The 57,671-nt window shown below is 42.5% G+C and carries 51 protein-coding genes and 1 tRNA gene (1 of these 52 running past the window's edge); 24 read left to right on the plus strand and 28 right to left on the minus strand.

Going from position 1 to position 57,671, the window contains the following annotated elements:
* The coding region (locus PI95_RS07225; RefSeq protein ID WP_163518689.1) for a CHAT domain-containing protein at positions 1-481 on the plus strand (481 nt) is incomplete at its 5' end.
* A gap of 86 nt (positions 482-567) precedes the next feature.
* Here the strand turns inward: PI95_RS07225 and PI95_RS07230 are convergent.
* On the minus strand, positions 568-1,467 hold the full coding sequence (locus PI95_RS07230; protein WP_039739208.1) for a tetratricopeptide repeat protein: 900 nt from the start codon (positions 1,465-1,467) through the stop codon (positions 568-570).
* A 247-nt stretch (positions 1,468-1,714) separates the two neighbouring features.
* Positions 1,715-2,050 carry a cytochrome c6 PetJ gene (petJ, locus tag PI95_RS07235; RefSeq protein WP_039739209.1) on the minus strand — a complete coding sequence of 112 codons (336 nt, stop codon included), beginning with the start codon at positions 2,048-2,050 and terminating at the stop codon, positions 1,715-1,717.
* A gap of 3 nt (positions 2,051-2,053) precedes the next feature.
* On the opposite strand from petJ, the gene PI95_RS07240 reads away from it, so the two are divergent.
* On the plus strand, positions 2,054-2,419 hold the full coding sequence (locus tag PI95_RS07240) for a hypothetical protein (protein ID WP_163518687.1): 366 nt from the start codon (positions 2,054-2,056) through the stop codon (positions 2,417-2,419).
* Here PI95_RS07240 and PI95_RS07245 read toward each other — a convergent pair.
* A complete protein-coding gene (locus PI95_RS07245; RefSeq protein ID WP_039739212.1) occupies positions 2,363-2,848 on the minus strand; it encodes a GNAT family N-acetyltransferase in 486 nt (161 codons plus the stop codon). The two genes, PI95_RS07240 and PI95_RS07245, sit on opposite strands and share 57 nt — an antisense overlap.
* Positions 2,849-2,954: 106 nt before the next feature.
* Complete coding sequence (locus PI95_RS07250; RefSeq protein WP_039739214.1) at positions 2,955-4,124, minus strand: RpoD/SigA family RNA polymerase sigma factor; 1,170 nt, start codon at positions 4,122-4,124, stop codon at positions 2,955-2,957.
* 797 nt (positions 4,125-4,921) lie between these two features.
* On the opposite strand from PI95_RS07250, the gene priA reads away from it, so the two are divergent.
* Together priA and kdpA are read left to right on the plus strand one after the other, a co-directional pair.
* Positions 4,922-7,627 (plus strand): primosomal protein N', encoded by a 2,706-nt coding sequence (gene priA / locus PI95_RS07255; protein ID WP_039739218.1) that lies wholly within the window; start codon positions 4,922-4,924, stop codon positions 7,625-7,627.
* Between the two features lie 546 nt (positions 7,628-8,173).
* Positions 8,174-9,871 carry a potassium-transporting ATPase subunit KdpA gene (kdpA, locus tag PI95_RS07260; protein ID WP_039739220.1) on the plus strand — a complete coding sequence of 566 codons (1,698 nt, stop codon included), beginning with the start codon at positions 8,174-8,176 and terminating at the stop codon, positions 9,869-9,871.
* Here kdpA and PI95_RS07265 read toward each other — a convergent pair.
* On the minus strand, positions 9,852-10,031 hold the full coding sequence (locus tag PI95_RS07265) for a hypothetical protein (protein WP_163518690.1): 180 nt from the start codon (positions 10,029-10,031) through the stop codon (positions 9,852-9,854). The two genes, kdpA and PI95_RS07265, sit on opposite strands and share 20 nt — an antisense overlap.
* An 18-nt stretch (positions 10,032-10,049) precedes the next feature.
* Here PI95_RS07265 and kdpB point away from each other — a divergent pair, with 18 nt between their 5' ends.
* The 6 genes from kdpB (at position 10,050) to PI95_RS07295 (ending at position 16,483) form a co-directional block, all read left to right on the plus strand.
* Positions 10,050-12,155 carry a potassium-transporting ATPase subunit KdpB gene (gene kdpB / locus PI95_RS07270; RefSeq protein ID WP_039739222.1) on the plus strand — a complete coding sequence of 702 codons (2,106 nt, stop codon included), beginning with the start codon at positions 10,050-10,052 and terminating at the stop codon, positions 12,153-12,155.
* A gap of 93 nt (positions 12,156-12,248) precedes the next feature.
* Positions 12,249-12,515, plus strand: a complete 267-nt coding sequence (locus PI95_RS07275) for a potassium-transporting ATPase subunit F (RefSeq protein ID WP_039739225.1) — start codon at positions 12,249-12,251, stop codon at positions 12,513-12,515.
* Positions 12,516-12,566: 51 nt separating this feature from the next.
* Positions 12,567-13,172: a K(+)-transporting ATPase subunit C gene (kdpC, locus tag PI95_RS07280; RefSeq protein WP_039739227.1), complete on the plus strand. Its 606-nt coding sequence runs from the start codon at positions 12,567-12,569 to the stop codon at positions 13,170-13,172.
* A 240-nt stretch (positions 13,173-13,412) separates the two neighbouring features.
* The gene (locus PI95_RS07285; RefSeq protein ID WP_039739229.1) at positions 13,413-14,546 is read left to right on the plus strand and encodes a histidine kinase; all 1,134 of its coding nucleotides are present in this window, start codon (positions 13,413-13,415) and stop codon (positions 14,544-14,546) included.
* 84 nt (positions 14,547-14,630) lie between these two features.
* Positions 14,631-15,881 carry an anhydro-N-acetylmuramic acid kinase gene (locus PI95_RS07290; protein ID WP_039739231.1) on the plus strand — a complete coding sequence of 417 codons (1,251 nt, stop codon included), beginning with the start codon at positions 14,631-14,633 and terminating at the stop codon, positions 15,879-15,881.
* A gap of 155 nt (positions 15,882-16,036) precedes the next feature.
* Positions 16,037-16,483 (plus strand): hypothetical protein, encoded by a 447-nt coding sequence (locus tag PI95_RS07295; RefSeq protein WP_039739233.1) that lies wholly within the window; start codon positions 16,037-16,039, stop codon positions 16,481-16,483.
* Positions 16,484-16,639: 156 nt separating this feature from the next.
* On the opposite strand, the gene PI95_RS07300 is transcribed toward PI95_RS07295, so the two are convergent.
* The 5 genes from PI95_RS07300 to PI95_RS07320 form a co-directional block, all read right to left on the minus strand.
* Positions 16,640-20,347 carry a tetratricopeptide repeat protein gene (locus tag PI95_RS07300; protein ID WP_039739234.1) on the minus strand — a complete coding sequence of 1,236 codons (3,708 nt, stop codon included), beginning with the start codon at positions 20,345-20,347 and terminating at the stop codon, positions 16,640-16,642.
* A gap of 9 nt (positions 20,348-20,356) precedes the next feature.
* Entirely contained in the window at positions 20,357-21,316 is a 960-nt protein-coding gene (locus PI95_RS07305; RefSeq protein ID WP_039739236.1) for a tetratricopeptide repeat protein, read from the minus strand.
* A gap of 149 nt (positions 21,317-21,465) precedes the next feature.
* On the minus strand, positions 21,466-21,747 hold the full coding sequence (locus tag PI95_RS07310; protein ID WP_163518691.1) for a hypothetical protein: 282 nt from the start codon (positions 21,745-21,747) through the stop codon (positions 21,466-21,468).
* Positions 21,725-22,147 carry a type II toxin-antitoxin system VapC family toxin gene (locus tag PI95_RS07315; RefSeq protein WP_039739238.1) on the minus strand — a complete coding sequence of 141 codons (423 nt, stop codon included), beginning with the start codon at positions 22,145-22,147 and terminating at the stop codon, positions 21,725-21,727. Before PI95_RS07315 ends, PI95_RS07310 begins: the two co-directional genes overlap by 23 nt.
* Positions 22,144-22,506 carry a type II toxin-antitoxin system HicB family antitoxin gene (locus tag PI95_RS07320; RefSeq protein ID WP_236116965.1) on the minus strand — a complete coding sequence of 121 codons (363 nt, stop codon included), beginning with the start codon at positions 22,504-22,506 and terminating at the stop codon, positions 22,144-22,146. Before PI95_RS07320 ends, PI95_RS07315 begins: the two co-directional genes overlap by 4 nt.
* A gap of 509 nt (positions 22,507-23,015) precedes the next feature.
* On the opposite strand from PI95_RS07320, the gene PI95_RS07325 reads away from it, so the two are divergent.
* Positions 23,016-24,578 (plus strand): serine/threonine-protein kinase, encoded by a 1,563-nt coding sequence (locus PI95_RS07325; protein WP_039740516.1) that lies wholly within the window; start codon positions 23,016-23,018, stop codon positions 24,576-24,578.
* 412 nt (positions 24,579-24,990) lie between these two features.
* Here PI95_RS07325 and PI95_RS07330 read toward each other — a convergent pair whose 3' ends face one another.
* From PI95_RS07330 to PI95_RS07350, 5 genes are all read right to left on the minus strand, one after another.
* Positions 24,991-25,188, minus strand: coding sequence for an NblA/ycf18 family protein (locus PI95_RS07330; RefSeq protein ID WP_039740518.1), 198 nt, complete (start codon positions 25,186-25,188; stop codon positions 24,991-24,993).
* 609 nt (positions 25,189-25,797) lie between these two features.
* Complete coding sequence (locus PI95_RS07335; protein WP_039739243.1) at positions 25,798-26,523, minus strand: Stp1/IreP family PP2C-type Ser/Thr phosphatase; 726 nt, start codon at positions 26,521-26,523, stop codon at positions 25,798-25,800.
* Positions 26,524-26,542: 19 nt separating this feature from the next.
* Positions 26,543-28,228 (minus strand): ABC1 kinase family protein, encoded by a 1,686-nt coding sequence (locus tag PI95_RS07340; protein WP_039739245.1) that lies wholly within the window; start codon positions 28,226-28,228, stop codon positions 26,543-26,545.
* A gap of 218 nt (positions 28,229-28,446) precedes the next feature.
* On the minus strand, positions 28,447-28,776 hold the full coding sequence (locus tag PI95_RS07345) for a DUF6825 family protein (RefSeq protein WP_039739247.1): 330 nt from the start codon (positions 28,774-28,776) through the stop codon (positions 28,447-28,449).
* A gap of 65 nt (positions 28,777-28,841) precedes the next feature.
* Complete coding sequence (locus PI95_RS07350) at positions 28,842-29,030, minus strand: hypothetical protein (RefSeq protein ID WP_163518692.1); 189 nt, start codon at positions 29,028-29,030, stop codon at positions 28,842-28,844.
* A gap of 203 nt (positions 29,031-29,233) precedes the next feature.
* On the opposite strand from PI95_RS07350, the gene PI95_RS07355 reads away from it, so the two are divergent.
* Positions 29,234-30,547: a site-specific DNA-methyltransferase gene (locus tag PI95_RS07355; RefSeq protein WP_039739249.1), complete on the plus strand. Its 1,314-nt coding sequence runs from the start codon at positions 29,234-29,236 to the stop codon at positions 30,545-30,547.
* On the opposite strand, the gene PI95_RS35660 is transcribed toward PI95_RS07355, so the two are convergent.
* The 3 genes from PI95_RS35660 to PI95_RS07365 form a co-directional block, all read right to left on the minus strand.
* Positions 30,522-30,779 (minus strand): hypothetical protein, encoded by a 258-nt coding sequence (locus PI95_RS35660; protein ID WP_236116966.1) that lies wholly within the window; start codon positions 30,777-30,779, stop codon positions 30,522-30,524. The two genes, PI95_RS07355 and PI95_RS35660, sit on opposite strands and share 26 nt — an antisense overlap.
* Positions 30,751-31,383 carry a hypothetical protein gene (locus PI95_RS07360; RefSeq protein ID WP_236116967.1) on the minus strand — a complete coding sequence of 211 codons (633 nt, stop codon included), beginning with the start codon at positions 31,381-31,383 and terminating at the stop codon, positions 30,751-30,753. The genes PI95_RS35660 and PI95_RS07360 overlap by 29 nt, the downstream gene beginning before the upstream one ends.
* A gap of 331 nt (positions 31,384-31,714) precedes the next feature.
* Positions 31,715-34,426, minus strand: coding sequence for a CBS domain-containing protein (locus PI95_RS07365; protein WP_039739251.1), 2,712 nt, complete (start codon positions 34,424-34,426; stop codon positions 31,715-31,717).
* 602 nt (positions 34,427-35,028) lie between these two features.
* On the opposite strand from PI95_RS07365, the gene psbZ reads away from it, so the two are divergent.
* From psbZ to PI95_RS07420, 10 genes are all read left to right on the plus strand, one after another.
* Complete coding sequence (gene psbZ, locus PI95_RS07375) at positions 35,029-35,217, plus strand: photosystem II reaction center protein PsbZ (protein ID WP_039739253.1); 189 nt, start codon at positions 35,029-35,031, stop codon at positions 35,215-35,217.
* Between the two features lie 275 nt (positions 35,218-35,492).
* On the plus strand, positions 35,493-36,068 hold the full coding sequence (ribH, locus tag PI95_RS07380; RefSeq protein WP_039739255.1) for a 6,7-dimethyl-8-ribityllumazine synthase: 576 nt from the start codon (positions 35,493-35,495) through the stop codon (positions 36,066-36,068).
* A gap of 142 nt (positions 36,069-36,210) precedes the next feature.
* Positions 36,211-36,282: transfer RNA gene (locus PI95_RS07385), tRNA-Gly, on the plus strand.
* Between the two features lie 326 nt (positions 36,283-36,608).
* Positions 36,609-37,103 carry a DUF2231 domain-containing protein gene (locus tag PI95_RS07390; protein ID WP_039739256.1) on the plus strand — a complete coding sequence of 165 codons (495 nt, stop codon included), beginning with the start codon at positions 36,609-36,611 and terminating at the stop codon, positions 37,101-37,103.
* Positions 37,100-37,705, plus strand: a complete 606-nt coding sequence (locus PI95_RS07395; RefSeq protein WP_039739257.1) for a DUF2231 domain-containing protein — start codon at positions 37,100-37,102, stop codon at positions 37,703-37,705. The genes PI95_RS07390 and PI95_RS07395 overlap by 4 nt, the downstream gene beginning before the upstream one ends.
* Before the next feature lie 188 nt (positions 37,706-37,893).
* Positions 37,894-38,679, plus strand: a complete 786-nt coding sequence (locus PI95_RS07400; protein WP_039739258.1) for a cytochrome c oxidase subunit II — start codon at positions 37,894-37,896, stop codon at positions 38,677-38,679.
* A gap of 12 nt (positions 38,680-38,691) precedes the next feature.
* The gene (ctaD, locus tag PI95_RS07405; RefSeq protein ID WP_039739259.1) at positions 38,692-40,350 is read left to right on the plus strand and encodes a cytochrome c oxidase subunit I; all 1,659 of its coding nucleotides are present in this window, start codon (positions 38,692-38,694) and stop codon (positions 40,348-40,350) included.
* A gap of 137 nt (positions 40,351-40,487) precedes the next feature.
* Positions 40,488-41,150, plus strand: a complete 663-nt coding sequence (locus tag PI95_RS07410; protein ID WP_039739260.1) for a cytochrome c oxidase subunit 3 — start codon at positions 40,488-40,490, stop codon at positions 41,148-41,150.
* A 77-nt stretch (positions 41,151-41,227) separates the two neighbouring features.
* Complete coding sequence (locus PI95_RS07415; RefSeq protein WP_039739261.1) at positions 41,228-41,482, plus strand: hypothetical protein; 255 nt, start codon at positions 41,228-41,230, stop codon at positions 41,480-41,482.
* Positions 41,483-41,710: 228 nt separating this feature from the next.
* On the plus strand, positions 41,711-43,078 hold the full coding sequence (locus tag PI95_RS07420) for an NAD(P)/FAD-dependent oxidoreductase (protein ID WP_039739263.1): 1,368 nt from the start codon (positions 41,711-41,713) through the stop codon (positions 43,076-43,078).
* A gap of 73 nt (positions 43,079-43,151) precedes the next feature.
* Here the strand turns inward: PI95_RS07420 and PI95_RS07425 are convergent, their stop codons facing one another.
* The 5 genes from PI95_RS07425 to PI95_RS07440 form a co-directional block, all read right to left on the minus strand.
* Complete coding sequence (locus PI95_RS07425; RefSeq protein WP_201280332.1) at positions 43,152-43,427, minus strand: FAD-binding protein; 276 nt, start codon at positions 43,425-43,427, stop codon at positions 43,152-43,154.
* 87 nt (positions 43,428-43,514) lie between these two features.
* Positions 43,515-43,865 (minus strand): FAD-dependent oxidoreductase, encoded by a 351-nt coding sequence (locus PI95_RS36700; RefSeq protein ID WP_336507143.1) that lies wholly within the window; start codon positions 43,863-43,865, stop codon positions 43,515-43,517.
* Positions 43,866-43,917: 52 nt separating this feature from the next.
* Complete coding sequence (locus PI95_RS36705; RefSeq protein WP_201280333.1) at positions 43,918-44,622, minus strand: FAD-dependent oxidoreductase; 705 nt, start codon at positions 44,620-44,622, stop codon at positions 43,918-43,920.
* 350 nt (positions 44,623-44,972) lie between these two features.
* Positions 44,973-45,065, minus strand: a complete 93-nt coding sequence (locus tag PI95_RS37430) for a zinc ribbon domain-containing protein (protein WP_163518694.1) — start codon at positions 45,063-45,065, stop codon at positions 44,973-44,975.
* Positions 45,066-45,139: 74 nt separating this feature from the next.
* Positions 45,140-46,741, minus strand: a complete 1,602-nt coding sequence (locus tag PI95_RS07440; RefSeq protein ID WP_039739265.1) for an NAD(P)/FAD-dependent oxidoreductase — start codon at positions 46,739-46,741, stop codon at positions 45,140-45,142.
* 470 nt (positions 46,742-47,211) lie between these two features.
* Between PI95_RS07440 and PI95_RS07445 the strand changes: the two genes are divergently transcribed.
* On the plus strand, positions 47,212-47,910 hold the full coding sequence (locus tag PI95_RS07445) for a phosphatase PAP2 family protein (protein ID WP_039739267.1): 699 nt from the start codon (positions 47,212-47,214) through the stop codon (positions 47,908-47,910).
* A gap of 36 nt (positions 47,911-47,946) precedes the next feature.
* Here PI95_RS07445 and PI95_RS07450 read toward each other — a convergent pair whose 3' ends face one another.
* The 3 genes from PI95_RS07450 to PI95_RS07460 are packed head-to-tail and all read right to left on the minus strand — an operon-like array spanning position 47,947 to position 51,597.
* A complete protein-coding gene (locus PI95_RS07450; protein ID WP_163518695.1) occupies positions 47,947-50,121 on the minus strand; it encodes a response regulator in 2,175 nt (724 codons plus the stop codon).
* Positions 50,122-50,179: 58 nt separating this feature from the next.
* The gene (locus tag PI95_RS07455; RefSeq protein ID WP_039739270.1) at positions 50,180-50,767 is read right to left on the minus strand and encodes a chemotaxis protein CheB; all 588 of its coding nucleotides are present in this window, start codon (positions 50,765-50,767) and stop codon (positions 50,180-50,182) included.
* The gene (locus PI95_RS07460; RefSeq protein ID WP_039739271.1) at positions 50,764-51,597 is read right to left on the minus strand and encodes a CheR family methyltransferase; all 834 of its coding nucleotides are present in this window, start codon (positions 51,595-51,597) and stop codon (positions 50,764-50,766) included. The genes PI95_RS07455 and PI95_RS07460 overlap by 4 nt, the downstream gene beginning before the upstream one ends.
* Between PI95_RS07460 and PI95_RS07465 the strand changes: the two genes are divergently transcribed.
* The gene (locus tag PI95_RS07465) at positions 51,596-51,769 is read left to right on the plus strand and encodes a hypothetical protein (protein ID WP_163518696.1); all 174 of its coding nucleotides are present in this window, start codon (positions 51,596-51,598) and stop codon (positions 51,767-51,769) included. The two genes, PI95_RS07460 and PI95_RS07465, sit on opposite strands and share 2 nt — an antisense overlap.
* Before the next feature lie 32 nt (positions 51,770-51,801).
* Here PI95_RS07465 and PI95_RS07470 read toward each other — a convergent pair whose 3' ends face one another.
* Together PI95_RS07470 and PI95_RS07475 are read right to left on the minus strand one after the other, a co-directional pair.
* Positions 51,802-55,542 carry a response regulator gene (locus PI95_RS07470; RefSeq protein ID WP_052324775.1) on the minus strand — a complete coding sequence of 1,247 codons (3,741 nt, stop codon included), beginning with the start codon at positions 55,540-55,542 and terminating at the stop codon, positions 51,802-51,804.
* A gap of 225 nt (positions 55,543-55,767) precedes the next feature.
* Positions 55,768-57,671, minus strand: partial view of a hybrid sensor histidine kinase/response regulator gene (locus tag PI95_RS07475; RefSeq protein ID WP_039739273.1) — the final stretch only. 4,024 nt of this gene lie beyond the right edge of the window; the window shows 1,904 of its 5,928 coding nt (coding positions 4,025-5,928); its start codon lies off the right edge, out of view — the gene reads right to left on this strand; its stop codon occupies positions 55,768-55,770.

Below are 57,671 nucleotides of genomic sequence, written 5' to 3' on the forward strand. Positions count from 1 at the left end.
CTGGGTAACAAATCCCCAACTTTCTCAATATCGCTTTTTACATTTTGCTACCCACGGCTTTGCTGACCCGAATAACCCAGAATTATCAGGAATCGTTCTTTCCCTTGTAGACAAACAAGGTAAACCCGCTAATAAAGGTTATTTACGACTAGGTGATATTTTTAATCTTGACTTTGCAGCCGATTTAATCGTACTTAGCGCTTGCGAAACCGGTTTAGGTAAAGATGTCAACGGTGAAGGATTAGTAGGCTTGACAAGAGGATTGATGTATGCTGGTGCAGAACGTGTGGGTGTGTCTCTTTGGCAAGTTGACGATGCGGGGACAGCACAATTAATGCAAGAATTTTACACGCAAATGTTGAAGCAGGGCAAATCCCCTACAGTTGCTTTGCGTGCTGCACAATTGAAATTCTGGGAAAATTCAACTTTGAAAAACCCTTATTATTGGTCTGCTTTCACCTTACAGGGTGAGTGGCGATAAACTTAATAAAAATGTTCGTAGTGAGCGATTTATCGCTCAATTTCAAGTGCTTAAGCCCTTGATTTGAGCGCTGAAGCGCTCACTACTTAAAGCAGGGCAATTTCGGCTCCCGATGGTATCTGTTGTTGCACAGATTTAAGTATATCGAGAGTTTTTTGGTAAGCTACTTTCTCTCTCTTTCCAAAGCGTCGAGCTGCTTGTTCTAAGTCAGCGATCGCAGCTTCATGATATCCTAACCAATGTCGGGCAACTCCTCGATTAACATAAGCCTGAGCATTACTCGGATTAAGTCTAATTACTTCCGAGAAATCGCGCACTGCACCTAAAATATCTCCGCTTCTCGTGCAAGCGCAAGCTCGGTTAAAATAAGCTCTATCATCGTTGGCATTGAGGCGAATTGCTTTATCAAAGTCGAGCATCGCTGCTTGCAAATCTGCCAACTCTAACCGCGCTAACCCTCTGTCATTATATATATCCGCTTGTAGAGATTGGAAGTTTTGCGGAATTATCGACAGAGCTTTATTGTAATCAGCGATCGCCTGTAATTGATTCCCTAACATGGCAGTAGCGATACCGCGATTGTAGTAAGCTCGAAAATCATGCGGTTTGAGAGCGATCGCTTGCGAGTTATCAGCGATCGCAGCTAGATAATTACCTTGTCTGTAGTGTGCTAATCCCCGAATTAAATAAGCTTTAGCATTATGGAGTGCAAAATTTATCGCTTTTGTACATGCGATCGCACTATGGTAATCTTGTAATTGAAGATACGCAAGACAGCGATCGCTATAAGAGAAGGCAAAATTACTTTCAAGCTGAATTGCCTCAGTTAAATCTTGAATTGCTTCTTGATAATTGCCGCGTTGCATCTTGTCTGCACCTAACTTCAAGAAGTCGGTAGCGATCGGTGTAGCTTCAGCGCTGAAAGTGACAAAATTGAGAGCGATCGCCATCATAAAACTCATAATGAATCGATAGCAGCGATTCATAAACAAATCTCCCAATTTGATTTTTTTGCGAAGTCAGAAGAAAGAATTCACAATTCAGGAGTCAGGAGTCAGAAGAAAGAATTCAGCATGTTATATTAAGCTTTTCGTCGAATAAATAAACAGTATTTTTGCACGCACATGCACCAAGCATAAACAGGTGTCAGCGTCAACTAACTGTGGCGACAAAAACCCCAACTCAGGTTGCATTCTAACTCCTAACTCCTAACTCCTAACTCCTAACTCTTGTTTACTTCCACTCTTTATTGTTAGCCTGATCCAACACGTAAGCGGCTACATCTTCAATCTGAGCGGGTTTTAAACGAGCTTTAAAAGCAGGCATAGCACCTTTACCCTTTGTAACTTGAGCAATAATCGCTTCTTGTGAGTTCATGCCATACTTATCTAAAGCTTCTTTCTTCAGATTTTTTTGAGCTTGAACTAAGTTTTTACCACCAGCATGACAAGAAGCGCAATTAGCGCTAAAAATTTTCTTTCCACTAACTGCGTCTGCTAAAGCTGGACTGTTGAAGGCAAAGGTAAAGATTGTTACGCATAACAACAATACCGAAAGAATCTTTTTCATCCCGTGTTCTCTCTCTCTGCAAAAAAAGGACTATTCACTGTAATATCCTTTATAATTTTCAGTTGCTCCATTGCCTTCGTCAAAAGACAAGCTGTCAAACTTCGCGGTTTTGTTGGTGGTTGGTTGTTAGTGGTTGGTGGTTGGTTGTTAGTGGTTGGTGGTTGGTTGTTGGTTGTTAGTGGTTGGTTGTTAGTTGTCAAGAATTGTCCTAACCACTCCCCCACTCCCCACTCCCCACTCCCCACTCCCCCACTCCCCCACTCCCGACTCCCCCACTCCCCCACTCCCCCACTCCCCACTCCCCACTATCAACTATCCACGCTCCCACTCCCCCAATTCTGTAACCCGACAAATTCGCCAATCATCTAAAATAGAGGCTCCCATGCTGCGGTAGAATGCGATCGCAGGCTCGTTCCAATCCAAAACACTCCACTCTAAACGTCCGCAATTTCTTTGCACGGCTATTTGAGCTAATTTTGTCAACAAAGCTTTCGCAATACCTTTTCGTCGATATTTCGGTAAAACAAACAAATCTTCTAAATAAATTCCTGGTTTGGTGAGAAATGTGGAATAATTATGAAAAAACAGGGCAAAGCCGACAGCTTGCCCTGCGTATTCTGCTAATATCGCTTCAATATATTTATTAGAGCCAAATAAATGCTCTTTTAAAGATTGAGCATTACCAGTGACGGCATGAGATAATTTTTCATACTCTGCCAACGCCTGAATTAATTCAAACAGCACGGTGCAATCTGCTGGTTCAGCAAACCGCAAAATTAACTCGTTATCAAAAGTCATTAGTCAAAAGTCCAACGTTAATAGTCCAAAGTCAATAGTACGATGACAGTTGACTCCGCTCCTCCCGTACAGACGTTCCGGCGGAACGTCTCTACATAACTTTTGACTACACCAACCAACCTTTCAAGCGTTTAGCTATGTGAGGACGCCGTAATTTTCGCATGGCTTTGCTTTGAATTTGTCGCACTCTCTCGCGAGACAAATTAAACATATTGCCTACTTCTTCTAAGGTACACGGTTCGCTGGTAGTCAAACCATACCGCAGAGAAATTACGTCTTTTTCTCGTGGTGTCAACACATCACCCAAAACTTCCCAAATCTCCTGACGCATCATGTTTTCATTCATTTTTGCTTCGGGAGATTGGTTATCTTCGTCTTCTAGCAAATCCATCAATTCGGTGTCTTCTTCTTTACCGACGCGGTGGTTGAGAGAAAGTGCTTGCCGACGTAGTTGTTGTAGTTGGCGTAGTTGTGGCAAAGGTATTTCTAAAGCTTCTGCCATCTCCGCTTCAGTCGGGTTGCGACAAAGTTTTTGTTTAAGTTCGCGTTGCGCTTTTTTGAGTTTGTTAAGTTTTTCAACAATATGGATTGGTAAGCGAATTGTTCGCGCATCATTAGCGATCGCTCGCGTAATTGCTTGTCTAATCCACCAATAAGCGTATGTCGAAAATTTATATCCCTTATCTGGATCGAATTTTTCTGTAGCGCGATTTAACCCCATTGCCCCTTCCTGAATTAAATCTAGGAAAGGCACTCCGCGATTGAGATATCGTTTCGCAATTGACACTACCAACCGGAGATTTGAGCGAATCATTTTCCGCTTCGCTACTCTACCTTGATACAAGCGACTTTCTAGTTGCTTTTCGGTCATTTCTAGTGAGGATGCGACTTTTTCCTTACTAGCTTGTTCACCCAATTTTTCGCTCAACGAAGCTTGTAATTCCCTTACTTCTTCATTAAACCGCACTCGCCGCGCTAATTCTACTTCTTCGTCGGCTTTGAGTAAAGGATAACGTGCCATTTCTTTAAAAAACGCGCCGACAGCATCATCATGCTCGGTTTTATTATATCCGGATGGTCGCGCTGCCGCCATTTGATCGCCATCGCGCTCATCTGTTTCTACTAGAGATTCGGCGATCGCGCTATATTCATCTGCTACTGCTTCTAGTTCGAGTGGTACTTCACTCTCTACAGCATTTTCTACTAGTAATTCCATTGTTCCCAATTCAGCAATATTCATAGTTTCCTTAAGGGATTGTTGCTTTGTTTGGTACATAATTAAATGACAGCTGCTTTTTATTGAGGTTTGGTAGTTTTCCCTAAGGAACAAATGCACCTGTCTTACAGCAAAATATAGGTTTCTGCTAATGTCTCATTGAACGCGACATTCAGTCTGTATCTTTCATTTCATACTTCCTGTTACATATAATTCAAAAATCAATACTGGTATTTGCACTTGGAAATATCTACTTGCATCAACACATATATTCCTCATTCTTTTGTTTATTAGCAAATCTGTCAAATTTTCAAACTTTATCAACCTTAACAAATATAAATATTTTTCGTAATCATCCTTAAACATTAAATCTTCCTATATTTTTCTCTACCTTTTTATTTTTTATGCCTTCCTTCTTGGTTAAATACTTCAGAGTCTTCTTTTTGGTGTTAATGCAACCGCCGCCAACTGACGAATGAAAATATCAATATTTAGGCTGTCTAAACTCGATATATATTCTGTTGAATTACAGCATCCCATATACTGAAAGGGCTGAATATCTATCAATAGGTGGAAAAGCTCTATACCTTACTTAGTAAATAAAGACAGCTTTTAGGAGTAAGCGAAGATGATTTGATTTTTTTTTAGATCCAACATTAAATATTTATTTCCGTCTGGAGTTGAGATTAGTTTGACCGATAAATTACATAAAAGGAAACTTATCAAGTATTATAAGGGATAAAAGTATTGCGAAATACAATTTGTCTTAATAAATGGCAAAAGTTCAAGTTAACTTGCGTTGCTGTTAATTCAGACCAAAACGCACATGCAAATAACAGTCTATTAATTCAAAAGCTATGTATAGTAATGGCGTAAGTTTATTTCCATTGGTAGTAGCCGAACCGAGTAGTTCATATGAATCGGGCAAAGTTGTTGAGCGGTGGATTGAAGTGCTGGTTGACTTTGTTGACTATTCAAAAGAAGTAACAGAAGAAGAAAAAGAGGAAAAAGAAGAAAAACTGTATACGTATCGAGTGCCAGATGGGTTAAATGTAAAACCCGGAGATATTTTAAGTGTGCCATTTGGGGTACAGCAACTAGGAGCGATCGCTATTCGTTTGCTATCAGAACCGCCAGCCAAACTAGCACAGGAAAAAATCAAGGAAGTGGCAGATGTTGTCCAGAGAGATTTTTTTGGAGATAACTACTGGACTTTGATTGAACGGGTTTCAAAATATTATTACACACCATTAATAAAAGTGGTACGCACAGCGTTGCCACCAGGGTTAGTAGGGCGATCGCAGCATCGCCTTCGCCTCAAGCGAGAAAACATTCCCAACGGTGCAGAGGAATTTCTTGCTTCAACAGCAGCGCGTCAAATACTAAAAATGCTTGAGTCTCAAGCAAATGGGGACTATAGCTTCAAATATCTCAAGCCTAAGGTAAAAGGATTTCGCTGGGGAAAGGAACAATTACTCAAACGCGATTGGGTGGAAAGTTATGTGGAACTACCAAGTTCCCCTCGTCCCAAGATGAAACCAGCAGTGACACTAATAGATGATGGGTTTTACATTGATTTAAACAAGCGTCAGCGAGAAATTTTAAAAGTACTACGCGATCGCGGTGGTGAATTTTGGCTTTCGGAATTTATCCAAATATGTAAAACAAGTATTTCCACCTTGAAAACGCTGGAGCAAAAAGGCTGTATAGTCATTGATGAGCGCGAAGTATTAAGAACCGAAAGTGGTCCGGTTGTAGTCGGCGACCAAGCCAAATCATTAACACAAGCTCAATCGCAAGCGTTAGCGACAATAAATCAACTAAATGGATATGCTCAAGTTTTATTGCATGGAGTAACAGGTTCGGGAAAAACCGAAGTATATTTGCAAGCGATCGCACCCCTACTCAATCAAAATAAATCCGCCCTCGTTTTAGTTCCAGAAATTGGACTTACACCGCAATTAACCGATCGCTTTCGCGCTAGATTTGGTAACAAAGTCAGCGTTTATCACAGCGCTCTAAATGACGGTGAACGTTACGACACCTGGCGACAAATGCTCACAGGAGAACCACAAGTAGTCATCGGCACGCGAAGCGCCGTTTTTGCACCTTTGCCAAACTTGGGTTTAATCATCTTAGACGAAGAACACGACAGCAGCTTTAAACAAGACTCACCCATCCCCACCTACCACGCTCGAACCGTCGCGCAGTGGCGAGCCGAATTAGAAAATTGTCCCTTAATTTTAGGTTCCGCCACCCCTTCGTTAGAAAGTTGGTTGAGCGTTAGGGAAGGGAGAGGGGGACAAGGGGGACTGCGTGATCAAGGGGGACAAGGGGGACTGCGTGATCAAGGAGGACAAGGAGGACAAGGAGGACAAGAAAGCATCTTTTCTCCCTTGTCTCCCCCCTCCCCCTTGTCTCCCCCCTCTCCCTTGTCTCCCCCTCCCCTCCGCCACTACCTCCCCCTCCCCGAACGCATTTACTCACGTCCTTTACCGCCGGTGGAAGTGGTGGATATGCGACAAGAGTTGCAGCAGGGAAATCGTTCTATATTTAGTAAGTCGCTGCAATCGGCTTTGCTACAGTTGCAAGAAAGGCGACAACAGGGAATTTTATTTATCCATCGTCGGGGACACAGTACTTTTGTATCTTGCCGCAGTTGCGGATATGTGCTGGAATGTCCTCATTGTGATGTTTCGCTAGCGTATCACCATACTGAAGAGGGAGCGCCGCAATTATTGCGCTGTCATTACTGTAATTTTGCGCGATCGCATCCTCAAAATTGCCCGGAATGCAGTTCTCCTTACTTAAAATTCTTTGGTAGCGGTACGCAGCGAGTCGCCCAAGAATTGACGCGACAGTTTCCCGAATTGCGTTTTATTCGGTTTGATAGCGATACCACCCGCAATAAAGGGGCACACCGCACGCTGTTAACTAAATTTGCCAACGGTGAAGCTGAATTGTTAGTGGGTACGCAAATGCTCACCAAAGGATTAGATTTGCCCCAAGTCACATTAGTCGGGGTTGTTGCGGCTGATGGCTTGTTAAATTTATCAGATTATCGCGCCAGCGAACGCGCATTTCAAACTTTAACCCAAGTAGCCGGACGTGCTGGTAGAGGTGACGATCCTGGTAAGGCAATTATCCAAACTTACACACCAGAACATCCAGTAATTGAAGCAGTGCAAAGGCATGATTATGAGTCTTTTATTCATTCCGAATTAGAACAAAGACAAGCTTTAAATTATCCTCCTTATGGAAGATTGATTTTACTGCGTTTAAGTAGTTTAGATGCAATAAGCGTGCAAAATGCCGCGCAAATCATCGCCACAACTTTGAATTCAAAAGAGGGATTTGAAATATTGGGACCAGCACCCGCGAGTATTTTAAGAGTAGCAAATCGTTATCGCTGGCAGATATTAATTAAGTTTGCTCCCGATGCTTTGCCACAATTGCCAGATTGGGAAGAAGTGCGTAGACGCATAGCGGCTTGTCGTGAGACATCGCTTTGTCCTTCCAGTGTTAGTTTAACAATCGATGTAGACCCATTACATATGATGTGAATATCGCATTCAGTTGAATATTTATCGTATATCAATACCTTGTAGAGACGTTCTTTGCGGAACGTCTCTTCTCGTAGTGGGGACTTTAGTACCCAAAAATCGCTTGCGCGATCGCCTGGTTCAAATTTACTAATAAATTTATTTTTGCGTACTTACTTTTTTTCCCAAAATCTTGAATATGCAATATAATTTTTCGCTACAGCTTCCTGACTCGTTATCATCGCCAATAAGACGTGTAAACTTATACTAGTCAAAATTGTATCTTATTTGACAAAAATCTCAATTATTCTCTGTTTGAAAGTAACAAATGTAAACGTAAACAATATGATATGGAAGATAAATGAATAGAAGTAAAATTTAAGTATTCTTGTCGGACAGTTCAAAAAATCTCTGAAAATTAGTAATAACACAGAAGAGTAAATCTAGTATAAAAAATTGAAGTGATAATAAATATCGCGGTTTAACCGCCAAATAAAATTCACACTCCTGTTAAATTTAATCTTTCAGCATCGGCTTGTAGGTACTTGAAAAAAGTAAAGGAAATACATGGGACAAGGTTTGTTGCAAATTGGGCTAACGCTCTGCATTGTTATAGGAATAACTCCGCTTCTGGGTAAATACATAGCGCGTGTCTTCTTAGGAGAAAAAACGCTACTTGACTTAGTAATGCAGCCTGTAGAGAGACTTATTTATACATTAGCAAGTGTCCGCAAGCAAGATAACATGACTGGTTGGCAGTATGCGCGGGCAATACTGTACAGTAATTTTGTTATGGGCGTTTTCGTATATCTGTTAATAGCGCTTCAGAAATTCTTGCCTTTCAATCCCACGCGGTTAAATATGCCTAGCTGGGATACAGTCTTACACACTGCGATTTCATTTCTGACAAATACCGATCAACAACATTACGCCGGCGAAACAACCTTAAGTTATTTCAGCCAGACAGCAGCTTTAGGCTTTTTGATGTTTACCTCAGCAGCGACGGGATTGGCGGTAGGAATAGCCTTTATTCGTGGTTTAACAGGTAGACCTTTGGGAAATTTTTACGTTGATCTGACTCGTGGCATCACACGGATTTTACTACCAATTTCGGTGATTGGAGCGATCGCCTTACTTTTAACAGGTGTACCGCAAACATTAGCTGCACCGCAAGTTGTCACAACCCTCGAAGGAAGTACGCAGTACATTGCCAGAGGTCCTGTCGCATCATTTGAGATAATCAAACAACTAGGCGAGAATGGCGGCGGTTTTTTTGGAGTTAACTCCGCACATCCCTTTGAAAACCCCAATGGTGTTTCTAACTTAATCGAAGAAATCGCCATGATTTCCATTCCAGCGGCATTGATTTATACCTACGGTTTATTTGCCAACAACACCAAACAAGCTTGGCGGCTTTTTTGGATGGTATTTATAATTTTCGTAGTTTTAGTTAGCATCACAGCCGTCGGTGAACTGCAAGGAAATCCTTTAATTAATACTGCCTTAGGAACAGACCAGCCGAATTTAGAAGGCAAAGAAATAAGATTTGGCTGGGCGCAAACTGCATTATGGGCAGTCATGACCACTGCAACCATGTGCGGCGCTGTCAACGGTATGCACGATTCTCTCATGCCGGGTGGTGGCTTTTCTACCCTTTTCAACTTATTTTTGCAGATTATTTGGGGCGGTCAAGGAACAGGCACCGCTTACTTATTTATTTACCTAATTCTCACCGTATTTCTAACTGGGCTGATGGTGGGACGCACCCCTGAATTTTTCGGACGCAAAATAGAAAAGCGAGAAATCGTCCTTGCTAGCATAGTTTTGCTAGTTCATCCAATTGTAGTTTTAATTCCCAGCGCGATCGCCTTAGCTTCCCCCAACACTTTATCTGGAATTACCAACCCAGGTTTTCACGGTATCTCCCAAGTAGTGTACGAATACGCTTCAGCTGCGGCTAACAACGGTTCTGGGTTTGCAGGGTTAGCTAATAGCCAACCTGCACCTACAGCTTTATGGTGGAACTTAAGTACTTGTGTGAGCATCTTAGTAGGACGCTACGTACCAATTATCGCCATCCTACTTTTAGCTGACAGCATGGCACATAAACAAACAGTGGCAGAAACCCCTGGTACCCTCAGAACCGATTCTCTGCTATTTACTAGTGTTACCGCTGGAGTAATTCTGATTTTAGGAGTACTGACATTCTTCCCCGTTTTAGCATTAGGTCCGATCGCCGAAGGTTTTAAACTCGCGGTCCGGTAGCTAGAAGACGAGGGGGAGAGGGGGAGAGGGGGGGACAAGGGAGACAAGGGGACAAGGGAGACAAGGGGACAAGGAGAATAATTCTTCTTTCCCCCCCTCTCCCCATCTCCCCACCTCCCCACACCACGCTTCCCCCACTCCCCCTCTCCCCACTCCCCACTCCCCACTCCCCAAATATATGAATCCCGTTGCAACTACTTCTAAAAATAAACCTCCACGTTCTCTCAAGAGCGATCGCCGTCAACCGCCAAAAAAGTCTAAAGTAAACAATAAAGGACTTTATCTAAGAGCAGTTAAAGATGCTTTTGTCAAGCTCAATCCCAAATATGCAATCAAAAACCCAGTCATGTTTTTGGTTTGGGTAGGCACAATTATTACTCTTTTAGTCACGATCGATCCTTACTTATTTGGACAAGTCTCAGGCGAGAATTTACAGCGTTTTAACGGCTTGATTACCGGGATTTTATTCTTTACTGTCTGGTTTGCCAATTTTGCCGAAGCCGTTGCCGAAGGACGCGGTAAAGCTCAAGCTGATGCTTTGCGCTCAACTAAGTCAGAAACTCTCGCAAGAAAACTCTCCCCTGATGGCTCAATTACCGAAGTACCTTCCACCAGCCTCAGACAAAGTGATACTGTATATGTAGTTGCAGGTGATATCATTCCCGCCGATGGAGAAGTGATTATGGGTGTCGCGTCGGTGGATGAATCGGCAATTACTGGCGAATCTGCACCAGTATTGAAGGAATCAGGCTCGGATGTTGCTAGTTCGGTTACTGGTGGCACGCGGATCATTTCCGATGAATTAATTATCCGGATTACGGCTGACCCAGGTAAAGGCTTTATTGACCGGATGATCGCTTTAGTGGAAGGTGCAGAACGCAGCAAAACACCGAATGAAATTGCTTTGACGGTGTTGCTGGCAGTTCTTAGCTTAGTGTTTTTATTTGTTGTGGTGACATTGCCAGCGATCGCCTTTTATGTCAAAAGTTCAATTAGTGTACCAATTTTAATTGCTTTGTTGGTAGCATTAATCCCGACAACCATCGGTGGTTTGCTGAGTGCGATCGGTATTGCCGGTATGGATCGAGTTGCCCAATTTAACGTTATTGCCACTTCCGGACGAGCAGTAGAAGCCTGCGGTGACGTTAACACCTTAGTTCTCGATAAAACAGGTACAATTACTCTTGGCAACCGCTTGGCAGAAGAATTTATCCCAATCAACGGTCACTCAATCGAGGAAATTGCCAGTGTCGCTTTGGCAGCTAGCGTCTTTGATGATACACCAGAGGGAAAATCGATTGTCCGGCTGGCTGAAAAGTTCGGGGCAAAAGTTGAATTTGACCGCAATCAGTCAGAACCAGTTGACTTTTCCGCCAAAACGCGCATGAGCGGTACTAACTTACCAGGTGGATATCAAGCGCGGAAGGGAGCAGTACGAGCAATTCTGGGATTTGTACGTTCCCGTAACGGACAAGATTCTCCAGAACTTAACGCTGCTTACGAACAAGTTTCCCACCAGGGAGGTACACCCTTAGCCGTTTGCCTAGATCGAGAAATTTACGGCATCATTTATCTGAAAGATATCGTCAAACCAGGTATTCGCGAACGTTTTGACCAGTTGCGACGCATGGGTGTGCGTACCATCATGCTGACCGGCGACAACCGGATTACCGCTTCTGTAATTGCTACTGAAGCTGGAGTTGATGACTTTATTGCCGAAGCAACACCAGAAGATAAAATTTACGTAATTCAAAGCGAACAAGCAAAAGGCAAACTTGTAGCGATGACGGGAGACGGTACTAACGATGCTCCTGCCCTCGCTCAAGCAAATATCGGCGTAGCAATGAATACTGGTACTCAAGCAGCCAAAGAAGCGGCAAACATGGTAGATTTGGACTCCGATCCCACCAAGCTAATTGATATCGTTTCTATTGGTAAACAATTGCTGATTACTCGTGGAGCATTAACTACATTTTCTCTCGCCAATGATATTGCTAAATATTTTGCGATTATCCCAGTGCTATTTGCTACTGCCAATCTGCAAAGTTTGAATATCATGAAGTTGACCAGCATCAATTCTGCCATACTGTCAGCGCTGATTTACAATGCTTTGATTATTCCGGCTTTGATTCCTTTGGCGTTACGGGGTGTGAAGTTTAGACCGCTAACTGCTAATCAATTGCTACAACGTAATATCTTAATTTATGGGTTGGGTGGGGTGATTGCACCATTTATTGCAATTAAATTGATTGACATGTTGATTACGGTGGTAGGGTTAGCGTGAGGCTTGATTTTTTGATTGTAGAGATGTTGTAGTTAATGTCTCTACTATTATTAATAAAACGAAGCGTCAAGGAAGTCAAGTAAGAGGAAAGTTATGAAAAAAGTTAATTTCCAATATAAGTTTTTGGCAATGGATGGAGTACAGGCAATTTTGTTTGTTTGGTGGCGATGGTATAAACAAAAATTGCCGCTCGTTATTTTTATAGTACTATGTTTGAATTTGGTAATTGCTCCAGTTGTTTACGCTGCTGATAGCACTTTGGAACGTCGTTCGGCTTGGGCGATCGGCGTTTTAGGATTTGTAACTGTGGCACTTATAATTTACTTATTTGATGTCATTTTTCGCCCGGAACGCTATTAATTGGGCAACCGAAAAAATTAAAGTAAATATTAGAGGTTTTAAACAAATTTTATGTCTATTGTGAGAGAAGCTATCAGAGCAATTCGCATTACTTTGGTTCTCTGGTTGCTGACAGCAATTATTTATCCTTTATTTATTCTTTTGATAGCTCAAGTACCCTTGCTTCAAGAAAAGGCTAATGGCAGTATCATCTATAATTTCAAAGATGAACCAATTGGTTCGGCTTTGATTGGACAACAGTTCAGAGATGAGCGCTATTTTCATGGTCGTCTGAGTACGGTGAGATACAGCCAAGGAAAACAAGCCAGACCAACCGGCATATCTGGCGCCAGCAATCTCGCTCCCAGTAATCCAGAATTGCTCAAACGAATTGTAGAGCAAGCAAATCAACTCAAAGACGAGAATATTCAACCACTCCCCGATTTAATTTATACATCTGGTTCGGGTTTAGACCCACATATATCAATAAAAGCAGCGCGGGAGCAGTTAGATCGAGTTGCTAAAGCTCGTAGTGTCCGCGAAGATGAAATACGTCCTTTACTTGATAAGTATACCGATAAAAGATTTTTAGGGATTTTTGGAGAACCTGGAGTTAATGTTTTGCGATTGAATTACGCTCTCGACCTCCAAGAACTTAATCGCAGGCAAAATCAATAAAAGTTAGGAGTTAGGAGTTAGGAGTTAGGAGTTAGGAGTTAGGAGTTAGGAGTTAGGAGTTAGGAGTTAGGAGTTAGGAGTTAGGAGTTAGGAGTTAGGAGTTAAAGTTTGTTGTCAACTAACTTATAATAAATAACTACTAACTACTGCCTCCCCTACAGACGTTTTGCGCTCTGAAAGTCTCTACCTAACTTTTAACTTTTAACTCCTAATTCCTAACTCCTAACTTTTAACAACTGTATGAACACTAAACTTTCAAATTCTGGAAGTTATTATCCTATACGTTCGGCGCGGCGGGGTAAACATAAAATATTTATTGGTATGGCTCCTGGTGTGGGCAAAACTTACCGCATGTTGGAAGAAGGACATGCGCTCAAACATGAGGGAATTGATGTTGTTGTTGGGCTTTTGGAAACCCACGGACGTAAGGAGACGGCACAAAAAGGGCAAGGGTTGGAAATAATACCCCGTAAGGAAATTCCTCGCAGCGGATTGACTTTGACGGAAATGGATACCGATGCAATATTAGCGCGATCGCCTCAGCTAGTATTAATCGATGAACTCGCACATACCAATGTCCCAGGTCAAGAGCGTGAAAAACGCTATCAAGATGTAGAAATCATATTGGCAGCAGGCATTGATGTATACTCCACAATGAATATTCAACATTTGGAAAGTCTCAATGACCTGGTAGCGCGAATTACTGGGGTGATAGTACGAGAACGGGTTCCCGATCGCATTTTAGACGAAGCAAATCAAATTGTTGTTATAGATGTAACACCAGAAACTCTGCAAGAACGCTTGCGAGAAGGCAAAATTTATGCACAACAAAAAATCCAACAATCCCTCGATAATTTCTTTCAACGTCGCAATCTGATAGCTTTGCGGGAATTGGCTTTGCGGGAAGTCGCAGACAACATCGAAGAAGATGCGATCGCCTCCACCCCCGCAGGACAATTCTGTAACATTCACGAGCGGGTTTTGGTGTGCGTATCCACCTATCCCAACTCAGTACAACTATTGCGTCGAGGGGCTAGGCTTGCTAATTATATGAATGCCCCTATTTTTACAGTATTTGTCAAAGAAAAAGACCGCTTCCTTACCAAGGAGGAAAGTTTATATATTGAAACTTGTGAGAAACTGTGTAAAGAATTTGAAGGTACGTTTATTCATTTCAGCAGTAATGATGTGGCTAGTGCGATCGCAGAAGTCGCGAAACAATATCGCATCACCCAAATTGTAATTGGCGAAAGTCAGCGAACCCGCTGGCAAATACTCTGGAAAGGATCTTTAACACAAACGTTAGTCCGCTTGCTGAAAAACGTTGATTTACATATAATTGCCACTGAGAAAAACAATAGCACTCAGTTGTAGATACCAACGAGCAATTACCCAAATCTTTTTGTATCTCCACTTTAATTAAAAATCCCAAATCCAAAATCTAAAATCCAAAATCGAATGACTTATGTAATCGGTTTAATCAGTGGTACTTCCGTAGACGGTATAGACGCTGCCTTAGTAGATATTTCCGGCACAGATTTGGATCTGAAAATTGAGTTGTTAGCCGGAGAAACATATCCTTACCCAGTCGAACTTAGAGAGCGAATTTTAGCAGTTTGTGCTGGAAAAGCGATCTCAATGGCAGAATTGGCAGAATTAGATGATGCGATCGCCCTCGCTTTTGCCCAAGCTGCCCAAAATATCCAAAACGGTCACAAGCCAGCCTCTTTAATTGGCTCCCACGGTCAAACAATATACCATCGACCACCAGGAGGAGGGGGAGAGGGGGGGAAAGGGAGAGGGGGAGAGGGGGAGACAAGGGGAATTGATAACTCGCCACTGCTGTACGGGCGGGGTTCCCCCGCCCCCCTAGGTTCCCCCGCCCCCCTAGGTTACAGTCTACAACTCGGACGCGGTGCTGTAATTGCTCATCTGACAGCTATTACCACTATCAGTAACTTTCGCGCCGGTGATATCGCCGCAGGTGGTCAAGGTGCGCCCCTCGTACCTAGAGTAGATGCCTATTTGCTCAGTCATCCTCAAGAAGGGCGTTGTATTCAAAACATCGGTGGTATTGGTAATCTTGCTTACATACCACCTCGCCGTGACAACTGGCTCGAAAAAATTCTCGGCTGGGATACAGGACCAGGAAACAGCTTATTAGATTTGGCGGTACATCATTTAACTGCTGGTGCGAAAATATACGATGAAAACGGTAACTGGGCAGCCAGTGGCACACCCTGCCATCCATTGGTAGAACAATGGCTAAATCAAGACTACTTTCATTTACCGCCGCCTAAATCCACCGGTCGAGAGTTATTCGGCGTTGCTTACCTGCATCAGTGTTTAAAAGACGCAGAAATATATCAACTTAGTTCTGCCGACTTACTGGCAACTCTTACCGAACTAACCGCAGCTTCAATTGTTCAGAATTACCGCACATTTTTACCGCAAATGCCACAGCAAGTATTTTTATGTGGTGGGGGTAGTCGCAATCTTTATTTGAAGCATCGCTTGCAGATTTTGTTACAATCAATCCCGGTATTAACCACAGATGAAGTCGGGTTGAGTGCCGATTTTAAAGAAGCGATCGCCTTCGCGGTTTTAGCTTATTGGCGAAACTTAGGCATCCCCGGCAACCTACCAGCAGCCACAGGCGCAAGTCAAGAAGTTCTTCTAGGAGAAATTTGCTTAGGGACTAGGGACTAGGGACTAGGGACTAGGGATAAATTCTTCCCTAGTCTCTCAAATCGTCCCCCTTGTCTTCCTTGTCCTCCCCCTCCCCCCACTCCCCACTCCCCACTCCCCACTCCCCACTCTGCGGCTATACTGTACTTAATTTGCCAAGGCAAGGATTGTACAAGGTGGCTCATACTTTTTTATTAGAACCAGGACGCTGGACGATGCAAGGAAATTGGCTGGAACGTAACGGAATGCCAATCAGCGTCAAGGGTATGACCTTGGTAGCTTGGAATCGAGATAACTGGTTCACGATGGCAACAAAGTTGATATTTCCAGCTAGCGATCGCTCTGACATTTCTTTCCTCTACAAAGGGTGTCTTCATGATGGAGAGCGTCAGTATACTTTTTTACTACAGCATAATGTTTTGGGGCAGGTTGAAGGTGAGGGTTGGATTGCTCAAGATACAATTGTGCAGCGTTATTGGGTATTAAGCGATCGCCAACGTCGCAGTGGCTTTGAAACTTTACACCGAGTCAATAATGATAGCTACTACTTAACCAGTGGCATCCTTGCCGGTCATTTTTTAACTAGCACAATGGAAGCTAGCTTAGAGCGTCAGCCAACATAATTGGGCAGTGGTTAAGGGTCTTTCACATTTCCGTATGATACCTCACCCCCTACCCCTCTCCTTAATAAGGAGAGGGGAGATAAAGCACAGCTTTGTCGGGGTGAGGTTATGATGTGCAACTTGCTATGAGTGAGCGCGATCGCGTCTTAATCGGTATTACAATCCATTGCCCATTAAAATAAACGGCGACCAATAGTATGGGTGTGAATATTCAGTAGATTTATTAGTTGGGTGCAGTAAACTTAATTGTGCTTTACGTAATGCTTCCGATTTCGTCATTTTACCAGTGGCTAAGTTTTTATAAAACTCTTCCATTAGTTGAGCTGTACTAGGATCGCTCACTTCCCATAAAGAAGCTATCACAGACTTAGCACCTCCGATCATAAACTCATAAGCCGTAGAGTTAATTTCTATCCCATCTTGCTCAAGTGAATCAGCAAGAGCGGTACGACAAGCTGACAATACAACTAAATGAATTTTGTCCAAACCTGTCAACTTTTTAATTTTAGATGTGGTTAAACGTTCATCTTTTCCTAACAGTACATATGACTCATATGTTTTGTTTTTTTTATCAGATATAAATTGACCATGAGTAGCCAGGTGTAAAATTTGCTTTCCAGCAAGATTATCTCGTAGAGTCCGAAAGTCAAATTTTTCATTGAGGAACTTTAACCCAGGATAAATTTTCACAATGTTATCAATCTCTTTTTCTACATTAGGTAGACCATCAGATACACCCATTGCTAATACTTGAGTATCTTTGGTTGCTTGTAAGTTGGGTTTTTTAACATCTGTCAGGGTTGATGAAAGTATGTTGTAGATGCTGTATTTCTCAATTAAATACTGTTTGCCATCATACAAAGCGCTCATAGGAACGTAGCGTATCACCCTATCAAGTCCAAAAACAAGATTTTTGACTGGGTTAGCTTTCAGTTCTGGTTCTAAGGGTTTAATTAGCAAGTCATAAAGTTTTTTACTTGCTAGTTGTATTTTGGGAATATCAGATTCTGTGCAATTAGAACCACCACGTCCCTCACAATATTCCATCAAATCACGAAACTCTTTGACTGCTTGTCCTAATTCTTTTCTGCTAACTTTGACTTCAAATGCCTTATTAACTCCTCCTGGTGCGGTCAATAGCAACCACATTTTATCTTCCAGGACAAAAGGAGAAATCATAACTGTACCTGGTTGCGCTTCGACGATTTCTTTAGGTTTACTCTTAAATCGTGGGTCAAAAGCACCATCATCCTTATTAAATCGGGACTTTATTTCGTTTTCAATTGCTTTTAAGTCTTTATCGTATTGTGTATTGATAGCTTCAACTTGGTCTAGAAGTTGACTTCTTTCGCTTGGAGAACATTTTTTTTGATCACATTCTTGAATTTTGAATCCCAAAGCAATTAAAGAGTTATTTTTTGCTTGAGTTCGAGCCTCTCGAAGGTCTCGCACATTGATTAAATCTAAAACTTGCTGTGCTTCTACTGTGCGTCCTTGTTTGAGTAATAAATCGGCATATTGACGGTAAAGATCAACTGTCTTTACTTTGTCAAAGTCAGCTATTGTTTCCCAATAAGATGCTTGTAAATCTGGTGTTAGTCCTTGGAAACCGCGTCGTACCTCCTCCGCACGAGTGAAAGCTTCTCTAAAGTTTTTTATGGCTTCATCAGGTTGATTTAAATCAGCGTAAGCGCGACCTAAACCAGCATAGATATCTGAATCAGCACCTACAACTTTTGCTGAAACTTTAATTGCTAAAGCTTGATTATATGTTTTAATTGCTTCCTGCTTTCTGCCAAATTTGCGATGAATATGTCCTAAAAACGTCAGTGCAGTTTTTTCGTCTTTAGGACTTTGGGCTTTTCTAGTAAGTGCTAATAAAGCTTGGGCTGATTCCATAGCTTTTTGGTCATTATCTAAGTTGCCATAACCTAGACTCAATACAGCATTTGCTAACATTTCTACCCAAATCATTTTAGTATTTTGAGAAATAGCTAACCCCTGATTGGCAAGTTCAATAGTTTTTTTCGGTTCCCCTTTAGCAAAGTGTACAGAGGCAAGTAAAAATAAACTCGCTGCCTCCAGTTGTGGATTTTGTACTTTCTTGGCTGTTGAAAGTGCCTGTTGAGATAAATCTAGACTTTTTTGATAATCTCCTAATGAAATGTAAAATGTCGCTTGATTTACCAGTATCCAAAACTCAGATGAAGGATTTTTATCTTGCTTGGCAATTGTTAAACTTTGCTGTAATAAGTCCAAAACTTTCTGTAAGTTTCCTTGAGCAGTATAAACATCTTTGAGAATATTCAAAGCGTCTAATTTAAGCTTGATATTTTTGTTTTTGTCTGCTGTCTCCAAAAGTAAATTCGCTAACTCGGTAGCTTGCTGATATTTTCCCATTGCGACGTAGACTTTAGCGAGTTGCTTCAAAGCGTCTACTTCTATCTCAGGATTTTTAATTTGCTTGGCTATATCTAAAGCTTGTTGAGTAAGTTTAACAGCCTTCTCAAATTCTTGTCGTGCAGTATATACATTACCTAAACCAATTAATGCTGCTGCTTCTAGTTCTGGTTTTTTTAATGTCTGTACCAAATCAATACGCTGTTGGGCAAATTTTAAAGCTTTATCATATTCACCAAGAGAAATGTAAGTACGACTAAAAGTCCAAAAAACATCTGATTTTGTTTCCCAAGCATAAAATTGACGGTCTTCAGGTAATTTTTTAATATCAACTAATTCTATTTTGGTTAAAGCTTGTTCCTCCAATTCAATAGCTTTTTGAAAGTTTCCTAGAAGCTGGTAGCTACTGGCAATATTTAATAAAGCTCGTGTTTCTGAAACTGGCTTTTTGAGTTTTTGGGCAATTTCTAACTCTCGCTGGCTTAAGTCAATGTACTTAGTTTCCTCTCCTAGTGACAGATAAACTCCAGCAATAACAGACAAAGCGTAGTTTTCTGCTTCCAAATTTTCAGACTGTCGGGCAATTTTAAGACCTTGTTCAGCAAACTCCTGTGCTTTTTGCAAATCTCCTAAATTTTGATGGACATCTCCTATTAATGTATAAGCTCTACTTTGTATTTTTGTTAGTTCCTTTTCATCTGATTTTTGTTTCAAATCTCTGGCAAGATTTAACGCTTCTGGTGCTAAGGCAATAATTGTATTAGCTTCGTTCATCGTGAGAGTATAATCTTTTTTATTTCTAGCAGACAGAGCGATTGAGTCATGCGATCGCATTATTCTAGTCAGGGTATTAAGTTGCTGTGGACGATCATTAACGGCTTTAAATATAGCTAATGCCTGCTGATAAAACTCCAAAGCACGTATTTTATCATTTTTGTTAAAGTAAGTATTTCCTAGAAAAGAGAGAATATTACCCTGTAATAACTTTTTATCTCCTTTTCGTGCAGTCTGTAACTCTTGTTGGTAAAACTCTATTGCACGGTCATCTTGTTTTTGCTTGCTGTAAACATCCCCTATATTAGCGAGAATATCTATTTCCAGTGATTCATTTTTAGCTTTTCTGGCAACGGGCAGTGCTTGTTGAAAAAATTTCAAAGCTGAGTCATATTGCTGCTGTTGGAAGTAAGCGCTTCCTATTGCGTTGAGAATTCTGCCTTCATGTCCAGTGTCTTCTGCTTCTTTTGCAACAACAAGTGCTTGTTGATAAAAATTAATTGCCTGGGGATATTGTTTCTGATTGAAATAACACAATCCTATGAATACGAGAATATTAGCTTTAAAAGACTTCTCTTTTACTTCTGCGGCAAATGGCAATGCTTGCTGATAAAATTCTAAAGCACGGTCATATTTTTCTTGCTTAAAATAAGTGTCTCCTATCCATTGAATAATTTTACCTTGCAACAATTTATTATTTTATTTTCTGGCACTAGCTAGCTCTTGCTGATAAAAATTTACACCACGGTCATATTGTTTGAGATTGTTGAAAGCATCTCCTATTGACGCTAAAATATTCTCTTCTGCTGGGCTAATTCCCGCTTCTCGAATTAGAGGTAAAGCTTGCTGATAAAACTTAATCGCTTGGTCATATTGCTGTTGGTTAGAATACATCTCTCCTATCTGCTGTAAGCTTCTACCTTCCCAAGCACGGTTTCCTACCTCTCGGTTCACTATTAGTGACTTTTTGTACCACTCCAAAGCACGAGTATAGTTATCCACATTCCAATAAACTTGCCCTATTCTAAATAGGGTAAATCCCTCTTGAAACTTGTCTTTTAGTTCTTGGTGTAGCGCTAACGCTTCTTCTAAAAGTTTCAAGCCTTGCTCTTGTTTTTTCAAGAAAACGTAAGTAAATCCTATTTTACTGAGAGCCACTGCTTCCCCATTTCTATCTTTTACCTCGCGGCGAATTGCTAAAGCTTGTTGTAAAGTTTCTAACGATTTTTCTTCTTTAAATAAAGCAAGGTAAACCCCACCAAGATTATCTAAAGTTTCTCCCTCTCCAGCCCGGTCTTTGATTTCCCTGCGAATTGTTAAACCTTGTTGTAAAACTTCTAGTGCTTTGTTGTTTTGCTGCAAACCGTTGTAAACCTGTCCTATATTGTTAAGGGTTTGCCCAGTTCCCACTTTATCCCCCAATTGTCGCCGTATCTCCAACACCCGTTGATAAGTCTGCAACGCTTTCGGATATTCCCCACGTCGATACTGCTGCACACCCTCTTGAAACAATTTATCCGCTTCCGCTTTCCGATCTGAACTTGCCGCAGTTTGCGCCAAAGTATGCTTGACTACCACATCATTTGCTGCTAATCCAACACCACAAGTCAGTGAAAACACTAAAGTAGCTAGGGCGAAACTCTTCAAACGGTTAGGCATTGGTTACTCCTCTTATATGACTACAGGCGATCGCTTGCTCAATCTTTTATATTTCTGAGGACAACCAGGCTATGCAAAATTTATGCAAAATAAAAAATTAACCTCAGCATAATTACGATACAGTAATGCGACATACCGTAGAAACACTGCTAGTTATTTGTATTCTTAAGATATTGTGAAGAAAAGTCTAAAAGCTTTCTGGGGTTGGCAATACTAACCGAAGACCTTAAACCCCGAAATATGCGATCGCGCTTTGGCTGAGTGTGGGTGAAGCGATCGCGCTTTGGCTGAGTGGGGGTGAAGCGATCGCACTTTGGCAGAGTGTGGGTGAAGCGATCGCGCTTTGGCTGAGTGTGGGTGAAGCGATGCCTTTGGCGAGCTTCGCTAACGCACCTCAAGCTAAGAATATTAACGTATCGTCCAATCTTCAATTGTTAAATTCGGAATTTTGGCAAAATCTTTGTGATTGCGTGTAACTACAATGCCATCAACCGAGAGAGCGATCGCTGCAATTCGCAAATCTTGTGTACCAATGCGGATTTTTTGACGATGCAATTCTTTGTAAACAGTATAAGCATCCTGATTAAAATGAAACACGTTGATACTTTTGAAAAAGTTTAACGTAGCATCTAGCCTTGCATAATCTAATACTATGGTATCAGATGAAGAAGACTTTTTAATCTGAGCAAGCCGTCCACGTATTTGTTCTTCTACTGTAATGATTGTTGTAGCAATCTGTTTAGGATTGGCTTTATTAACACGCTTCGTTACAACTGGATGCTCTCGTTGAAAAAGGGATATGTGATCCGTGTCAAGTATGCAGAGCTTCATTTCGCCTCATCCTCAGCATCAAGTTTGCGGTAGTATTCCTCCATTTCGGCATCTAGTTCACGGCGATAAGCTTCAATATCCGCCAGCATATCATCGAATTGAGGATCATCTTTGAACATACCAGCAAATTTCATCCAGGGATGTTCGGCTTTGGGAGGTTCGATTTTAATAGAGACGATTTCGGCTTTAGCCAAACGCTCAGTCAAACGCTCATATAAACTTGTTAAAGCTTCTTCTTTAGTAGCACCTATGGCTTGACAATCTGGCAAACCTATCACTGTCGCAAGAACCTTACCATCTTCTTGATTTTCAATTAGCACATCGTAAGTCAACTCAGAAGGCTTTTTGCTTGGAGTCAAAACAGATAAATTCATTTCTATTGTTTATTTCAAAGATTATCTTGATTCTAACTGACAAAAAGGTATATCACGCCGCCTTATTCTTGGGCAAAATAAAGGCATTTACGCTGACAAGCGATCGCTACAATAGCTTTCAATAAGTAATTTAGTAGCTTTGAGCAAAATGATTTTGCGGAGTGAAAATCGCAAAGCTCAGAACCCCGGTTTCGCAGGAGTTACCGGGGTTCTTGTTGTTCACGCTCTTATGCGCGGATTGCTATAGTTACATTTGTCTCTTTTTCTCTGCCGATAGTGACAAGCATAGGAATAACAACCAAAAATCCCTAATGACTAATAATTATTGGGTGAAGATTGGGCAAAATAAATCCGAGTCAAAGCTCCCAATAGTACTAAACATCAAAGTAAATATACTAATTGGTTTTTTTGATTCAACTTTCCAACCCGTATACTTACTTATCCAACGGATAGGTATTACACCCAATTGTAGTTTTATTAGAGTCAAATTTTCTATGTCAGACCCCAACATTAATCGTTACTTGTGCAAACGTTACCAGCTTCAGGAGTTAATTGGTACTGGAGCAATGGGTCGGGTTTATCGTGCTAAAGACGTTTTGTTGGGAGGGGTACCTGTTGCCGTTAAATTTCTCGCTTTATCAATTCAAAATGAAAAGATGCGATTGCAAGACCGCTTTGAGCGAGAAGCAAAAACTTGTGCTTTAGTTGGGCAAAAAAGTATTCACATTGTTCGCGTGATGGACTATGGCGTAGATGAGAATAACACCCCGTTCTACGTTATGGAATACCTGCAAGGAAAAAACTTGAGCCATGTCATCCGCAACCAACAGATGACTTTATCAACTTTCTTAAGTATGACGCGGCAAATCTGTTTGGGGTTGCAGTGCGCTCATGATGGCATTTTAGTTGATGGTAAAGTCTGCCCAATTATCCACCGGGATATCAAGCCCAGCAACATGCTGGTGATTAGTGACCCTAGTTTTGGCGAATTAGTCAAGATTCTCGATTTTGGAATTGCTAAGTTATTACAATCAGATAGCAATCATACTAACTACTATTTAGGTACGCTGGCTTATTCTTCTCCAGAACAAATGGAGGGCAAAGAACTTGATAACCGCTCAGATATTTATAGTTTGGGCGTAATGATGTTTGAAATGCTCACGGGCAAAATGCCTCTAGCCGCACCAACACACTCTTTTGGAGCATGGTATAAAGTACATCACTATCAACAACCGCGTTCTTTCAGTGAATTTGTGTCTAAAGACTTAGTACCGAAGGAGTTGGAGAATTTGATTATGAGTTGTCTAGCCAAAACAGTTAATTCGCGTCCCCAAAATATCAGTGAAATCCTCAAGGGTTTGGCATCTCTAGAACAAAGTTACACGATTGGCATTCAGCAAGCTCCGGAAGCTTCAACTAAAATGCTTGCAGTTCCAGCTTCTTTGGAGCCAAAGACTAAGGTAGATTCGCGCTTATCCTTCTCAACTGATGAACTGGCTCGCGTCACTTCTTGGCCCCAAAATAAACCGATCGCCAATATTGTTTTTCCTCAACCCATCCATGTCAATGGTAATCTTTGTCCGGCTCTGTGGGTGATGTTACCCAAACAGGAAATTGAAAATCGCTTAATTTGTACTCGTTACAATCAATTTCTTTTCATTACTTCTCCTCACCCGATGCTGCTGTGGATTACCGTCATTTACAACCGCAAACATGGTGCTAAATGGCTGCCTTATTATCTCGACCTCAAAACAAGTGTTGGTCAAGAAACTACCCGCTTACTGGGCAATACAGGTCACTATCGGCTTTTGTTCTTTGCACGGGAGGCTCCCCAAAGTTGCGCTCATATCCAGCTTTCAAGTATTGCCTTCGCCCAACGCCAACGATTTCAACAATGGGTCGCGATTAGCAGCACACTTGTGTCTTCTGTCGATCCGCAAATTAGTAAAAATTTACTCAAAAACGAGTATGAAAAGATTAAGCCGCAAATTTTGGCAAAGCTCGAACTAATTGATACTGATTCCCCGTTCGACCTTTGCGACCAAGTTTCAATCTGAGTGAATATTAATTTTTGTAAAGAAAATATGTTACTTGCAAGATATCGTTATAAAAAATATAAATAGTGAAGTTAAAAATCGCTTTCGCCAAGTCTGGTTGGATTTACGCTGCGTTTGCTCTCTTTGAGAATCCAGCGAATGAATGTAAGTAGAAACGTGTAATTTTGGCTCTGGGTGCTGCAAAACAAATTAATGACATTTGTTTAATGCACATGCATTGCTAACCTAAAAACTACAATCAGTTGAAACTACATCAAGAATGTAGTTATAATACTTTTCTGGTTGAGTTTTCGCTCTTTTAATTGTGTGATTTGAGTTGCCTATCGAGTTGACGCCCCAAACATCCCCAGCTTTTTTCCTCCTTGGAACCGAGCAAGAGAAGGAGGTCGCCCACTGCGACACGAGAACTACTCTATGCCATAGCGGAACCGGAATCTAAGCCCCACTGATGCTTGAGAAGCTCTTTATAAGTTGCTTCACGCACTACCATTTGTTCGTAAAGCTTAACCAAAAAGTCTTGAGCTTGTTCGTGGCTCATGTGCTGCACTTGAGTAGCAAATGAGCGGATGTTGAATTGCTGTTCCAGGGATAATTCAATTGGCTGATTCATAATTAACTCCAAAAGACAACGAATACAGGTTATGTCGTTTACAGAAGCCCTAATCGGTTAGTAGATGGACATCAAATTGTCGTACATTTGTTCCTCCGTATTAAAAAAGATAACAATTGTTTGACAGGTTGCCCATACTCCAAGTTAGGTATTTTTTTGGTGATTTATCTTGCATCTACACCTACTGATATATAACTCAAGTCTGTTGAAGCAGATTTCGGAAATATTTAGAGATTTGCAGGTGGCAATGGTATAACTTCCTTTTTTCGTTCCGGCAAAGGGGACGATTAAAGGCTGTAATCGTGAATTATATTCGCGATACCAAAGAAAGTGCAAGATGTCAATTAACCAAATTAGATAAATTTAGCCTCTGAAGTAAATCCAGAGGCTAAAATTATTTGTATCAAGTTGTCAAGAAAAAAAAAGCTCAAGCTGAACAAAATGCTGAGTATATCTACTAACTGGGGAATGGGGAATGGGGAATGGGCAATGGGCTTTTTTAAGAGGGGAAAAGGTTAAAGGGTAAAGGTAAAAGGAAGAAAAGAAGTTTTTCTTACCCTTTCCCCTTTCCCCTTTCCCCTTTCCCCTTCCTCCTGCCCGATGCCCAATTTAATCGAGTGCGACGATGACAATGGTGATATTATCGTGTCCGCCTTGCTCTTTTGCGGCTTCAACCAGAGCGATCGCAGCTTTGTCAATTAAAGGGCTTTCTTGGAGGAAATAAGCAATTTTTTCATCGATAAGCTCTTCTGTCAGACCGTCACTGCACAATAGCAAGCGATCGCCTGATTGAATATCCAATTGTCTCACATCAACTTGATGTAGGTCTTCACGTCCCAAACAGCGCGATAAAACATGACGGAAGGGATGATTGCGGGCTTCATCTGGGGTGATATCACCAACTTTAATTGCCCGTGCTACCCAAGTATGGTCTTCAGTTATCTGGGCTAATTTGGAATCGCGGAAACGGTACAATCTCGAATCGCCAACGTGAGCTGCCCAAGGTGGCTCTCCTGAGCGAAAAATCACCGCTACAACCGTTGTCCCCATATCAGCGCGTTCTTGGTGATCTTGCTGATCGTGCAAAATCGCATCATTTGCTTGGTTTAAAGCTTCCTCTAGCAATTGGGCGCAAGGCTTAGAAGAATCCCAATTTGCTGACAAATATGCCTTAATTTGCCCAGTTGCAATGCGACTTGCTTCTTCACCTCCCGCATGACCACCCATACCGTCAGCAACGACGAAAAATCGCCCTTCTGGGTCAATATAGTAAGCATCCTGATTATTAGAACGAATAAGTCCGGGGTCACTAACACCGGTAAAGTTAAGTTTCATAAAATTTTGCAACCAACAATTAATACATACGGTCATTACGGTCGAGGCGTAAAAGCAGGCGAATCAGCACAACTGAGACTCCGGCAGCAATTAAACCAGGAAGCAATGCTAACCATACATAATGATTCACTAAGAGAATCGTAGCAGAAACAGTAAATCCACTGATAATCAGAGCATAGCTTATTCCTAGCTGAATATTGCTTTGTCGGCGCAGCAAACGATCTGTTTCAGGCGATCGCACGCGGACGCGCACATCTCCCCGTTCCAGTTTTTCTAGTGTATCTTCTAATCTACGTGGTAGTCCTAATGCGGTACTACTGACTTGAACTGCTTGCCGACTTAATTCATTGAGAAAACTATTGCCATCATTACCATTCATATTCGTCATAAGCTGCATTGCGTATGGTTTGGCAACTTCCATAAAGTTAAATTCGGGGTCTAAGCCTTTACCAACTCCCTCTAAAGTAGAAAAAGCTCGCATCACAAATGTGAAAGTTGCAGGAAATCTAAATGGCTGATCGTAAGCTATTTCATAAAGATCCTCACTAATTGACGCCACAGACTGATTCTCAAACGGCTGATCCATGAAATGATCCAGCATATACTGGACACTGCGTCGCACAGGTCCCATATCATCTACTGGTGCTAATGCTCCCAAATCGATGAGAGATTGGACAACGCGATCGCCATCTTTAGAAGCAATCCCAAACAACGTTTCCATCAGTCCATCACGAATGTTGGACTTAATCCGCCCCATCATCCCGAAATCGTAGAAAATCAAAGAGCCATCCGGACTGACAGCAACATTGCCAGGGTGGGGATCGGCATGGAAAAAGCCATTATCAAGCAACTGGTGCAGATAAGCTTCCGCACCTTGACGAGCCACAGCTTTGCGGTCTATACCCGCAGCTTCTAAAGCTTCGTATTGACTTATTTTAATACCAGGGAGATACTCTAGAGTCAACACTCGCGGCGAAGTGTAGCGCCAGTATATTCGCGGAACTTTCACCCAATCGTAGTTGCGAAAATTGCGGCGAAAAGTATCCGCATTGCGACCTTCATTGAGATAATCAACTTCTTCCCAAAGAATGCGGCAACACTCTTCGTAAATACCAATCCAATCTCGTCCGCGTCCCCATTTAGGATGATTTTGAAAGTAACGCGTAATGCCTTTGAGAATTTTTAAATCAATTTCAAAAAGCTTCTTGAGTCCAGGACGTTGCACCTTGACAACAACAGATTCCCCCGAATACAAGACAGCTTTATGAACTTGACCCAAACTAGCCGCAGCTAAAGGAATCGGCTCAAAACTGTGAAAGAGTTCGGGAATTTTCTTACCTAGCTCTTGCTCAATAATCGCTTCTACCTTCTCATAGCTAAATGCCGGCACTTTGTCTTGTAACTTTGCCAGTTCCTCGACATATTCGACCGGGAATATATCAGCACGAGTCGAAAAAAGTTGTCCAACTTTAATAAAAGTTGGACCCAAATCTAACAGGGTAGTGCGAATCCAAATCGCTTGTGCCTTGCGTCTGGCTGCTTGCTTTGTTTCACTCACTCCACCTGGATAACTCCAAGATTTGTTGTAGAGCCAAAGCCTGAACATCAAAGTTAAGACAAAACCCCAAATATCTACAAAGCGCCGTCTACTAGAGTAGTTATCGCGATTCCAACGGTATGCTTTATCTGAATAACCCTTTTCCATATGCCGTGTGTACCGCTGGTTTTTGACTGAATTACCAGGAAGAAAAGACACTCTGATTCCTAAACTGTTTTTAATAATTGTTAGTAGTTAGTTGTTGGTTGTTGGTTGTTAGTTGTTAGTTGTTGGTTGTTGGTTGTTAGTTGTTGGTTGTCCTACTAACTCTTAACTCCTAACTTTTAACTCCTAACTTTTAACTCCTAACTCCTAACTTTTAACTCCTAACCGGCAAAATTGCTACGATATCGTTGCAATTCGTTTCGCAACAGAGCAATATCTGCTCGCAGTTCATCAATCGTTGCTTGCACATCAACTGAAGTAGAACCGGTTTGGCTGCTTGGTGTGGTGTATGTACCAGCACCGGCTGCTTCTGCGGCTTGATTTGCTCGCTCTAAAACTTCTTCTGTAAAGGAGCGCAGCTGCTCTCTAGCTTCGGCATCAAATTTGCCAAGTTCACTCAAAGCGTCGGTTATAGCGACTTCTACGCGCTCATTCAGGATTTCCGCTACCGCTCTACCAACGAAAAAGGCTTGCACAAGGGGGTTACTCATAAATTTTTGTTACGCTCATCCGCAAGAGAATTATAGCTTGCCTGTCTGCTTTACTGCTTCTGCTTTTAGTACTGGGCTTTTATAAAAGCGACATCCGCCAATGGTGCAGCGTAATTTATGCTTAAGTATGTATCGGTTGTGGCATGGTGAAACTTGCGTCTCATCAAAAGCCTTGGATTGCTTTGCTTTTTAAGGATATTATCGTAAATAATGATAGATAAGAGCGATCGCCAATCACTTGGTCTAAGTGGCATTATCTATTGTTACTGTCCATGAATTCTTAATAATACTCCTCAAATTCACTGGGTGATAACACCATGTTATGAGAGAAGATTCATGATATTATTATCAAACCATCTTAATGGTACAAAAGTGCGACTAAGAAAATGGCACATCAGAAAGACTTCAATTAATTTGTCAATAAGCAATAATAGGTAAAAAGAGCAGCTAGAGGAAAATGGCAACAGGAATACCTAATATAAATGGTGATAAAAATAAAAAACATAACTCTAACAATTTTTGTTTGCAATACGACGGAAAAGCCTCTATAGAAGAAATATTAAGAACTCAACAAGCCCAACTACGTTGTGTGATAAGTGTAGATAAGCAACCAAGAAATAGGTTAATTTTTGGAGAAAATTTAAGAGTTATCAGTAGTTTGTTAAATGAAAATACTGTTGCAGGTAAGGTAAAGCTAATTTATATTGATCCTCCTTATGCAACAGGCAGTAGTTTTGAGTCCAGAAAAAGGAATCACGCTTACCATGATTTAATGGAAGGTGCTGAATATTTAGAATTTCTCCGCCAACGACTGATTTTACTAAGAGAGCTTTTATCAGAGGAAGGTTCCATCTATATACATTTAGATGAAAACATGGCTTTTCCTGTAAAAATTATAATGGATGAAGTCTTTGGTTATAAGAATTTTCGCAACTGGATTACCAGAAAAAAATGCAATCCCAAAAACTATACACGTAAACGATATGGCAATGTTACAGATTATATTCTGTTTTATACAAAAGCAGATAATTATGTATGGAACCAGCCATTTGAACTTTGGACTGATGCTACTGCTAAGAAAGAGTATCAATATGTTGAAGAAGGAACTGGAAGACTTTATAAAAAAGTTCCTATTCACGCACCTGGTGTAAGAAAAGGTGCAACAGGTCAGCCTTGGAGAGGTATGCTACCTCCTAACGGTAAACATTGGCAATATACACCTGAGACACTGGATAAAATGGATGCACGAGGAGAAATTTATTGGTCTCCAACTGGTAATCCCAGACGAAAAATTTATTTCGATAAGAGTCAGGGTATCTCAGTTCAAGATATTTGGCTTGATTTTAAAGATGCTCACAATCAAAATATTAAAATCACTGGCTACCCAACAGAAAAAAATCCCGATATGATAAAACGAATCATCCTCGCTTCATCTAATAAAGGAGACCTTGTATTAGATGCGTTTGCTGGAAGTGGAACTACTGCTGCTGTAGCTGAAGAGCTTGGCAGGCAATGGATAGCTATTGATAATTCAGCACTTGCGATCGCAACAATTATTCAGCGTTTAGTTAAAGGAACTGAAGCTATGGGAGATTTCGTTAATGGAAACGGTTCTACTAAATATGAACAAAAATGCTTGATAGATATAGATCGAATTTTACGTACTGGTCTGGATTTATATATTGAAGAAACATCTGAACTAGAGTTAATACCTGATAGTGTTATAGCAGACTGGGATAGTAAACTCAACTTTCAAGCCAGTTTCTTGTAAACCTATCATCAAGCATTTTTAAGGTACATACCATTACTCTGCCATTACCATAAGTTTCTAAGCTAGCATAATCATTCCACATAGAACCTAAAAGTAAACCTGGACCATCATTTAGAAAAAATATTTTTAGAGGAACTTTATAAATATTTGCGTAGCGTAGAATATCTGTTACTTTATCTCGATTTCCACCAGTTCTATCATCTTCACAGAGAACCTCCCCTATCAGAGTCATAACGGGCAAATCCAATTAACAGTGGAGTTTTATCTAATCGAGATATTAGAATATCTGCGGGTGTTTTAGCTTCCCAGTTATCTAAAACCTGGTTAAGCATTACGTCTTTTCCAGCACGAACAGGACTTTTAATTAAGTAATCTTTACCAAATTGTTTGTCGTACCATAAGAAAAAAGCTTCTGTCAAGTCATAACCTTTCTGTCCCCGCTTGCTCTGCTCTAAAAGAATTGCCATCAACGCTTCGTCTGGTACAGGACGGCTTTTTAAATTTCTTTTCACTTGATCCAAATTACGAAATCTATCACCGAAGTCTTCTATTATGCTTGGTATTTGGGTTTTCTTCTTCGTCATTTCCACTGCTGTATCTGGTGATACGTATCTGCGAAATACTCTAAGTAGTTGAATTCGTAAGGGATCAGGCTCTTGGGTAATGACTTCAAGCAAATTTATTGAGCTTTCGGCTTCATCTACTAATTCTATAAAACGCTCTAATACTTTTTCATAGAGAATTTTAGCCTCATCTAAAGAATCAGGGTAAAATGGAGAGTCAAATATCGTAATCCATTTAGATCCGGTTGTTTTATAACTACTGAATGAAGGCAACTGTCAATCTGCACTGCTGCAATTAATACAACTTCACTAGTATAATCAATAAAATTCGGTCAACACAGTTTGATACAGTTCTATCCCTGTTCACACAAGACTCTCAAAAGTTTTTGTTCTCATGTTTCTGTAAAAGTAATATGGCACTTATCATTTGAATACGATACAAATGTGTGTGGGATAAGCTCAAAGCGCCCGTCCTATAATTAGGGCGGGCGCTTTGAGCTTATCCCACAATTTAGGTGTACTTCATGCAAGTGAGAACCGCTATAAACTACCCACATTCACCCAAGATTACGGGATTGCTTCAAAGTACCCTTTCTAATTAGAATTAGTCAGGATAATGTTGTAATAAAAATTCCTCAGCAGAAATGCGATCGCTTACAACTCCATCCAATGTAGCAGCAAGCAAATCATCCAATATTTGCTTAAACTGCGGTCCCGGTTTATATCCCAATCTTTTTAAATCATTGCCATTCAAAATCGGCTGAATGTTGGAACATACTGTCAAATATTGCCAAATTTTCCGCCGGAGCGATCGCGCACTTCGCACCGCAATTAAAATTAACATTGGTAAGTCATATTTTCGCAGCAATTGCACTACTTGACTCGGACGCTGGAAAGTTGGTAATAATGTCATTACCTCAGCTTCAGCAGATGTTAAGTTTTCTAACCTTTTGATACTATCTTCTGGAAATTGCAGATTTTTTGCTACCTTACCGCGATATTCTGGTGTTAGATGAGCGATGATAGCCTCTAAACGCATTTGCCAATGAATCAAACTTTGCTGAGTGTCAAATCGTCGCAAACAGCGTTCTAATAAACGTAATTGCCGCAATAATTCTTCATCCAACTTTAGTGTAGGATGAATGCATTGTAACGCCCCTAAATTATCGAGCAACTGTAAAGCATCTTTCCAATAAGGTGCTTCTAAGATATGCTTTAATTCGGCTTTGAGTCGAGTTTGTAAAGCCGGAGTTTTGCTATTTTGTTGGGCAGTGCGATCGTAAATGCCGCTGTTAATCGCATAACGAATATACGCTTCTGTTTGCGGTTCAATTTGAAAGCCAAAGCGTACAGCAAAGCGGACACCGCGATAAATGCGTGTCGGATCTTCGATAAAGCTGTTGACGTGTAAAACGCGAATTTGCTTTGCTTGTAAATCTAGCAAACCGCCGAAAAAATCGAGTAATTCACCAGCGCGGGGAGAAGTTAATCGTAGCGCGATCGCATTAATCGTAAAATCTCGTCGATACAAATCTTGACGAATCGAACTCGCTTCAACTTCCGGATTTGCTGCCGGATAAGGATAAAATTCAGTTCTAGCAGTGGCAATATCCACCCACAAAGAGTCTAATTCTGGGTCATTATGCCACAGCAAAGCCGCAGTTTGAAAAGCACCATGAATTTCTAAACGTGCATTAGAATAAACTTGCTGTAGTGATGAAGCTAATTCTACACCAGCACCTACATCTGCTGATTTGTGAAAGCCATCAACTACAAGGTCAATATCTTTAATCATCAAAGCACTTGCAGATTCTTCAGCTAATAATAAATCCCGCACCGCACCCCCAACTAAATAAAGATGCCAACCGCGTTTTTCTGCCTCTTTTGATGCTATGGTAAGTAACTGCCAAAGTTGCGGCGCAAGTTTATTTTGCAATTGTTCCCCATAGGAAAACAAAATCTTGTCTCCTTGTCTCCTTGTCTCCTTGTCTCCTTGTCTCCTTGTCTCCTTGTCTCCTTGATGTAATTCCCGCAAAACATCAGTGCGGGTGACAATTCCCAATAATTGCTTATCTTGCAACACTGGTAAGCGTCCAATATCATATGTCACCATCAGCGCTTCGATTTCGGGGAGTGTCGTATCTGGTGTAATTGTTTTCAGGTTAGTTGTCATGTAGCCTTTAACTGGTGCATGACTAAAGCCGTGATGCAAAGCAATATCTAAATCTCGACGCGAAATTATACCTACTAATTGTGCCTCAGCATCGACTACAGATAAACCAGAATGTCCGTAGCGCAACAAAATGCGCTGTGCTTCTTCGATGGTGGTTTCTGGAAGGATGGTGCGGACTGGAGAGGACATTAAATCTCTTGCTGTGGGAGGATGAGGAATATTAGCTTTTATGCTGTCAAGAAGTTGGTTTAATATGACTTGTGGATATACTCCGCGCAGGTTGACCGATGTGGCTTGAGAATGTCCGCCACCGCCTAGGGGTTCAAATAATTCGTGAAGATTAACATTCTTGATTTGCGATCGCCCAATCACCGTTAACCGCGATTCGTTTTCCGCAGGATATTCATTTGCCAGCAGTAAAGCATCAATTTCGGTTAACGTCATTAGCTGCGAGGCAAGACTTGATAACCCAGGCACAAATTTATCTGTTTTCAGAATCACCCAGGCGATCGCATATCCCCGTATGCATACAGATTGCAATTTGTCTATAGCTTGAGTTAACAATTGCTGCAATTGTACGGATAAACCCGGATCTAGATACTCAGCAATTACCGACAAGCTAGCGCCTTGTTGCATCAACCAAGCCAAAGCTAAAGCATCTCGCGCAGTGCTAGAGTCAAAGGTGAGAGAGCCAGTATCAACATGAATACCCAAAGCCATGACAGTGGCTTGAGCAGGGGTGAGGGAAATTTCTTGCTGTTGTAATAGTTCCACCATTAAAGTTGTGGTGGCACCGACTGGAGAAATATGCGCGACCGTGGCGGGAATATCAGATTCTTGCGCGATGTGATGGTCATATACTATGATTTCTTTTAAGTTGGGTAAATCTAACCATTCGGCAGCTTTACCCAGGTGATCGCGTTGTTGCGTATCCACCACACTTAAAGAGCGAATTTTTTCTGGATTGACCGAACGCCGTTCAATCAATGGATATTCATCCCGATGCAACGCCAAAAAATCCCTTACAGGTGGATGAGAACCTCCAGTCAGCACAATCAAGCTTCCTGGTAGCAGGCATGTAAGCCCTACCGCTGCTCCTAACGCATCAAAATCAGCTGTAGTGTGGCAAAGAATTAAATCCATAGTTAAGAGTCAAGAGTCAAAAGTCAATAGTCAACAGTCAACGATCAATATGCAGGACTAATCACTAAATGGTTACAATTGCTACTAGCTTACAACTGGGAAAGATTTTAAGTGTTGCCCTTTAACTAATCGCCTTCTTTCCCCTCCTCAGCGCAGCGCTATTGAGTTGCTACTATGAAGTGGTTTCGTATTCATTTGATGGTAGTATTTCAATGGTCGATGACCCACCCACACGGCAGTCAACAAAGGTAACAGTAGCGGTACGACGCTTACCACGGTAACTATCGTGAGAAAGGGGGAATGGGTTTACCCGCTGATTCTTGACAATCATGGTGAACCTCGTTAAAAAACAATATCTGCCTTGGGAAGCAGGGCGGCTGCCTGTGGACGCTGTATAAGACCATTATCGTCTTGAGTGACGAATTCCTAGAAATAGGGATGCCTAACGTGGCAACGGCGGTTGAGACGGGAAACTCAAGAGACGAATAAGACCGTCCCGGATTTCAATGAGTTTTGGGAGAATCAAAATCTCAGCGCGATCTGGTTGGGGTACTTCACGATATTCTATCTTTAGTATTTAGCTGTAAAAGTGAGAAGGAAAAATGACCATTATATTCCAAGCTGCATTAGTCGCGCTGGTTGCGTTGTCGTTTGTCATGGTTGTTGGTGTTCCGGTAGCTTATGCCACTCCGCAAAATTGGAATGAGTCTAAAAAGCTACTTTGGATCGGTTCTGGAGTCTGGTTTGCCTTAGTGTTTTTAGTTGGTCTATTAAACTTTTTTGTGGTATAGACGACTGCTAGTCTACGCTGGCAAATAGTATAAAGATTTGCGGAGCAGAGGGGGACAAGGAGACAAGGAGACAAGGGAGACAAGGAGGACAAGCAGGACAAGCAGGACAAGGAGAAATTTCTTCCCCTGCTCCCCCTGTGCTCCCCCTGCTCCCCCTGTGCTCCCCCTGCTCCCCCTCTCCCCTCCCCCCATCTCCCAAACTTTCCTGCTGCTCTACTTTTAAATAAGAAATGTATATTGGCTGATATGTATAGTTGATTGATTAAGAGGCAGTTATGGCAGTTTTCGAGGGAACTTTTACTCAGACAGAACCTTTGCGGTTTGCAGTGGTTATTGGTCGATTCAATGACCTCGTTACCAGTAAGCTGCTAGAAGGCTGTCAAGATTGCTTGAAACGCCACGGCGTAGATGTCAATCCCCAAGGAACTCAAGTAGATTATGTTTGGGTTCCCGGCAGTTTTGAAGTGCCAGTAGTGGCTCGTCAGCTGGCGCTTTCTCAAAGATATGATGCAATCATTTGTCTGGGTGCTGTCATCCGAGGGCAAACGCCTCATTTTGATTTCGTATCCTCTGAAGTAGCTAAAGGTATTGCCGCAGCTGCCTTTCAAACTGGCGTTCCGGTAGTTTTTGGCGTTTTGACAACGGACACGATGCAACAAGCTTTAGAAAGGGCAGGTATTAAGAGTAATTTGGGTTGGGAATACGCCATGAGTGCCTTGGAAATGGCTAGCCTCATGCGGAATTTGCGCTCTAACCTGGCAGAGCCATATCGCAATTCTCAATCTTTGCCTCCCTCTTTTAAAAGTGCCAGCTTAGGTGAATTTACCGCCGAGTCACAAGAACACGTGTAAGGGCATCAAGAGTCAATGGTTAATGGTCAAGAGTCAAGAGTCAATGGTCAAAAGTGAATGGTCAATAGACTTTTGACTTTTGACTAATTAAGGTATTGACAAACCGTTGTTGATGTGAGAGTATAGTATTTATATGGAAGTTGCGGGTATAGCTCAGTGGTAGAGCGTCACCTTGCCAAGGTGAATGTCGCGCGTTCGAATCGCGTTACCCGCTTTTTAAGAAAATACTCAAATCGCAAAGTTTCAAAACTTTCAGCGGTTTCAAAAGTTTTCATGAAAAGTACTTTTGGTATCTATCTGAAACAAAGATTGGCTCAATTAAAGTGATTTTGGTGTAGTTTTGGTTTTATGTAGCTAAACCATTGCGTCCTTGCGGTAATGCCTTATTGAAATATGTGGCATCCAGACGTAAGATGTGGGCATCAGCTGCAAGATGTCAGCTTTGGCAAAAGTCTCGAAAAAAAAGTTAAACGAGCAATTCTCAACAAGTATGAGCTATCAGAAGCTCGTGCAGTGTCTTTTTGACATCAGGAGAAAGCGATGCCAATTCTACCTTTAAATAACGAGAATCTACCGTACCCCGATCCGATGCATCCCATCGTTGTCCATTTTGTGATTGCGATGGTGTTTTTTTCTTTCTTCTGCGACGTGGTAGGCTATTTTAGCCGCAACGTGCGTTTGTTCGAGGTGAGTTTCTGGAATATGTTTGTTGCCTCGGTTTCTATTTTCGTGGCTGTCATCTTTGGTCAGTTTGAAGCTGGTTTGGCACAACCTTACTCTTCAGTCCAGCCGATACTAAATTCGCACGCAATTACTGGCTGGTCGCTGGCAGCGATCCTTGTTGCGATTACAGCATGGCGCTTTTTCATTCGTACCCGCGATCCTTTAAATATACCTGTTGCTTACCTGGGTGTAGCTACGTTTTTAATTTGCCTGGTGTCATTGCAAGTATATTTAGGGACTCAATTGGTTTGGGTATACGGCTTGCATGTGGAACCAGTTGTGGAAGCTGCGAAAAAAGGGGTTTTACGATGAACTCACAACTCATTGATTCTTTGTGGTTCAAGCTAGGTGCAAACCAACTGCCCTATGAGATGCCAATTCATCCCCAACTCGTGCATCTAACCTTAGGTTTGTTTATCATTGCGATTATTTTTGATATAGCCGGAACATTTTTTGCCTTAGAAAAACCGATTCTGAAATTTTTATCAATTCCAACTGTGCGATCGCAATTCTTTGATGTCGGTTGGTATAATTTGCTAGCTGGTGCGGCTGTGACATTTTTTACGGTAGCAGCAGGCTTTTTCGAGATGATGTTAGCAAACCCGCCAACTGATATAAAAAGTGCTTGGGGGTTAGGGGCTGGTGCAACTATGCTTTTACATGGTATGGGTGGAGTGTTGCTGTTAGCGGCTATTGTTGGCATGACTGTATGGCGAGGATTGCAGCGCTACCGTTGGCGCAAGGATAGCCCCAGACAGGTGCAGTGGAGTTATTTGTTGGCAGGGATTGCGATACTGGGCATTTTATACGTCCACGGAACACTAGGGGCGCAAATGGGAGACGAGTTCGGAATTCACAATACTGCTGCGGGCTTGATTCGGCAAGGCGAAAACCCCAATTTGTTGCTGAGGTAGAGACGTTCGGTCCGGAACGTCTGTACGAGAAGTTAGGAGTTAATGTATTTTGTCTAATATCTATAGGAATGAGCGCAAAACTACAGTCTTGTAGGGGCAATTCATGAATTGCCCCTACGTAAATTTAATGGTGACGACTTTTTACGTAAGTCCTAATCTAATTTCTTCTTTTTCATATAGTTGTACTTATGAGAAAAATTTTCAATTCTCTGTTATTAGCTGCTTTTATCGCAGCGATTATGATAATAGCTCGTTGGATCGGACATCAGGCTTACTCGTGGATGCCTACTCAAGCAACCGCAGAAGCGAAACGAGTTGATGATATATTTAGCTTTCTCACCTCGGTGGGAGCGTTCATCTTCTTGGGAATTACTGGCATCATAGGGTATTCGCTTCTTACCTGTCGTGCGCCTAGGGGAGACTGGAGTCACGGTCATCCTGCTAGAAGTGATGCGAGGATAGAAATCTTGTGGACTGTTACCCCAACTTTACTGGTGTTGTGGCTCGCAGCGCAAAGCTACAACATTTATCAGCAATTAGATATTGAGGGTCTAACGCCAATAGTGCATCTGCACATACTGGAAGAACCTGCTACCGCTGCAACAGTCAAAAGTGACATTAATCAGCTTGCGGAAAATATTGAAGTTATCGCCAAACAGTGGGTTTGGTCTTTCCGCTATCCAAATAATATTGTTAGTAACGAATTGCACGTAGTAGTAAATGAACGTACTCGCTTAAATTTGCATTCACAAGACGTGATTCACGGATTCTACATCCCTGAGTTCCGTCTGAAGCAGGACATTGTACCCAACCGCAACATTGACATTGTGTTAACACCCACCCAAATAGGCAAGTATCGGCTGCGTGATTCTCAATTTAGTGGTACTGACTTCGCCTTAATGCAAGCGGATGTATATGTTGATTCAAGTGAAGCTTATAGTCAGTGGCTTTCTCAAACTGTGAAAGGCAAATAAAAAAGCAAATTTATGACAAATTCGATAGAAAATACTGGCTCGGAAAATCACGATCACCAACCTGGTACAAACTGGCAAGAGTATTTCAGCTTCAGCACCGACCATAAAGTGATTGGTGTCCAGTACATGGTGACTACCTTCATTTTCTTTTTGATTGGCGGGCTGTTGGCGATGATTATCCGTGGCGAACTGCTTACCCCCGAATCAAATGTGGTCGATCGCTCTCTCTACAATGGCTTATTCACTTTGCATGGCACGGTGATGATTTTTTTATGGATTATACCATTTAATGCCGGTCTTGCCAACTATTTGGTGCCGCTGATGATTGGGGCAAAAGATATGGCGTTTCCAGTTTTGAATGCGATCGCTTTCTGGATGATTCCCCCAGCAGGTATCTTGTTATTATCAAGCTTTTTGGTGCAAGGCGGTCCGGCGCAGGCTGGGTGGTGGTCTTACCCACCAATAAGCATCCAAAACCCAACCGGTTATCCCATTAACGGCGAATCAATTTGGATACTGAGTGTAATGCTGCTGGGCATCTCATCAATTATGGGCGGCGTAAACTTCATCACCACTATCGTTTGGATGCGGGCACCGGGGATGACGTTTTTTCGGATGCCGATTTTCGTCTGGTCAGTTCTCAGCGCTCAATTGTTACAACTGTTTTGCCTGCCTTCCCTCACCGGCGCAATTATACTATTATTTTTTGACCTCACTTTCGGGACAAACTTCTTCAAACCCTTGCAGGATGGCGACCCAATCATCTATCAGCATTTGTTTTGGTTCTACTCCCACCCGGCAGTTTACGTGATGGCGCTACCCGCCTTCGGTATTTTCGCGGAAATCCTCCCCGCCTTTTCCCGGAATCCGTTGTTTGGTTATCGGTCAGTAGCGATCGCCTCCTTCGGAATCGGTTTAGTCAGCATCTTCGTCTGGGTACATCATATGTTCGCTAGCGCTACGCCCAACTGGATGCGGATACTCTTCATGGTTTCCTCGATGTTGGTCGCCATACCTACTGGTGTAAAAGTATTCGCTTGGACTGCTACCGTCTGGAATGGCAGACTGCACCTTTTGACCCCGATGCTATTTGCCTTGGGAGGTGTCGTGATGTTTGTTTTCGGTGGAATTACTGGGGTTATGCTCGCAAGCGTGCCCTTTGATATTCACGTTAACAACACTTACTTCGTGGTGGGTCACTTTCACTACGTCGTTCACAACACCATCACGATGGCAATTTTTGCGGCGATTTACTTTTGGTTTCCAAAAATAACCGGGCGGATGTACGCTGAAGGCTGGGGCAAGATACATTTCTTTTTGACCTTTATCGGTGCGAACCTCACCTTCTTTCCGATGCATCCTTTGGGCTTACAAGGAATGCTGCGCCGAGTTTCCTCCTATGACCCGCAGTATCAGGGATGGAATATCGTTGCCAGCCTTGGGGGTTTTTTGTTGGGGATGTCTACGCTGCCTTTCATCGCCAATATGATAAGTTCTTTACTATTAGGCAAGCTGGCATCTCATAATCCCTGGCACGCTACAGGGTTGGAGTGGAAGACTTCCTCACCACCACCAAAAGAGAACTTTGAGGAAATTCCCGTTGTGAATGAGCCACCTTACAACTACAACGATAGGTCACTAGAGGCGCCAGATGCTGCCGCTCAGGAGTAGAGGGGACAAGGGAGACAAGGGAGACAAGGGGAGCTTTTCTCCGTGCGGAGGTCACGAACGTTGAGGCGACTGGCACAGGACTTGGGGACAATTTAAAATCTAAAATCCAAAATCTAAAATCCAAAATCCTATGAGTTATGCCAAATCCTATACATGCAGATGAAAGTCCTATCCGTTTCGATCGCTTGCACGGGTCTTTACCGAATTGGCTGAAGCGGTTTCTGCCGATTGGTGGCGGACTGTCTCACGATCATCATGGTAAAGGAATGTTCGGCGTTACCGTGTTTTTACTGTCGGAGAGCATAGTTTTTTTCAGCTTTTTCTTTACATATATTGCTCTACGGTTGACACATCCCAACTGGTTGCCGGCGGGTGTCAAGGGACCGGAATTATCTACATTTATAATTATTAATACAGCTGTGCTGCTTTCAAGTAGCTTCGTCATCCAAGCCGCAGAAAACGCTCTCAGGCGTCATAAAATCAAAAAATTTCGCCGGCTGTGGCTGTTGACTTCTGGTATGGGAATTTACTTCTTGGTTAGTGAGGGAATTGAATGGCACAATCTCGATTTTGGGTTAACTACGGGGCTGGTTGGCGGAACGTTTTACGTGTTGACAGGCTTTCACGGTCTACACGTTCTTAGTGGTGTGATTCTACAGACAATTATGTTTGCCCGCTCTTTTATTCGCGGTAACTACAATAAAAGTCACTTTGGTGTCAGTGCAACTACTCTGTTTTGGCACTTCGTTGATGTGATTTGGGTTATTTTGTTTTCGCTGATTTATTTATGGCAAGCGTAGAAATTTGGATTGGGTATGTCAAGATTTAAAGGAAAAACTTTTGGTCTTTGAATTTATCAACTTTAATAAGTCTTTTTATGATATCAACTCAAGTATTGTCAGCAATAAATCGACTCTTAGGTGCAATTTTAGAAACTCAGCCCCCAGAGACGCCACCCGGAAAAGACCCTCTGATTGCTCATGGTTTGCAAGTTTGGCAGTACATTGGCATTGCCGTTCTTGCTGTCGCTGCGATCGCTGCTGTTGGATTTTTTAGTCGCAAAGTTGAATATGCTATCTTTTTCGCTGTTGGACTAAGTATTGCCTTAATTGTTTTCTTTTTAACTGTGTAAGTAGGGGAATTGGGTAATGGGTAATCGGTAATGGTAGAGAAAAGTTTAAACAGCTTTTTTTACATGGCTTGTTTTATTTGTACTTAGATAATCAGTAGGTGTGAAAAAATCTCTACATATAAGCCACAAGAAGTTCACACAGATTTTGTTTAATTAGAGTTTGTAGACTCATATTATCTGCGTGGGAATTGCTCATAATATGATGACTGGAGTCCTCACTACTTTTTTATGAACCCAATCTATCAAACTGTGATTGTCGGTGGTGGCTTTACTGGGCTATTTACAGCTTTACATTTGAGCCATCAACATTATCCTCGAAGTGTAATTCTGATTGATCGAGAGGAACGCTTTTGTTTTAAGCCGTTACTTTACGAGTATTTCAGTGGTGAAATGGATGCAAATCAAGTAGTACCGAGTTTTAAAGATCTGCTCAAGGGTAGCGGGGTGATTTTTGTTCAAGATACAGTGGAATCGATTGATTTACATCAAAAGCAAGTTAAATTAAGTTCGGGGACGTGTTATGACTACAGTAATTTAGTTTTGGGTTTGGGTAGCGTCACTAGCTATTTGCACGTTGAAGGAGCGAAAGATTATGCGCTGCCTTTCTGGACGACAGAAGATGCGATCGCTATTGAGCGCCATTTACATGAGTGTTTGCAACAAGCTGTTAAAATTCAAGATGCAGAAGAACGTCGCAAATTATTAACAGTAGCCATAATTGGTGGTGGTGCTTCCGGTGTAGAAATGGCAGCTACCTTAGCCGATTTGCTACCGCATTGGTATGCTGCTTTGGGTGGCAATTCTCAAGAAATTCGTGTGGTACTGCTCAATCACGGTGAAGAAATTCTCAATCACGATATTAACAGTCATTTGCGTGAAATTGCTGAGGGGGAATTAAAAAAACGCACCGTGCCAATAGAAATGCTGTTGGGAGCAGAAGCCACAGCTATTCAAACAAACTCAGTTGAGTACAAGCAGAATGGCAAATTAGAGACGCTTGCAGCAGCTACCACAATTTGGACTACTGGCACATCTGTTCATCCGCTAATTAAAGATTTGGCGGTGTCAAACGAGCATCGTGACAAACATGGGCGTCTTTTAGTGACGCCCACATTGCAATTGCTTGACTTTCCAGAAGTCTTTGCGGGTGGTGATTGTGCAGCTGTACAGAACAGTTCCCTACCAGCCACGGCACAGGTAGCGTATCAGCAGGGAGCGGCGATCGCTTATAATCTGAAAGCGATCGCTTTAGGCAATCAGCTAAAACAAGCTAGAGTTAACTTACGCGGCACTCTACTCAAACTCGGCTTAGATGATGCTGCCGCTAGCATTTACAACGTTTTTGAAGTTAAGGGCGAAGCTGCTCACTTAATTCGTCAAGGTACTTATTTAGAATTATTACCAACGCCAATTCATAACTTCAAAGCTACTACAGAATGGTTGAATGAAGAGATTTTTCACGACCACATGGACCCAAATAATGTGGGTAAAACAGTTGTGCGGACAGCGGAAATAGTTGGTGCAGGAGTCGTAGGTGTTTTAGTTGCGAGAAAATTACTGAAAATGTTGGGAGATGATAAAAGCGATAAATCTTGATCTTTGCAATATCATGTCCGCTTAATCACTTATAGCAGCATTTTTACCCGCGATCCGCCCGTAAACGAGACATTCACCAGACGTTCGTCGATGTTTGATATCGAAACCCCCAAATCGAACCGAACTCACCCGCAGCATACAGCCTTGGTATGAGATTGCCATCTGGATCTAGAACCCGCGCCTGTTTGTCACGTCGCGGACCTCCTTGGGTATTGTATAGCAGTGGCATTAGTTGCATTGCGTAGTATGGGGGTGCGTAGACAAAGGAGCGGTGAAGCAGCGCTGCGTCCGGGTTTCCAAGAGTGCCGGCTCTGCACCAAGCCGAAGGGCTTGTCGTAAGACATCGCATTCATTGTATCTGGCGATCGCCCAAAATCAGAGTCATCGATTCACCCAAGTGATGGCATTTTTTGACGCCAACAGTATCAGTTATCAGTTATTGTTGGAACCTAGATAGTTTAAACAAACTCGTATCATGCTCTGTTTTTCCTTCGAGAGCCAAATCCGCTAGTATTTTGCCAAGTAGCGTCGAGAAGTTGAAGCCACGCCCACAAAAGCCTGCTGCAATTACTATATGTGGGTAGTCCGGGTGGGAGTCAATGATAAAATGTTTGTCTGGAGTCATAGTGTAGAGGCAGCGGCGGGTAGACATTAACTGTCCATTAGCACTAGGAACGTACCGACGTATGAATTGGCGAATGTCTTCAATCCACAACTGACTGGGAGTATAATCAACCTGAGTGGGACTGCTGAGGGTTTCCCATCCGTAGCAGGTTGAGATTTTCACACCGATGCCGCCATCATCAGCAATGCCGTAGGGCGTGTCTCCATAGTTGTCCTTAAGATTCCGATGGGGTTGCCTGAAAAAAGCCTAACTGCATAGGCATCACACACAGCGGTAAATTCAATCCTAGTTGTGCTAAGAGTTCCTTGGTCCAACTGCCTGGAGTCAGCACTAGTCGGTCAGCTGTGTAACTCTGTGTGGCAGTAAAGACCGTAACTCCATTTTCGCTCTTGTTGATGCTCGTGACTGGAGTTTGGTCAATGAGTGTTGTACCAAGCGTTTGCGCTCTTCGAGTGAAAGCCAGAACGCAGCGAGAAGCCCGAAGATACCCTGTGTCTGGGTGGTACAGGGCGTGCATTCCTTCATCTGGGTGGAATTGGGGAAATCGTTTGCGAACCTCAGAGTCTGTGAGATATTCGTAGTTTAACCCCGCCTCCGAAGCGCACTTTAGCCTTTTCTGGAATGTTGGCTGCTGTGGAAAGCTGATATCCAGCCCTCCTGTTTTGACGTAAAGCTTTTCTCCCGTCTCGTCTTCTAACGCAAACCATAGCTGATATGCGGCGCGTGCCATATTGATGTAAATTGGGTGGTCGTGCGTATAGCGGATTACTCGTGAATAACCATAGGAACTTCCTTTTTGGTGGTTCAACTCAAACTGTTCCAACAGCAGCACTCGTACTCCGGCTTTAGCCAGGTAGTAGGCGGTTGCACTTCCCATGACACCAGCACCTAGAACAATTGCATCAAAGTTTTGTGTCATAAATGAGTGAGCATTGAGTGTTTTTGCTGTTACAGATGATCAGCTCATCAGGTGTGAAAGTCTGTCGATGTGCGAACCAAAACAATCGAATCAAACCTTGGTAGGGCATTGTTGCAAACATTAAATTCCGTTACATAAGGCTTACCCAAAGTTATTCAAATGTGGAATTTGTTGGAAGATGAGGTTACTGGGCTATCGAGGCTAGCTACTTGTCAAGGACGGGACTAGTTACACGCAAGCTTATTCAGACCAAATTACATCCTGTTAACCGACAAATGAAAAACTCTGAAACTTACTTCCCACTTCATTCTGGCTGTGTCGGCACAAACCAGTCCATAGGCTTACACGGTCTAACTGACCGCAAAATTCTGATACTTCTTGAGGTTAATTGCCGCATTTAAGTCACGGTGAATTTCCAGATGACAGTTGTTACAAGGGAACACTCTGTCTAAGAATTAAGTTACAGTTTCCAGCCCTCTCTACAAGGGAACTTCGGTTTAGCAAATTAAGAGAAAAGTCAGACGCTGTTGCCGTAAAGTCGGCAAAACGGTTGGGATGATACAGAGTATGCATACGATGGAATTCCCCTCTCAGTGATGCCAGCACCGCAAGAGCGATCGCCGGCGATTCCGCAAAGCCCCCCGTATTGTGTCCTCCAGCGATAATCAATTTGCCGCCCCTGGTGGTCGGGATCGTCTCGAAAACTCCAAGGCTGGTGGATGTCCACGGACGCACGCAATATCTCCGGCTTGCTTCTAACAATCCAAAGCGCGATCGCTTTTTCGTAGGCTCTACTTTGCGTCCCTCTGAGCAATTCGTTGCCATACACCCCAGGAGAGATGACATAATTATCCGCCGCGATCGCCTCGTCGCCTGACATCAAACTGATGACTTCGCCGCGATCGTTGCGGTCAATCTTTGTAATGCGTTGGTTCCAAAAGCATTGTACCCCTACTTGCTCCAAACGATCCAATAAGTTGGCAATGAATTTGTGGACATTTACGGTAAACCCAACTAACTCCATCGCACCTGCAACTACGCCGTTTTTGCAAGCATCCTCTAGGGCGGGGTATTTTTCTATCAGCTGTTGCGGTGTCAAGGTGCGCTTTAGCGACTTTGCCTTTTTATGGCGTTCAACGACTTGCTGATAATGTGCAGGGTCTGAGGACATACCGACAATGCCTTCTTTGAGTTCTACACCTTGGAATAGTTCAGAAGCATTTTCGATCAAGTCTGACCACAAAAGTTTGCTTTCATGGTTGATAGAAATGATATCGTTGTTGTAAAGGTTTGCTAACCATTGGGGAACTGCTTCGTACTCGTGGAGCCATGTCTGTTCTGCTTGGGAAAGATTATTTGTGTCGCAGATCGCCCATCCATGTTCCGACACTTTTGTGCGGAAATAACTATTGTTGAAGCGATCAATCCCTGTAAAGTCCTTGTCGTTGTAATTATTATTCTCTCTGATGCTAAACATCCTCGCGTCGCCGCCGCCCCGCGTGCAGCCATATTTTGACCAGTGTTCCGATTTCCTGGGATCGGGCGAAGCATCATAAATTGTAATGTTGTAACCCGATGAAGCTAAATAATGGGCAGTTATCAGACTGACAATGCCCGCACCGACGATCGCAACAGATGCTTTTTGCCTTGTATAAACGACACTTTTATTATCCAACGCACCCACGAGTCGTTCGGTGTTGATGCGTTCAGCCAAGCTTAACGGCAAAATATCGGCATGGATGCGATCGTTCGGCACAGAAGGAGAATCCGCGACATTTTGGCTCAACGGCTGAATATCGTCATGGATCTTGCGATCGTTCGGCACAGAAGGAAAAACCCGGACACCTGCAAACCAGAACTCTCGCGCATCCCCAGCCTGGAGGCTGTTAACTTTTTGCACAATGAACCGCTCTTTATCGGGCATTGCGGATTCCCAACTTCTAATAGCCTGCTCTGTTGGCAATTCTTGGACAATCAAAACATCCGGTTTCAGTTCAATCAAAGTCTTGCCTATGAAACGGCTTGCTTTAATTTGCAAGTCAGGTCGGTAGATAATATTATCATCAAGGATGTCTTGTAGAATATCTTCAGTAACTTTGTAAGCAATTAAAATTCGCATGACTTACCTATAATTTTTCGCTTTGGTGTGGACTACTGCAAAAGTCTCCATCCAATTTTTATACATCAACCAATCAGCCAATCTCCGAATTTTCATTTAACATTTTCTGCTTGTTAAGTTACATAAAACAACCTTCTAAAGTTACAGCCAAAAACCTAACCTAAGGTAGAACCAGTCAATGAAGAAAAGTAAGATACTTGCGTTTATTGAAGTTTAGGCTTAACTGAATTATTGATACCGTAAGCCGAGAGCAAATTATTGGTAAATTCTGCAACCAAAATTTACTAAACTAAGTATTTTCTTTGCTGAGAGCAGAGATATCGAGCAACTTATTTGTCGTTGTTAACGCACAAGCGTTAAGAGAAATGGAGATTTCGTATTTAAAAGTTGTTTTGGGTGTAAAACAGGTATTAACGACGCTAAAAAAAGCGATAAAACAAAGATGTTTGTAACAGGCTTATGGTATAATAATGCCGAAAAATTTCAAATTGAATAGGAAACGTTTTCAGTCTTTCTTGACTTTTTTCAAGCGGCTGATCGTTGCCCATCGTGCGTCTTTGCTGCTTTTATTAATCGGAGTCTATTTACCCTTACAAGTTTTTGGGGAACTAGCGGAAGATGTTTGGGAGAATGAAGGTGGCTTTCGGTGGGATGTGCCGATTTTGTTAGCAATTCACTCGACGGCTAGACCATCCCTTGATGTTTTTGCGGGGACGCTGACTAAATTCGGGGTATTTTGGGGCGTGTTTCCGGTTGCGAGTGCGATCGCGATCGCTTTATTTATTCGTCGTCGGTGGCGATCGCTAATATACCTCATTACCACGTTGTTAGGCAGCATCATCATCAACCGAACGGCAAAGATTTTGCTGCATCGCGTGCGTCCTCATTTGTGGGTTTCCCCTGCACCAGAGTTTGACTACGGATTCCCCAGCGGTCATGCGATGTCGAGTATGACTTTAGTCGCAGTTTTAGTGATTTTAACATGGGGTAGTCGTTGGCGCTGGCTGGTTGTGATTGCCGGAGGAGTGTTTGTCTTAGCGATTGGCTGGACGCGGTTGTATTTGGGAGTTCATTATCCCAGCGACATTTTAGCAGGCTGGACGGCTTCTGTGGCTTGGGCTGTTGGGGTGAGTTTGCTTATTAAGCCTAATAGTAGGCATAGTGGATAGCTTGCAGACATTCTTTCTCAATGTGGGCGAGGCTGCTTATAAGTTTACAAGTTCGGCGACAATTTTCACTAACTCATCTGGTTCAATTGGTTTTGCGAGATGCTTTTGAAAGCCGGCTTCGAGTGCTTGCATTTTATCTTCAATTCTGGTGTATGCGGTGAGAGCGATCGCCGGAATTTTTCTTTCATTTTTTTGCTCTAAATCTCGCACTTGACTAATTAACTGATAACCATCTTCTCCCGGCATTCCAATATCACTCACCAGGACATGAAAATGATTTTGTTTTAAGCATTCTATCGCTTCACTTACCGATCCTACAGCCGTAACTTTGGCTTTAGATTCTTCCAATACAATTTTCAGAAAGTCACGACTGTCGATATTGTCTTCTACAACTAAGATTTGAACATTATCCAGGGAAGGTAAATTTTCTGGGTCATTTGCATTATTTTCTACCGCAGATTCCGGCTTTAATTGATTTGCTTTTGGTAGCGGTAAATAAACTGTAAAGGTTGCACCTTTACCCTCGCCTTCGCTGTGAGCATAAATTTTGCCATTATGCAATTCTACTAGGTGACGAGCAATTGTCAATCCTAACCCCAGCCCGCCATAAGAGCGGGTAGAAGAACTATCTGCTTGTCGAAAGCGGTCAAAGACGTAAGGAACAAAGTCACGATTAATGCCAATTCCTGTGTCGGTGACTGTGATTTTAGCGTAAGTGGGGGAGGGGGGAAGGGGGGGATGGGGAGAGGGGGGAGACAAGGGAGACAAGGGAGATGGGGGAGACAAGGGAGAAAATTCACCTCCAAGTCCTCCTTGTCCCCCAAGTCCTCCTTGTCCCCCAAGTCCTCCTTGTCCTCCTTGTCCCCTACTCCCCACTCCCCACTCCCCATTCCCCATTCCCATCGACAAGCTTATTTCAACTCGTCCGGCTTTGGAGGTAAACTTAATTGCATTCGAGAGCAAGTTTCCAATAACTTGCCGCAGACGTTGTTGGTCGCCACAAATTATTTCTACTTGCTCCTCGAATATACTTTCTAGTTGAATGGCTTTCGCGTCGGCTTGCGGGCGTACAGTTTCCAGTAGTGTTTCAATTAAACTAACTAGATTTACTGGTTCTATTTGCAACTGCAACTTTCCCCGAATAATTTTTGAGACATCGAGGATATCTTCAATCAGTTGTGCTTGAGATTGGGCATTGCGTTCAATTGTTTCTAGGGCACGATTTATGGTTTTAGGATCGAATTGTCTGGTAAGCAACTGTTTCGACCAACCGAGTATTGAGGTGAGGGGGGTACGAAGTTCGTGAGAAACGATCGCTAAAAACTCATCTTTCATCCGGTTGGCAGCTTCGGCTTCTTGCCTTGCTGCTTGTTCGCGAATCATTTGTTCGCGCACTATTTCCGCCTGCTTGCGTTCTGTGATATCGGAAATTGTGCCAACGTATCCCAATAATTGACGATTATCGGAAAACATCACCGATGTGCGGACATGAACCCAGCACAAAGCATTATCTGTCCGGCAAATACGAAATTCATCTGAGTATGTCTGTCCGCAACGAATAGAATGCGACCAATCAGCAAGCACGCGATCGCGATCTTCTGCATAAATGCATTTTGCCCAACCTTCTTCCCAACTTTCATCAGTTTGGAAGTTATAAAATGCTTGACAATTAGGATTTGTATAAGTAAATTTACCTTCTGTATCTGTTAAAAAAATGGCAATTGGAGAGCAAGCACTCAAGGCGCGAAATTTCTCTTCACTTTCTCTCAGTTCAGAGTTCATGCTCTTGAGTTCGGTTGCTTGTCGCTTCACTTCGAGTGTTTTTTTGAACAGTTCCACAAACACGGTTACTTTTGATTTTAAGATAACCGAGTCAATTGGCTTCGATAGATAGTCTACTGCGCCTAAGGTATAGCCTTTAAACAGCATGGTATCGTTAACACCAAAGGCTGTGAGAAAAATTATCGGCGTGTTGCGCGATCGCTCTCTTTGCCGAATTAAGGTTGCTGTCTCAAACCCATCCATTCCCGGCATTTGCACATCTAGTAATATCACGGCAAAGTCTTGATGCAATAAGCACCTTAGAGCTTCCGCACCAGAATAAGCTTTGACTAAATTTTGACCCAGCCCTTCTAAAATTGCTTCCAAAGCAATCAAATTTTCGGGATGATCGTCTATTAAGAGGATGTTTACTTTTGGTGCAGATTGCATAATCAATTAAAATTATAAATTCCAAATTTATTATTTAAGATGCTAAACCAACCTTTTTTTATCCGGAACTAGAGGTGAAAAAAGAGGAAGAACAAAGCTTAACCAAGAAAGGAGCGATTTCTGGTAAAGGCAAAATTGTTGCTGAAACCACTGCTGCAATTGCCGCATCTGGCATTATACGACTAACAGCTGTGGTCGGTTCTTGAACAATTGCTATTCCACCATATGACTTGACTTTTGCCAATCCTTGTGACCCATCTTGACTTGAGCCTGTGAGAATCACGCCAATTGCTCGCTCTCCATAAGCATCAGCGGTGGATTCAAATAGCACATCAATCGAGGGACGCGCATAAGCAACGGGTGCTTCGGTTGAAAGAGCAAAGTGACCGGGTTCTACTAATAAATGATAATCTGCTGGTGCGAGGTAAACTTGTCCGGGAGCGATCGCTTGTTTGTCTGTCACTTCCACTACTGGTAATAAACTAGACCTTTGCAAGCAGCTTACTAATTCACCTTCCGAGTCTTTGTGACGATGTTGAGCCACAGCGATGGCGATCGCCAAGTTTTTCGGTAAGCTTCCCAAAATCGTTTCCATTGCCTGTAATCCCCCCCAAGATGCACCAATTACAGTAATAGCATTCATCATTCGATCCTCCGGTAAAGCTTTTCCTGAGCCGCTAACTCCTCGTAAGACTCTTCGTAAGGTGAACTTATCAGCGTTTCTTGTTTCCCCAATCCCAAAACACCGAACATCTTTAAACTTCCATATAGCAACTTGTGAACTTGGTCTTGGAGTTCTTTGTTAAAGTAAATTAAAACATTGCGACAGAGAATAACGTTGAATTCATTGAAAGAAGCATCTGTTACCAAATTATGCGGTGAAAATATGAGATTTTCTTTCAAAAAAGAATGGAAAATAGCACCATCATAGCCAGCCGTATAATATTTGGAAAATGATTCTTTACCACCCGCTCGCAAATAAAGTTGGGTATATTCTTGCATCAAATGTAAAGAAAAAATACCAGCTTTGGCTTTGCGTAACACTGCTTCATTCATATCAGTAGCGTAAATGCGGCAACGGTGATACAATCCTTCTTCAAATAGCAAAATTGCCATTGAATAAACTTCTTCACCCGTAGAGCATCCAGCGTGCCAAATGCGAATAAAGGGATAGGTACGCAATAAGGGAACGGCTTTATTTCTAAAAGCAATATAGAAACTTGGATCGCGAAACATCGCGGTGACATTCACCGAAAGACCCAATAAAAAGCGTTCCATACAAGCGGGGTCGTGCAAAACTTTTTCTTGAAGTCCAGAGACACTAGTTAGCTTTTCCGCACGAATTGTATTCCAAATTCGACGCTTGAGAGAAGCCATTGCATAGTTGCGAAAGTCAAAGCCGTAATAGCGATACACTCCCTCTAGTAGTAGCTGAATTTCAATATCTTCGAGTTCGTTAGGGTTTTTGGGGGACATGGGGACATGGGGCAATGGGCATCGGGCATCGGGCATGGGGCAATGGGCATCGGGCAATGGGCATCGGGCATGGGGCATCGGGCATGGGGCATGGGGCATGGGGCATCGGGCATGGAAAAAATCTCCCATTGCCGATTGCCGATTGCCGATTGCCGATTGCCGATTGCGATAGGGCCCATTGCCCATTGCCCATTGCCCAATTCCTTACCGATACAGCCAGACTCTTAATAGTGAGAGCAACTGTTCGGTATCAACGGGTTTAGCGATGTAGTCCGAGGCGCCGGCGTCAATGCATTTTTCGCGATCGCCTTTCATGGCTTTTGCAGTTAAAGCGATCATCGGTAAATTTTTAAATTCGTCAATAGCGCGAATGGCACGCATTGTTTCATAACCATCCATTCCTGGCATCATTACATCCATTAAGACAACATTAATATCAGAATTGTTTTGTAACATGGTAATGCCGTCTCTACCGTTTTCAGCATAAATAATTTCCATTTGATAAGGTTCTAACAAACTAGTAAGGGCGAAAATGTTCCGGATGTCATCGTCAACAATTAAAACTTTCTTGCCTGCTAGCACCGGGTCGCTTTGGCGTAGCTGTTCTAATAATAACTGTTGGTCAATTGGTAAATTTGACTGAAGGCGATGTAAAAACAGCGATGTTTCGTCTAACAATCGTTCTGGGGAACGCGCATCTTTGACAATAATAGTGTCAGAAATACGGCGTAGTTCTGTTTCTTCTTGATATGTTAACTCCTTGCCAGTATAAATAATGATGGGTAAATAATTTAGATTTGCTTGTTGCTTAATTCGCTCGATTAAGTCAAAACCATTCATATCTGGCAATCCCAAATCCAATACTAAGCAATCAAAATGAGTAGTATTAAGTGCTGTTAAGGCTTCTGTGGCTGTACCAACGCCAGTAATGACCACATCGCCATTACCAATTAATTCAACTATGCTGCGGCGTTGTAATTCATTATCTTCTACCACGAGCAGATTTTTGACTTTACGTTCGACAAATGTCTTAATATCTCTCAAAGCGTGAAAAAGTGCTTCACTGGTAATGGGTTTTTGCAAAAAGGCGATCGCTCCTTGTTGCAGACTTCGTTTTTGCCCTTCTTCAACTGTCATAATGTGAATTGGGATGTGACGCGTGTTGGGGTCATGCTTCAAACGGTCGAGTACAGTCCAACCATCCATCACGGGTAAATGGATATCTAACATTATCGCCGCAGGCTGAAATTCTCGTGCCATTGCCAAACCGACATCACCACGAGAAGCCACCAAAGCTTTAAAGTTTTGTTCGCGTGCCAAATCGAGTAATATTCGGGCAAAGTTCAAGTCATCTTCAATAATTAAAAGAGTCCGATCCCCAGAAAGAATATTTTGGCGATCGTCTTCAATTGCCGAAGGAGTGAAAGTGGGGAGAGTGGGAGAGGGGGATGGGGGGAGTGGGGGAGAGGGAGAGGGGGAGAGGGGGAGAGGGGGGGATGGGGGGACGACTTGGGGAGTATTATTCAAAAATTCTCCTTGTCTCCTTGTCTCCTTGTCTCCTTGTCTCCTTGTCTCCCTGTCCCCTTGTCCCCCTAATCCCTCTTGTCCCCTCACCGATGCAGAGTATGTCTGGGGTAAATAGAGAGTGAAGGTGCTGCCTTGATTAAGTTGACTGACTAAGCGAATTTCACCACCTAACAACTCGGCAATTTGTCGGCTAATAGATAAGCCTAAACCTGTACCGCCGTATTTGCGGCTAGTTGTGCCATCTGCTTGTTGAAAGGCTTCAAAAATCACCTGCTGTTTTTCTGGGGAAATGCCAATACCAGTATCGCTGACTGCAAAGGCTATTACAGATTCAGCACTATTTAGGCTTTGTTGGTCGCGACTCCAGCCTTCGGTTACAACTGACACCTGTAAACTTACCTGACCAAGTTCTGTAAATTTAAAAGCATTTGCCAACAAGTTATTTAGCAACTGTTGAAGACGTTTTGGATCTGTGTAGATAGCAGGGGGTAGTTGTTCATCAAAGTGAACGCGAAAATCTAGTTTTTTATCTTCAGCAATCGAACGGAAAGTCCATTCTACATATCTTTGTAATTCGCTGAAAAAAGTTTCTTTGACTTCTATTTCCATTGTTCCCGACTCTATTTTTGCTAAGTCGAGAATTTCATTAATTAGTGATAGCAAATCGTTCCCGGCAGAGTAGATAGTTTGGCTATATTCTACCTGCCTTTGTGTCAAATTTCCTTCATTATTATTAGATAAGACTTGCGCTAATATCAGTAAACTATTTAATGGAGTTCTTAACTCATGGGACATGTTCGCCAAAAATTGCGACTTGTATTTAGAAGTCGTGGCTAATTGTGTGGCTTTTTCTTCTAAATTTAGGCGTGCTTGCTCTACTTCGCGATTTTTGTATTCTACTTCCTGCTTTTGTTGAGCTAATAACTCAGTTTTTTCTTCTAATTCTTCGTTGAGTTGTTGTAACTCTTCGTAGCTTTGTTGTAAATCTTGCTGTTGCTGTCGCAATAATTTATCGGATTTTTGTAATGTTTCGGTTTGTTCCTCTAACTGTTGGTTAGTTTGTACAAGTTCTTCTTGCTGGCTTCTTAACTCTTCGGTAAGCGATCGCGACTGCTCAAGTAATTCTTCGCTGCGTTGATATGCAACAATATTATCAAGGACGATACCAATACTTTCGCTGAGTTCGTCAATAAAAGTCAGATGAATATCACTAAAGCGCTGAAATGAAGCTAATTCAATTACAGCTAATACTCGCTCTTCATACACCGCAGGTAAAACAATAATATTCATCGGGGTTGCTTCCCCCAGCCCAGAATTGATTTTAATGTAGTCGGAAGGTACTTCTGTCAGCAAAATTCGCTCTTTTTCTAAAGCGCATTGTCCTACCAAACCTTCACCCAATTGAAAGCGGTTTGCTAAATGCTTGCGTTCTCGATAAGCGTAAGTCCCCAAAAGTGTTAAACTAGGCTCCTCGTCTTGTGTTGTCATGAAGTAAAATACACCATGATGAGCCGAGACTAAAGGAGCGAGTTCTTTGAGGATAAGTTGAGAAACAGCCTTTAAGTTTCTTTGTCCTTGCAAAATGCGGCTGAATTTGGCTAAGTTAGTTTTTAACCAGTCTTGCTCTGCTGTTTTCTGAGTTGTTAAGCGCAAGTTGGCAATCATTTTGTTAAATGTCTGTGCCAACATGCCTATTTCGTCGCGACGATTGTCAGCAGGTACACTCGTGTCTAAGTCTCCCGCAGCAATTTTATCTGCAACCTGAGAGACTTCCTCAAGCGGTCGAGAAATGTTGCGATTGAGAAAAAAGGCGATTAATGTTAGAAGAACTAAATAAAGCGGGATACCAAAGGCAATACTGTAAGTCATTTGCCTTGTCGCTGCATCAGATGCTGCTGAACGCTGTTTTAACAACCTCAGTTCCTCAGTTTCGAGATCCGAAACCTCACGGCGAATATCATCCATGATGATCTTGCCTTGGTCAATGACAATTGCTTGAGAAACACCTGCTGCGCCTTTAGTCCGGCGAATCTCAATAACCTGCTTCAGTCTGGCGATTCTTTTCTGTGTAAGAAATTCTACACTATCAAGCCGTCGCTGTTGGCTGGGATTATCTACGGTCAACCTCCGTAGTTCTATAATTTTTTTATCAATTACGGGAATCGCTGCATTATACGGTTGCAAGTAATCTTCCGACCCAGTAATTAAATAACCCCGCTGTCCAGTTTCCGCATCTTTAAGCGTAGAAAGAAAATTTTCCAGGTTTGTGAGTACTTGGTAGGTATGAGTTTGCCAGCGGCTAGTCTTTATCGTTTCTGTGGCAGTTCGGTAAATAAGTAGACCAATGACTGTAAAAGATACCAGACTTACTGCGAAACTTGCTCCTATTTTGGTACTAATTTTGAACTTTTTTAACATTATCTGGTATCTGAATGGGGAATGGGTAATGGGGAGTGGGGAGTGGGGAGTGGGGAGTGGGGAATGAGGGACAAGGGGGACAAGGGGAGCCAGCGCGTTGCGGAGGTCACGAACGTTGTAGCGACTGGCACAGGACAAGGCGACAACTAACCACTAACCACTAACAACTAACTTCTAACTCCGCGCCTCCTAACAACTAACCACTAACCACTAACAACTAACTCTTTACCGATACAACCAAACTCTTAGTAGTGAGAGCAACTGTTCGGTATCAACGGGTTTGGTGATGTAGTCCGATGCGCCGGCGTCAATGCATTTTTCACGATCGCCTTTCATTGCTTTTGCAGTTAGGGCAATCATTGGTAAATTTTTAAATTCATTTAATTGCCGAATCGCTTGCATTGTTTCGTAACCGTCCATTCCTGGCATCATCACATCCATCAATACAATGTTAATGTCGGGGTGATTTTCCAGCATGGTGATACCGTCTCTGCCATTTTCGGCGTAAAGAATTTCCATTTGGTAACGTTCCAGCAAACTGGTCAGGGCAAAAATATTCCGCACGTCATCATCGACTATCAGGACTTTTTTACCTGTCAGGACTGGATCTTGATGCCGTACTTGTTCTAACATCATTTGTTGATTTAAGGGCAGATTCGCTTGCACGCGATGCAAAAATAAAGCGGTTTCGTCTAAAAGGCGTTCGGGCGATCGCACGTCTTTGACGATGATAGTATTAGAAATTCGTTGCAGTTCAGTTTCTTCGTGGGGTGTCAAATCTTTGCCGGTGTAGATAACGATCGGCAAATGATTTAAACTTGGTTCTTCTTTAATCTGCTCGATCAACTCAATTCCGCTCATATCAGGCAATCCCAAATCCAGCACTACGCAGTCAAAGTGACCGGATTTTAGTGCTGCCAGTGCTGCTGCACCTGTACTTACACCTGTGCTAGCCACATCACTATTGCCAATCAGTTCGGCGATGCTATTGCGTTGGATGTCGTCATCTTCGATAATTAGCAAGTTTTTAACCGGACGTTCGACAAATTGCTTAATATCGCTTAAGGCTTTGAAGAGTGCTTCACTGCTAACGGGTTTTTGCAAAAAGGCGATCGCTCCTTGTTGCAAACTTCGAGATTGTCCTTCATCAGATGTCATGATGTGGACGGGAATATGTCGAGTACCTGGATCGTGTTTCAAGCGATCGAGTATTGTCCAGCCATCCATCCCTGGCAGGTGAATATCCAGCATAATCGCCGCCGGCTGTAGCTCTTGCGCCATTGCCAAACCCACATCACCACGGGATGCGATTACTCCTTTAAAGCCCTGTTCCCGCGCCATATCCAGCATAATCCGGGCGAAATTTAGGTCATCTTCAATAATCAAAAGAGTGCGATCGCCACTTTCGATATTTTGGCGATCGTCTGCGATAGCTTGTTCGCTGAATGTGGGGAGTGGGGGGGAGGGGGGGAGAGAGGGAGATGAGGCAGAAAGGGGAGATGAGGGAGATGAGGGAGAGGGGTTCCCAGCGCGTTGCGGAGGTTCCCTCCGTTGTAGCGACTGGCGTGGAGACAAGGGAGATAAAGAGACAAACTCCCCCTGCCCCCTGCCTCCAAGAAGTCCCCCCTGTCCCCTTCCCTGCTCCCCCTGTATCCTTGTCACTTCTACTGACGGATAATAAGTTTGCGGTAAATAAAGAATGAAGGTGCTACCATTACCGAGTTCGCTGACTAAGCGAATTTCCCCACCGAGTAAGCGAGCGATTTCTCGGCTGATTGACAAGCCTAAACCTGTGCCGCCATACTTGCGATTAGTTTTACCATCTGCTTGCTGAAAGGCTTCAAAAATGACTTGCTGTTTATCGGATGCGATACCGATACCTGTGTCGGAAACTGCAAAGGCGATCGCTCTTCCAGCGCGGTTAAGCATTTCGGCATCGGCGCTCCAACCGTGGCTGGCTACTGATACACTTAAACTTACGTGACCTTGTTCAGTAAATTTGAAAGCGTTTGACAGCAAGTTTTTCAGAACTTGTTGCAGTCGCTTGGTGTCTGTGTAGATAGCGCGGGGTAGGCGATCGTCAAAGTTAAGGCGAAAATCTAAGTTTTTATCTTGGGCAATTGAACGAA

This window comes from Hassallia byssoidea VB512170, from assembly GCF_000817785.2.
GTDB lineage: Bacteria > Cyanobacteriota > Cyanobacteriia > Cyanobacteriales > Nostocaceae > Hassallia > Hassallia carrinoi.

What these genes read in the sequence shown, in the direction of transcription:
- PI95_RS07230 (WP_039739208.1), bottom strand. Translation starts at nt 1,467, where the DNA reads ATGAATCGCTGCTATCGATTCATTATGAGTTTTATGATGGCGATCGCT.
- petJ (WP_039739209.1), bottom strand. Translation starts at nt 2,050, where the DNA reads ATGAAAAAGATTCTTTCGGTATTGTTGTTATGCGTAACAATCTTTACC.
- PI95_RS07245 (WP_039739212.1), bottom strand. Translation starts at nt 2,848, where the DNA reads ATGACTTTTGATAACGAGTTAATTTTGCGGTTTGCTGAACCAGCAGAT.
- PI95_RS07250 (WP_039739214.1), bottom strand. Translation starts at nt 4,124, where the DNA reads ATGTACCAAACAAAGCAACAATCCCTTAAGGAAACTATGAATATTGCT.
- priA (WP_039739218.1), top strand. Translation starts at nt 4,922, where the DNA reads ATGTATAGTAATGGCGTAAGTTTATTTCCATTGGTAGTAGCCGAACCG.
- kdpA (WP_039739220.1), top strand. Translation starts at nt 8,174, where the DNA reads ATGGGACAAGGTTTGTTGCAAATTGGGCTAACGCTCTGCATTGTTATA.
- kdpB (WP_039739222.1), top strand. Translation starts at nt 10,050, where the DNA reads ATGAATCCCGTTGCAACTACTTCTAAAAATAAACCTCCACGTTCTCTC.
- PI95_RS07275 (WP_039739225.1), top strand. Translation starts at nt 12,249, where the DNA reads ATGAAAAAAGTTAATTTCCAATATAAGTTTTTGGCAATGGATGGAGTA.
- kdpC (WP_039739227.1), top strand. Translation starts at nt 12,567, where the DNA reads ATGTCTATTGTGAGAGAAGCTATCAGAGCAATTCGCATTACTTTGGTT.
- PI95_RS07285 (WP_039739229.1), top strand. Translation starts at nt 13,413, where the DNA reads ATGAACACTAAACTTTCAAATTCTGGAAGTTATTATCCTATACGTTCG.
- PI95_RS07290 (WP_039739231.1), top strand. Translation starts at nt 14,631, where the DNA reads ATGACTTATGTAATCGGTTTAATCAGTGGTACTTCCGTAGACGGTATA.
- PI95_RS07305 (WP_039739236.1), bottom strand. Translation starts at nt 21,316, where the DNA reads ATGCCTAACCGTTTGAAGAGTTTCGCCCTAGCTACTTTAGTGTTTTCA.
- PI95_RS07315 (WP_039739238.1), bottom strand. Translation starts at nt 22,147, where the DNA reads ATGAAGCTCTGCATACTTGACACGGATCACATATCCCTTTTTCAACGA.
- PI95_RS07325 (WP_039740516.1), top strand. Translation starts at nt 23,016, where the DNA reads ATGTCAGACCCCAACATTAATCGTTACTTGTGCAAACGTTACCAGCTT.
- PI95_RS07330 (WP_039740518.1), bottom strand. Translation starts at nt 25,188, where the DNA reads ATGAATCAGCCAATTGAATTATCCCTGGAACAGCAATTCAACATCCGC.
- PI95_RS07335 (WP_039739243.1), bottom strand. Translation starts at nt 26,523, where the DNA reads ATGAAACTTAACTTTACCGGTGTTAGTGACCCCGGACTTATTCGTTCT.
- PI95_RS07340 (WP_039739245.1), bottom strand. Translation starts at nt 28,228, where the DNA reads ATGGAAAAGGGTTATTCAGATAAAGCATACCGTTGGAATCGCGATAAC.
- PI95_RS07345 (WP_039739247.1), bottom strand. Translation starts at nt 28,776, where the DNA reads ATGAGTAACCCCCTTGTGCAAGCCTTTTTCGTTGGTAGAGCGGTAGCG.
- PI95_RS07350 (WP_163518692.1), bottom strand. Translation starts at nt 29,030, where the DNA reads ATGCCACTTAGACCAAGTGATTGGCGATCGCTCTTATCTATCATTATT.
- PI95_RS07355 (WP_039739249.1), top strand. Translation starts at nt 29,234, where the DNA reads ATGGCAACAGGAATACCTAATATAAATGGTGATAAAAATAAAAAACAT.
- PI95_RS35660 (WP_236116966.1), bottom strand. Translation starts at nt 30,779, where the DNA reads ATGACTCTGATAGGGGAGGTTCTCTGTGAAGATGATAGAACTGGTGGA.
- PI95_RS07365 (WP_039739251.1), bottom strand. Translation starts at nt 34,426, where the DNA reads ATGGATTTAATTCTTTGCCACACTACAGCTGATTTTGATGCGTTAGGA.
- psbZ (WP_039739253.1), top strand. Translation starts at nt 35,029, where the DNA reads ATGACCATTATATTCCAAGCTGCATTAGTCGCGCTGGTTGCGTTGTCG.
- ribH (WP_039739255.1), top strand. Translation starts at nt 35,493, where the DNA reads ATGGCAGTTTTCGAGGGAACTTTTACTCAGACAGAACCTTTGCGGTTT.
- PI95_RS07390 (WP_039739256.1), top strand. Translation starts at nt 36,609, where the DNA reads ATGCCAATTCTACCTTTAAATAACGAGAATCTACCGTACCCCGATCCG.
- PI95_RS07395 (WP_039739257.1), top strand. Translation starts at nt 37,100, where the DNA reads ATGAACTCACAACTCATTGATTCTTTGTGGTTCAAGCTAGGTGCAAAC.
- PI95_RS07400 (WP_039739258.1), top strand. Translation starts at nt 37,894, where the DNA reads ATGAGAAAAATTTTCAATTCTCTGTTATTAGCTGCTTTTATCGCAGCG.
- ctaD (WP_039739259.1), top strand. Translation starts at nt 38,692, where the DNA reads ATGACAAATTCGATAGAAAATACTGGCTCGGAAAATCACGATCACCAA.
- PI95_RS07410 (WP_039739260.1), top strand. Translation starts at nt 40,488, where the DNA reads ATGCCAAATCCTATACATGCAGATGAAAGTCCTATCCGTTTCGATCGC.
- PI95_RS07415 (WP_039739261.1), top strand. Translation starts at nt 41,228, where the DNA reads ATGATATCAACTCAAGTATTGTCAGCAATAAATCGACTCTTAGGTGCA.
- PI95_RS07420 (WP_039739263.1), top strand. Translation starts at nt 41,711, where the DNA reads ATGAACCCAATCTATCAAACTGTGATTGTCGGTGGTGGCTTTACTGGG.
- PI95_RS07425 (WP_201280332.1), bottom strand. Translation starts at nt 43,427, where the DNA reads ATGCGATGTCTTACGACAAGCCCTTCGGCTTGGTGCAGAGCCGGCACT.
- PI95_RS36705 (WP_201280333.1), bottom strand. Translation starts at nt 44,622, where the DNA reads ATGACACAAAACTTTGATGCAATTGTTCTAGGTGCTGGTGTCATGGGA.
- PI95_RS07440 (WP_039739265.1), bottom strand. Translation starts at nt 46,741, where the DNA reads ATGCGAATTTTAATTGCTTACAAAGTTACTGAAGATATTCTACAAGAC.
- PI95_RS07445 (WP_039739267.1), top strand. Translation starts at nt 47,212, where the DNA reads ATGCCGAAAAATTTCAAATTGAATAGGAAACGTTTTCAGTCTTTCTTG.
- PI95_RS07450 (WP_163518695.1), bottom strand. Translation starts at nt 50,121, where the DNA reads ATGCAATCTGCACCAAAAGTAAACATCCTCTTAATAGACGATCATCCC.
- PI95_RS07455 (WP_039739270.1), bottom strand. Translation starts at nt 50,767, where the DNA reads ATGATGAATGCTATTACTGTAATTGGTGCATCTTGGGGGGGATTACAG.
- PI95_RS07465 (WP_163518696.1), top strand. Translation starts at nt 51,596, where the DNA reads ATGGGGACATGGGGCAATGGGCATCGGGCATCGGGCATGGGGCAATGG.
- PI95_RS07460 (WP_039739271.1), bottom strand. Translation starts at nt 51,597, where the DNA reads ATGTCCCCCAAAAACCCTAACGAACTCGAAGATATTGAAATTCAGCTA.
- PI95_RS07470 (WP_052324775.1), bottom strand. Translation starts at nt 55,542, where the DNA reads ATGTTAAAAAAGTTCAAAATTAGTACCAAAATAGGAGCAAGTTTCGCA.